This window comes from Tsuneonella flava, assembly GCF_002870965.1.
GTDB lineage: Bacteria > Pseudomonadota > Alphaproteobacteria > Sphingomonadales > Sphingomonadaceae > Tsuneonella > Tsuneonella flava.
In genome coordinates, this window is the sequence record NZ_PHSO01000005.1 from 510,616 (window position 1) to 567,082 (window position 56,467).

Annotated in this window: 55 protein-coding genes and 1 pseudogene (2 of these 56 running past the window's edge); 30 read left to right on the forward strand and 26 right to left on the reverse strand. The window is 61.8% G+C overall.

Features of this window, described 5'->3' with window-relative positions; all coding sequences use genetic code 11:
• Nucleotides 1-1,598, forward strand: the 3' portion of a protein-coding gene (locus CV013_RS09420; protein WP_102154985.1) for a GMC family oxidoreductase. Its footprint begins 4 nt before the window's first position; the window shows 1,598 of its 1,602 coding nt (coding positions 5-1,602); its start codon lies off the left edge, out of view; it ends in the stop codon at nt 1,596-1,598.
• 116 nt (nt 1,599-1,714) lie between these two features.
• Nucleotides 1,715-4,207 carry a TonB-dependent receptor gene (locus CV013_RS09425; RefSeq protein WP_223805191.1) on the forward strand — a complete coding sequence of 831 codons (2,493 nt, stop codon included), beginning with the start codon at nt 1,715-1,717 and terminating at the stop codon, nt 4,205-4,207.
• A gap of 47 nt (nt 4,208-4,254) precedes the next feature.
• Here CV013_RS09425 and CV013_RS09430 read toward each other — a convergent pair whose 3' ends face one another.
• On the reverse strand, nt 4,255-4,926 hold the full coding sequence (locus tag CV013_RS09430; protein WP_157935754.1) for a TetR/AcrR family transcriptional regulator: 672 nt from the start codon (nt 4,924-4,926) through the stop codon (nt 4,255-4,257).
• A 105-nt stretch (nt 4,927-5,031) separates the two neighbouring features.
• On the opposite strand from CV013_RS09430, the gene CV013_RS09435 reads away from it, so the two are divergent.
• From CV013_RS09435 to CV013_RS09450, 4 genes are all read left to right on the forward strand, one after another.
• On the forward strand, nt 5,032-5,916 hold the full coding sequence (locus CV013_RS09435; protein WP_102154988.1) for an alpha/beta fold hydrolase: 885 nt from the start codon (nt 5,032-5,034) through the stop codon (nt 5,914-5,916).
• A gap of 11 nt (nt 5,917-5,927) precedes the next feature.
• On the forward strand, nt 5,928-6,683 hold the full coding sequence (locus CV013_RS09440) for an SDR family NAD(P)-dependent oxidoreductase (protein WP_102154989.1): 756 nt from the start codon (nt 5,928-5,930) through the stop codon (nt 6,681-6,683).
• Nucleotides 6,684-6,757: 74 nt separating this feature from the next.
• Nucleotides 6,758-7,924 (forward strand): aromatic ring-hydroxylating oxygenase subunit alpha, encoded by a 1,167-nt coding sequence (locus tag CV013_RS09445; RefSeq protein ID WP_223805192.1) that lies wholly within the window; start codon nt 6,758-6,760, stop codon nt 7,922-7,924.
• Nucleotides 7,925-7,929: 5 nt separating this feature from the next.
• On the forward strand, nt 7,930-8,952 hold the full coding sequence (locus CV013_RS09450) for an acyl-CoA dehydrogenase family protein (protein ID WP_102154991.1): 1,023 nt from the start codon (nt 7,930-7,932) through the stop codon (nt 8,950-8,952).
• Nucleotides 8,953-9,047: 95 nt separating this feature from the next.
• On the opposite strand, the gene CV013_RS09455 is transcribed toward CV013_RS09450, so the two are convergent.
• The 3 genes from CV013_RS09455 to CV013_RS09465 all read right to left on the reverse strand — a co-directional run bounded on the left by CV013_RS09455 (nt 9,048) and on the right by CV013_RS09465 (nt 12,420).
• The gene (locus tag CV013_RS09455; RefSeq protein WP_102154992.1) at nt 9,048-9,668 is read right to left on the reverse strand and encodes a DUF3885 domain-containing protein; all 621 of its coding nucleotides are present in this window, start codon (nt 9,666-9,668) and stop codon (nt 9,048-9,050) included.
• Nucleotides 9,669-9,787: 119 nt separating this feature from the next.
• Nucleotides 9,788-10,999 carry an acyl-CoA dehydrogenase family protein gene (locus CV013_RS09460; RefSeq protein WP_102154993.1) on the reverse strand — a complete coding sequence of 404 codons (1,212 nt, stop codon included), beginning with the start codon at nt 10,997-10,999 and terminating at the stop codon, nt 9,788-9,790.
• On the reverse strand, nt 10,996-12,420 hold the full coding sequence (locus CV013_RS09465; RefSeq protein ID WP_102154994.1) for an aldehyde dehydrogenase family protein: 1,425 nt from the start codon (nt 12,418-12,420) through the stop codon (nt 10,996-10,998). The genes CV013_RS09460 and CV013_RS09465 overlap by 4 nt, the downstream gene beginning before the upstream one ends.
• Nucleotides 12,421-12,537: 117 nt before the next feature.
• On the opposite strand from CV013_RS09465, the gene CV013_RS09470 reads away from it, so the two are divergent.
• The 9 genes from CV013_RS09470 to CV013_RS09510 are packed head-to-tail and all read left to right on the forward strand — an operon-like array spanning nt 12,538 to nt 22,389.
• Complete coding sequence (locus CV013_RS09470; RefSeq protein ID WP_102154995.1) at nt 12,538-12,963, forward strand: GFA family protein; 426 nt, start codon at nt 12,538-12,540, stop codon at nt 12,961-12,963.
• Entirely contained in the window at nt 12,960-15,209 is a 2,250-nt protein-coding gene (locus CV013_RS09475; protein ID WP_102154996.1) for a CaiB/BaiF CoA-transferase family protein, read from the forward strand. Before CV013_RS09470 ends, CV013_RS09475 begins: the two co-directional genes overlap by 4 nt.
• A 43-nt stretch (nt 15,210-15,252) precedes the next feature.
• Complete coding sequence (locus CV013_RS09480; protein WP_102154997.1) at nt 15,253-16,530, forward strand: acetyl-CoA C-acetyltransferase; 1,278 nt, start codon at nt 15,253-15,255, stop codon at nt 16,528-16,530.
• A gap of 11 nt (nt 16,531-16,541) precedes the next feature.
• A complete protein-coding gene (locus CV013_RS09485) occupies nt 16,542-17,327 on the forward strand; it encodes an SDR family NAD(P)-dependent oxidoreductase (protein WP_102154998.1) in 786 nt (261 codons plus the stop codon).
• A 7-nt stretch (nt 17,328-17,334) separates the two neighbouring features.
• A complete protein-coding gene (locus tag CV013_RS09490; RefSeq protein WP_190276467.1) occupies nt 17,335-18,498 on the forward strand; it encodes an acyl-CoA dehydrogenase family protein in 1,164 nt (387 codons plus the stop codon).
• A gap of 12 nt (nt 18,499-18,510) precedes the next feature.
• Nucleotides 18,511-19,278, forward strand: coding sequence for an SDR family NAD(P)-dependent oxidoreductase (locus CV013_RS09495; protein WP_102155000.1), 768 nt, complete (start codon nt 18,511-18,513; stop codon nt 19,276-19,278).
• Between the two features lie 15 nt (nt 19,279-19,293).
• Complete coding sequence (locus tag CV013_RS09500; protein WP_102155001.1) at nt 19,294-20,178, forward strand: crotonase/enoyl-CoA hydratase family protein; 885 nt, start codon at nt 19,294-19,296, stop codon at nt 20,176-20,178.
• Nucleotides 20,171-21,343 (forward strand): acyl-CoA dehydrogenase family protein, encoded by a 1,173-nt coding sequence (locus CV013_RS09505; protein WP_102155002.1) that lies wholly within the window; start codon nt 20,171-20,173, stop codon nt 21,341-21,343. The genes CV013_RS09500 and CV013_RS09505 overlap by 8 nt, the downstream gene beginning before the upstream one ends.
• Entirely contained in the window at nt 21,295-22,389 is a 1,095-nt protein-coding gene (locus CV013_RS09510) for a phosphotransferase (RefSeq protein ID WP_190276468.1), read from the forward strand. Before CV013_RS09505 ends, CV013_RS09510 begins: the two co-directional genes overlap by 49 nt.
• 39 nt (nt 22,390-22,428) lie before the next feature.
• Here the strand turns inward: CV013_RS09510 and CV013_RS09515 are convergent, their stop codons facing one another.
• The 4 genes and pseudogenes from CV013_RS09515 to CV013_RS16025 all read right to left on the reverse strand — a co-directional run.
• Nucleotides 22,429-23,406, reverse strand: coding sequence for an NAD(P)H-dependent flavin oxidoreductase (locus tag CV013_RS09515; RefSeq protein WP_102155003.1), 978 nt, complete (start codon nt 23,404-23,406; stop codon nt 22,429-22,431).
• A gap of 12 nt (nt 23,407-23,418) precedes the next feature.
• On the reverse strand, nt 23,419-25,731 hold the full coding sequence (locus CV013_RS09520; protein ID WP_102155004.1) for an enoyl-CoA hydratase-related protein: 2,313 nt from the start codon (nt 25,729-25,731) through the stop codon (nt 23,419-23,421).
• Nucleotides 25,732-25,780: 49 nt separating this feature from the next.
• Nucleotides 25,781-26,131, reverse strand: a complete 351-nt coding sequence (locus CV013_RS16020) for a transposase (RefSeq protein ID WP_157935755.1) — start codon at nt 26,129-26,131, stop codon at nt 25,781-25,783.
• A gap of 49 nt (nt 26,132-26,180) precedes the next feature.
• Nucleotides 26,181-26,330: pseudogene (locus tag CV013_RS16025) on the reverse strand (IS5/IS1182 family transposase); the annotation flags it as partial.
• A gap of 401 nt (nt 26,331-26,731) precedes the next feature.
• On the opposite strand from CV013_RS16025, the gene CV013_RS09530 reads away from it, so the two are divergent.
• Together CV013_RS09530 and wecC are read left to right on the forward strand one after the other, a co-directional pair.
• Nucleotides 26,732-27,289 (forward strand): response regulator transcription factor, encoded by a 558-nt coding sequence (locus CV013_RS09530; RefSeq protein ID WP_223805193.1) that lies wholly within the window; start codon nt 26,732-26,734, stop codon nt 27,287-27,289.
• Nucleotides 27,290-27,682: 393 nt separating this feature from the next.
• A complete protein-coding gene (wecC, locus tag CV013_RS09535) occupies nt 27,683-28,987 on the forward strand; it encodes a UDP-N-acetyl-D-mannosamine dehydrogenase (RefSeq protein ID WP_102155007.1) in 1,305 nt (434 codons plus the stop codon).
• A 15-nt stretch (nt 28,988-29,002) separates the two neighbouring features.
• On the opposite strand, the gene CV013_RS09540 is transcribed toward wecC, so the two are convergent.
• The 3 genes from CV013_RS09540 to CV013_RS09550 all read right to left on the reverse strand — a co-directional run bounded on the left by CV013_RS09540 (nt 29,003) and on the right by CV013_RS09550 (nt 32,070).
• Nucleotides 29,003-29,563: a VOC family protein gene (locus CV013_RS09540; protein ID WP_102155008.1), complete on the reverse strand. Its 561-nt coding sequence runs from the start codon at nt 29,561-29,563 to the stop codon at nt 29,003-29,005.
• On the reverse strand, nt 29,560-30,660 hold the full coding sequence (gene hppD / locus CV013_RS09545; RefSeq protein ID WP_102155009.1) for a 4-hydroxyphenylpyruvate dioxygenase: 1,101 nt from the start codon (nt 30,658-30,660) through the stop codon (nt 29,560-29,562). Before hppD ends, CV013_RS09540 begins: the two co-directional genes overlap by 4 nt.
• Before the next feature lie 141 nt (nt 30,661-30,801).
• Nucleotides 30,802-32,070, reverse strand: coding sequence for an acetyl-CoA C-acetyltransferase (locus tag CV013_RS09550; RefSeq protein WP_102155010.1), 1,269 nt, complete (start codon nt 32,068-32,070; stop codon nt 30,802-30,804).
• 103 nt (nt 32,071-32,173) lie between these two features.
• On the opposite strand from CV013_RS09550, the gene CV013_RS09555 reads away from it, so the two are divergent.
• From CV013_RS09555 to CV013_RS09570, 4 genes are read left to right on the forward strand one after another with little or no spacing between them, the layout of a single operon-like run.
• The gene (locus tag CV013_RS09555) at nt 32,174-32,935 is read left to right on the forward strand and encodes a crotonase/enoyl-CoA hydratase family protein (protein WP_102155011.1); all 762 of its coding nucleotides are present in this window, start codon (nt 32,174-32,176) and stop codon (nt 32,933-32,935) included.
• Nucleotides 32,935-34,095 carry a CaiB/BaiF CoA transferase family protein gene (locus tag CV013_RS09560; RefSeq protein WP_102155012.1) on the forward strand — a complete coding sequence of 387 codons (1,161 nt, stop codon included), beginning with the start codon at nt 32,935-32,937 and terminating at the stop codon, nt 34,093-34,095. Before CV013_RS09555 ends, CV013_RS09560 begins: the two co-directional genes overlap by 1 nt.
• A 13-nt stretch (nt 34,096-34,108) precedes the next feature.
• Nucleotides 34,109-35,251 carry an acyl-CoA dehydrogenase family protein gene (locus CV013_RS09565; RefSeq protein WP_102155013.1) on the forward strand — a complete coding sequence of 381 codons (1,143 nt, stop codon included), beginning with the start codon at nt 34,109-34,111 and terminating at the stop codon, nt 35,249-35,251.
• A complete protein-coding gene (locus tag CV013_RS09570; RefSeq protein ID WP_102155014.1) occupies nt 35,251-36,048 on the forward strand; it encodes an acyl-CoA thioesterase domain-containing protein in 798 nt (265 codons plus the stop codon). The genes CV013_RS09565 and CV013_RS09570 overlap by 1 nt, the downstream gene beginning before the upstream one ends.
• A 62-nt stretch (nt 36,049-36,110) precedes the next feature.
• Here the strand turns inward: CV013_RS09570 and CV013_RS09575 are convergent, their stop codons facing one another.
• Complete coding sequence (locus tag CV013_RS09575; protein ID WP_102155015.1) at nt 36,111-36,983, reverse strand: alpha/beta fold hydrolase; 873 nt, start codon at nt 36,981-36,983, stop codon at nt 36,111-36,113.
• Between the two features lie 112 nt (nt 36,984-37,095).
• Between CV013_RS09575 and CV013_RS09580 the strand changes: the two genes are divergently transcribed.
• From CV013_RS09580 to CV013_RS09590, 3 genes are read left to right on the forward strand one after another with little or no spacing between them, the layout of a single operon-like run.
• Entirely contained in the window at nt 37,096-38,259 is a 1,164-nt protein-coding gene (locus CV013_RS09580) for an acyl-CoA dehydrogenase family protein (protein WP_102155016.1), read from the forward strand.
• A 14-nt stretch (nt 38,260-38,273) separates the two neighbouring features.
• Nucleotides 38,274-39,071, forward strand: a complete 798-nt coding sequence (locus CV013_RS09585; protein WP_102155221.1) for an SDR family oxidoreductase — start codon at nt 38,274-38,276, stop codon at nt 39,069-39,071.
• Between the two features lie 20 nt (nt 39,072-39,091).
• Nucleotides 39,092-39,532 carry a DUF2721 domain-containing protein gene (locus CV013_RS09590; RefSeq protein WP_102155017.1) on the forward strand — a complete coding sequence of 147 codons (441 nt, stop codon included), beginning with the start codon at nt 39,092-39,094 and terminating at the stop codon, nt 39,530-39,532.
• A 20-nt stretch (nt 39,533-39,552) separates the two neighbouring features.
• Here CV013_RS09590 and CV013_RS09595 read toward each other — a convergent pair whose 3' ends face one another.
• Nucleotides 39,553-40,083 (reverse strand): hypothetical protein, encoded by a 531-nt coding sequence (locus CV013_RS09595; protein ID WP_102155018.1) that lies wholly within the window; start codon nt 40,081-40,083, stop codon nt 39,553-39,555.
• A 377-nt stretch (nt 40,084-40,460) separates the two neighbouring features.
• Between CV013_RS09595 and CV013_RS09600 the strand changes: the two genes are divergently transcribed.
• A complete protein-coding gene (locus CV013_RS09600) occupies nt 40,461-41,453 on the forward strand; it encodes an alpha/beta hydrolase (RefSeq protein ID WP_223805194.1) in 993 nt (330 codons plus the stop codon).
• Nucleotides 41,454-41,507: 54 nt separating this feature from the next.
• Entirely contained in the window at nt 41,508-43,109 is a 1,602-nt protein-coding gene (gene treF, locus CV013_RS09605; RefSeq protein ID WP_102155020.1) for an alpha,alpha-trehalase TreF, read from the forward strand.
• A 104-nt stretch (nt 43,110-43,213) separates the two neighbouring features.
• Here the strand turns inward: treF and CV013_RS09610 are convergent, their stop codons facing one another.
• The 11 genes from CV013_RS09610 to CV013_RS09660 all read right to left on the reverse strand — a co-directional run bounded on the left by CV013_RS09610 (nt 43,214) and on the right by CV013_RS09660 (nt 52,349).
• A complete protein-coding gene (locus CV013_RS09610) occupies nt 43,214-45,613 on the reverse strand; it encodes a TonB-dependent receptor (RefSeq protein WP_102155021.1) in 2,400 nt (799 codons plus the stop codon).
• Between the two features lie 400 nt (nt 45,614-46,013).
• Complete coding sequence (locus tag CV013_RS09615; RefSeq protein ID WP_102155022.1) at nt 46,014-46,790, reverse strand: NUDIX domain-containing protein; 777 nt, start codon at nt 46,788-46,790, stop codon at nt 46,014-46,016.
• A 334-nt stretch (nt 46,791-47,124) separates the two neighbouring features.
• Entirely contained in the window at nt 47,125-47,454 is a 330-nt protein-coding gene (grxD, locus tag CV013_RS09620; RefSeq protein WP_102155023.1) for a Grx4 family monothiol glutaredoxin, read from the reverse strand.
• A 35-nt stretch (nt 47,455-47,489) separates the two neighbouring features.
• Nucleotides 47,490-47,723: a BolA family protein gene (locus CV013_RS09625; RefSeq protein ID WP_102155024.1), complete on the reverse strand. Its 234-nt coding sequence runs from the start codon at nt 47,721-47,723 to the stop codon at nt 47,490-47,492.
• 7 nt (nt 47,724-47,730) lie between these two features.
• Nucleotides 47,731-48,054: a DUF1476 domain-containing protein gene (locus CV013_RS09630; protein ID WP_102155025.1), complete on the reverse strand. Its 324-nt coding sequence runs from the start codon at nt 48,052-48,054 to the stop codon at nt 47,731-47,733.
• Nucleotides 48,055-48,144: 90 nt separating this feature from the next.
• Entirely contained in the window at nt 48,145-49,143 is a 999-nt protein-coding gene (locus CV013_RS09635; RefSeq protein ID WP_102155026.1) for an NADPH:quinone oxidoreductase family protein, read from the reverse strand.
• Complete coding sequence (gene leuD / locus CV013_RS09640; protein WP_102155027.1) at nt 49,140-49,742, reverse strand: 3-isopropylmalate dehydratase small subunit; 603 nt, start codon at nt 49,740-49,742, stop codon at nt 49,140-49,142. Before leuD ends, CV013_RS09635 begins: the two co-directional genes overlap by 4 nt.
• The gene (locus CV013_RS09645; RefSeq protein WP_102155028.1) at nt 49,742-49,909 is read right to left on the reverse strand and encodes an isopropylmalate isomerase; all 168 of its coding nucleotides are present in this window, start codon (nt 49,907-49,909) and stop codon (nt 49,742-49,744) included. Before CV013_RS09645 ends, leuD begins: the two co-directional genes overlap by 1 nt.
• Before the next feature lie 4 nt (nt 49,910-49,913).
• Nucleotides 49,914-50,444 (reverse strand): DNA-deoxyinosine glycosylase, encoded by a 531-nt coding sequence (locus CV013_RS09650; RefSeq protein ID WP_102155223.1) that lies wholly within the window; start codon nt 50,442-50,444, stop codon nt 49,914-49,916.
• Nucleotides 50,441-51,874, reverse strand: coding sequence for a 3-isopropylmalate dehydratase large subunit (gene leuC / locus CV013_RS09655; protein WP_102155029.1), 1,434 nt, complete (start codon nt 51,872-51,874; stop codon nt 50,441-50,443). Before leuC ends, CV013_RS09650 begins: the two co-directional genes overlap by 4 nt.
• Before the next feature lie 97 nt (nt 51,875-51,971).
• Nucleotides 51,972-52,349 (reverse strand): hypothetical protein, encoded by a 378-nt coding sequence (locus tag CV013_RS09660; protein ID WP_102155030.1) that lies wholly within the window; start codon nt 52,347-52,349, stop codon nt 51,972-51,974.
• 219 nt (nt 52,350-52,568) lie between these two features.
• Here CV013_RS09660 and CV013_RS09665 point away from each other — a divergent pair, with 219 nt between their 5' ends.
• Together CV013_RS09665 and CV013_RS09670 are read left to right on the forward strand one after the other, a co-directional pair.
• On the forward strand, nt 52,569-52,967 hold the full coding sequence (locus CV013_RS09665) for an acyl-CoA thioesterase (RefSeq protein ID WP_102155031.1): 399 nt from the start codon (nt 52,569-52,571) through the stop codon (nt 52,965-52,967).
• Nucleotides 52,968-52,985: 18 nt separating this feature from the next.
• The gene (locus tag CV013_RS09670) at nt 52,986-53,522 is read left to right on the forward strand and encodes a sterol desaturase family protein (protein WP_190276469.1); all 537 of its coding nucleotides are present in this window, start codon (nt 52,986-52,988) and stop codon (nt 53,520-53,522) included.
• A gap of 199 nt (nt 53,523-53,721) precedes the next feature.
• Here CV013_RS09670 and CV013_RS09675 read toward each other — a convergent pair whose 3' ends face one another.
• Complete coding sequence (locus tag CV013_RS09675; protein WP_102155032.1) at nt 53,722-54,021, reverse strand: GIY-YIG nuclease family protein; 300 nt, start codon at nt 54,019-54,021, stop codon at nt 53,722-53,724.
• A 444-nt stretch (nt 54,022-54,465) separates the two neighbouring features.
• On the opposite strand from CV013_RS09675, the gene CV013_RS09680 reads away from it, so the two are divergent.
• Both CV013_RS09680 and CV013_RS09685 read left to right on the forward strand, forming a co-directional pair.
• Nucleotides 54,466-55,467 (forward strand): SPFH domain-containing protein, encoded by a 1,002-nt coding sequence (locus tag CV013_RS09680; protein ID WP_102155033.1) that lies wholly within the window; start codon nt 54,466-54,468, stop codon nt 55,465-55,467.
• Nucleotides 55,467-55,961, forward strand: a complete 495-nt coding sequence (locus CV013_RS09685) for an NfeD family protein (protein ID WP_102155034.1) — start codon at nt 55,467-55,469, stop codon at nt 55,959-55,961. Before CV013_RS09680 ends, CV013_RS09685 begins: the two co-directional genes overlap by 1 nt.
• 52 nt (nt 55,962-56,013) lie before the next feature.
• On the opposite strand, the gene CV013_RS09690 is transcribed toward CV013_RS09685, so the two are convergent.
• On the reverse strand, nt 56,014-56,467 hold the 3' portion of the coding sequence (locus CV013_RS09690; RefSeq protein WP_102155035.1) for an NAD(P)H-binding protein. Its footprint extends 491 nt past the window's final position; 454 of the gene's 945 nt are visible here — the last part of the coding sequence; its start codon lies beyond the right edge, outside the window — the gene reads right to left on this strand; the stop codon is at nt 56,014-56,016.

The window sequence follows — 56,467 nt, forward strand, 5'->3', positions numbered from 1 at the left end:
AGAGTTACGACTATATCATCGCTGGTGCTGGTGCGGCCGGCTGCGTCATGGCCTATCGCCTGTCGGCCGATCCATCGGTGTCCGTTTGCCTGATCGAAGCCGGTCCGCGCGATACCCATCCGCTAATCTCCATGCCTAAGGGGCTGGCCAAGGTGATGGCCGATCCCAGGCATTTGTGGGCCTACGCCAGCGAGCCCGAGGATAGCACTGGGAATCAGTCTGAAACGTGGGCGCGCGGCCGGGTGCTGGGCGGCTCAAGCTCGGTCAACGGCATGATGTATGTGCGCGGACAGCCCGCCGATTATGACAGCATTGCCGAACTCACCAGCGACGACTGGAACTGGGAGCATATCGGCAAGGCGTATGCCGAGTTGGAGCAGCATGAGCTTGGTGCGGCCGAAACACGCGGAGCGACCGGGCCGCTGCGTGTCAGCATGTCCGATCATAAGGATCGCCTGTCCGAAGAGCAGCTTGAAGCGGGCAGGGCGATGGGCTGGCCGGAAAAGGAGGACGTCAACGCGCCCGACAACGACGATGCCTTGGGTTTCACGCCGCGAACGATCTGGGGCGGCAAGCGACAGAGCGCGGCAGTCGCATTCCTCCGCCCAGCCGAGGGGCGCAGTAATCTCACGATTCTGACCGAAGCGACCGTCGATCGGGTCAGGTTCTCCGGAAAGCGTGCCATCGGGGTGGAGATTGTGCGCGGCGGCGAACGCGAGCTGGTACGGACGCATGGCGAGGTGATCGTGTGCGGCGGGGCGATGGCCAGCCCTGCGATCCTCGAACGCTCAGGCATCGGCGATCCCGATCGCCTCTCCGCGCTGGGCATCGATGTGGTCCATCCCAATCCGCAGGTGGGCGAGGGGCTGATCGAGCATCGTGGCCTTATCATTCAGTGGAAACTGCGCGAGGACATCTCCCAGAACAAGCAGTTCCATGGCTGGCGCCTGCTGAAATCCGCCGCGCAATATTTCCTCTTCAAGTCCGGGCCGATGTCTTCGGCGGCGTATGAAATGGGCGCATGGTTCCGCACCCGCCCGGGGCTCAACCGACCCGATGCCCAAATGCTGATCGCCCCGTTTTCGCTCGACTTCGCGAAGGATCGGCAGGATGTGGAGCGCTTCCCCGGCATGCACGTGGTCGCCTATTCGCTGCGCCCGACTTCGCGCGGCAGTATCCATATTTCCTCAACGGATCCCGACGCGGCCGCGACCTTCAAGCCCAACTATCGCGCCAATGAAGAGGACCGGCGCTCGATGATCGGTACCGTGCGCACGGTGCGGCAATGGGCGGCGAAAGAGCCGCTGGCCAGCACCATCGCGGAGGAGACTATGCCGGGTCCCACTTATCAGACCGATGCAGAGATTCTGGAGGCCTACGACAAGTATGGGACCTGCGGATACCACGCCGTGGGCAGTTGCCGGATGGGCAAGGACGAAGCATCGGTGGTTGACCCCCAGCTGCGCGTGCGCGGGGTTGAGGGGCTGCGCGTGATCGACACCGCGATCATGCCCGTCATTCCCGCTGGCAACACCCAGGGACCGACTATGGCGATGGCGTGGCGCGGTGCAGACATCATCCTCAGTAATCGGGCCTGACGCTCTTTTATCTATTGACATTAGTTTTATGGCTGCGATGCATAAGCGCGAGCCGAAAGCGGTTCCATGTTCGACGATAGAGGTCGCGAACAGGGTAAAAGATTGGGAGAGAGATCATGACGCGCACAAGCGCCCTAGGAGCTTTGTTATTCACGTCTGCGCTGGTCGCGCCAGGTGTTGCCTCGGCTCAGTCGGTCGATGAAGCCGATGCAACCGGAAAAGCTGCGTCCGGAAGCGTTGATGCGAAATCGGACGGCAAATCCGACCGTGAAAATGCCAGCAATTCAGCCAATTCAAATGAGATTATCGTCACCGCACGGCGGCGTGATGAGCGCCTGATCGATGCCCCTGTCGCCATCACGGCTGTGGGGGGCGACACCCTGAATCAGTACCAGGCGACGCGCGTTACCGATATCGCCTCTCTCGTGCCCAGCCTCGTGGCCGGGAAGGCGGCTTCCGGTTCATCCGCCAGCATCTTCCTGCGCGGGGTGGGTTCGACCGCGCTGAGTGCAGGTTTTGATCAGTCGGTCTCGTTCGTGATCGACGGCCTGCCGATGAGCCGCGGTCGCGAGATCAGTCTCCCCCAGTTCGACGTCCAGCGCGTCGAGGTGCTCAAGGGGCCGCAGGCTTTGTTCTTCGGCAAGAACACGACCGGAGGCCTCATTTCGATCACAACCAATGGGCCGACGGATCATTTTGAAGCCGGGCTGAAGGGCGGCTACGGGTTCGAGGCGAAAGAGCGTTATGTCGAGGGATTCGTTTCCGGTCCGATCAGCGATTCCATCCGCGCACGCCTCGCGGGACGCTATTCGAAGTCGGATGGCGCTTTCGTCAACACGGCGGCACCCACCTATACCAACTACATTCCGGGCCAGTTCCGCTTCTCCAACGACGATCGTCGGGGCGGTTCGGAATCCTACGGCCTGCGCGGAACCGTAGAAATCGATTTTTCGCCGGACTTCAAATACGAAGTGAAAGGCGGTTTCACCAAGGTCAAAGACGGCGGGCCGACCGATCTGGTCGAACGGTTGTGTGGTGGCGGACGCACTTCGCCGCTGCCAGCAGACCCCGGGTTCGGGACACCTTTCCCTGCCAGTCCCAATGCGGATTGCTCTATCAATGGCCGTTCCGACAGTTCCAACATCCCTCCCATAGTAGCAGAAACCAATTATCGCTACGCGCGCGATGGGGTGCTCTACGCTGACTTTGCATCGCAGTACGTGATTGGCACGGGAACGATCTCAAGCGACGTTTTCGACGTAAGTTCGATCACAGGCTACTACCACTTCAAGCAAACCGATCTGAACAACGTCACGGGTGAAGCCTATCCTGCCGGCTTCTCTCAGTTAGCCGACTTCAAACAGTTCTCGCAGGAGCTACGGTTCCAGTCGACCTTCGGTGGGCCTCTCGGCGTGATGTTCGGCGGGTTCTATTCGGACAGCGAATTCGTGTTCAACACGGATGCCTATATCTTCCCTGTCCCACTGGACCCGATCAACAACACCTTTACGACGTTCAAGCGCGATAATGGGTTCAAGACGAACTCGCTGTCGTTCTTCGCCGAAGCCACGCTGGCTATCACTCCCTCGCTGGAGCTGTCGGCGGGCGGTCGTTACAGCTTTGAATCGCGCGATAGCTACCAGCGTTCGCTTGCCGCCCACTCCGCTTTCGCGGGTACATTCCCGGCGGGAATCGAGTTGCGGGACAAGTATAATGACGAGAATTTCTCGCCTCAGGTGACGCTGCGTTACAAGCCGTCGACCAACACCACGCTGTACGCATCCTACAAACAGGGTTTCAAAGCTGGTGGCTTCAATATCTCGCAATCGCTGACGCCTGCCGCGTCTGTTCAGGCGGGTCGGTTTGGGGCGGAGTCGGCAGAGGGCGGCGAAATCGGCTTTCGCACGCTGCTGTTCGATAACGCTCTTGCCTTTAGTATCACCGCCTATCGCTATCTCTATACCGATCTGCAGGTGCAGTTCTTCGATCCGCAGACCGTTTCGCTCACCGCTGGGAATGCCGGCGAACTACGGACGCAGGGTATCGAGGCGGATTTCAACTATCGGGTCCCTGGTCTCGATGGTCTGAGCCTTCGCGGTGCTGCGGCGTATAATGATGCAAAGTTCCGCGATTACATCGGCCAGTGCTACGTCGGCCAAACGATCGCGGAGGGCTGCAACCTGCAACTGGTTGGTGGTGCTTATACTGCTCAGGACTACAGCGACCGCACGCCGCCCAAGGCTCCGGAATTTGCCGGGCGGTTGGGCGTAACTTACGAGATGCCAGTCGGATCGTCGTTCAAGCTCAGGCTTTCGGGTGATGGGAGTTACACCTCGAAGTACAACTTCACCGATGCACTGCGCCCCGATGCCGTGCAGGATGGCTACGCGAAACTTGATGCCGCGATTGCATTTGGGGACATCGACGATGCCTGGACGATTTCGCTGATCGGCAGGAACCTGACGAACAAGCTGGTTGTGGCGGCTGCCAATGATATGCCCTTCACCGGCGGTACGGGTACCGGCACAACTAACGGCGTGGTGGCCGACATGTCGGCATTCGTGGACAATCCCCGCGAGATCATCGTCGAGGCATCGTTCAAGTTCTGACCGTGAACACAAGAAAGAGGAGGGGGCGTCGTTTGACGTCCCCTTTTTCAATCTGTCCCGAACCGTGCCTTGAGTCCCGCAAGGACCACATTGAACGCTTCCAGATACACATCCTCCTCAGTTGCAGGCCCGGCTTCGAGAGCATGGGCCAGATTCGGGAAATGCTGCGTATCGACAGGCGGCATGGCGGGTGTGTGATAGGCTTCTGCGGCCGCCGCAAAGAGAGAAGACCCGTAAGTGAACTTCTCGATCGCTTCCAGCAATATGGCATGCGCTTCAGGCGGGTAGGGACTGGTCGCCAGCGTATGTTCGTAAGCGGGCAGCATCAGTTGCCGCGGGAAAAATCGCAGCAGCAAGGTCGTCGCGTTAGGATGCCGCATGGCAACGCGGCGCGTGGCGAGACCCAACTCGATCGTTCGCGTCTCCCAGTCGTCGGACCAGGTATCCTGTTCCCGATCGACCTCGTCGAGCAGCGCGCGCGCGACTTGCGCCAGCAGTTCGTCCTTGTCCCGAAAGTGATGGTACAGGGACGGGGCGCGGACATTCATTTCCTTGGCGAGGGCGCCCAGGCTCAGCCCTTCCAACCCTTCACGGTCGATAAGTTTCAGCGCCTTTTGTACTGCCGCATTACGCGTGATCAGCGGCTTGGTAGGCCTGCCCGCTTTTCCGGAGGAACCTTTGCGTTGCGCGGGTTTCTCCGCCCCGTTTACACTCTTCATTTTCGCCATCGCACCTTTTCGAAGAAGAAGCCTTTTCCTTTGCATGGTTTGCCTAATGGCGAAAGGCTAGCCAAATCTAGTGTCATTAGATAAAGGGGTGGGAGGATGCCCGGACGAGCTATAGAGAATACGCATATCGAGGTGCAGACCCTGCGGGTCGCTCGGTATTCGTCAGGCGAGAGTATTTCGATTGCCTGCGACGTTTCCGGTGCGGAAGGGGCGCCGCGCGTTATCCTGCTGCACGGGGGCGGGCAGACACGACATAGCTGGTCAACGACGGCGCGTTCGCTCGCGGCCAACGGTTACCGCGTCTATAATTTCGATGCGCGCGGTCATGGCGAAAGCGATTGGTCCGCAGCAGGTGCGTACTCTTTACGCGATCGCGTCGGCGATCTCGAAAAGATCGTAGGACTGGAGCGAGGTGCCTTCGTCCTTGTTGGGGCGTCGCTAGGCGGTGCGACAGCGCTTTGCGCGCTGGCGCAAGGTGTCAGGCCTGCAGGCGCTGTTCTTGTCGATATCGTCCCCGAGCCTGAGCAGGAAGGTATCGCGAAAATCACGGACTTCATGGGGGCGCACTCCAACGGGTTCGCGAACCTCTCGGAGGCTGCCGACGCGGTTGCCGCTTATAATCCCTCCCGGCCCCGACCGGCCGACCCTTCGGGTTTGATGCGTAATCTGAGGCGGCGCGAGGGTGGCCGACTCTACTGGCACTGGGACCCTAAGATCCTCTCGGACGGCGCGAAAGGGCATCATGCGGAGGTCCAGACAGCTGCAGAGATTTTTGCCGAGGAAACCCCATGCCCGATCGCATTGGTACGCGGATTGAAGAGCGATGTGGTCAGCGACGAGGGAGTCGCGCGGTTTCGCGCTCTGATTCCCGATCTGGAGGTCTTCGATGTCGGCGGTGCAGGCCACATGGTGGCGGGCGACAACAATGATGCTTTTGAAGCGGCGGTGCTTTCCTTTCTTGCCCGCCATTTGCAGGTTTAGGGAGAATAGGAATGCCGAAGCTAGACCAACGCGTTGCCATCATCACCGGGGCGAGCGCAGGCCTGGGACGCAGTTTTGCACAGGTTCTTGCCCGCGAAGGTGCCAAAGCGGTGCTTGTGGCGCGCCGCGCCGAAGCGCTTGAAGCGCTGGTTGCCGAGATCGAGGGCGAGGGCGGGCAGGCGATTGCCGTGCAGGCAGATTTGACCGAAGCCGATGCCGCAGAACACGTCCTCGATGCGGCCACAGAGGCCTTCGGAACGCCGGATATCCTCATCAACAATGCCGGTATGGCCGATGCGGGTTTCGCCACCAAGCTTTCGCTTGATACGATCAACAAGGTGATCGACCTCGATTTTCGCGCCCCGTTCCTGCTGTCGCGCGGACTTGCCGACCGGCTGATCGCGCGTGAAATGCCCGGCTGGATCGTGAACCTCTCCTCGATCGGGTCGCGCTATTATGCACCGAAAAGCGCATCTGCGCTGTATTGCTCATGCAAGGCCGGCCTTATCCGTATGACTGAGACGCTGGCGATCGAATGGGCCGAATACGGCATCAATGTGAACGCGATTGCGCCGGGCTTGTTCGAAAGCGAGATGACCGAAGGGTTCATCGCTCGCAAAGGCGACCGGGTGCGGGAAGGCTTCCCGCGCAAACGGTTCGGCCAGCCCTCAGATCTGGCCAGCACCTTGCTCTACCTTGTCGATCCCGCATCGCGCTGCGTCACTGGCACCTGCATCATCGTGGATGACGCCCAGACGCCTCGCTAATCTATTGCCATTAGATTTGGTTTCGATTAGAACCGGAAAAAAATGGAGAGATTGCCATGAACGTTGCATCGAAAGTGCCGGGCGCGACAGAGCGCAAGATCACCCGCCTGTCCGACCTGACCGAAAGCCAGCAGGGGGCTATCCGCCGCATTCCTGCGGAGAAGGACGCGTATACCGATCCGATTGCCGCTTCGCGGCAGAACGAGATTTTTACTGGGCAGGCGCGGTTCGATGCCGAGCAGGAAAAGATCTTCAACCGCTTCCCCGTGCCGATCACGATGTCGGCGCTGCTTCCGGAAAACGGCTCGGTCGTTGCAGTTGAGGCCTATGGCAAGCCGCTGCTCGTGTCGCGGACCCGCGATGGCGAGATCAAGGTGCTGATCAATGCCTGCCAGCACAAGGGTTCCAAGCTGGTCGAGGATTGCGAAGTTCACAAGCAGGGGCGGCTGACCTGCCCCTATCATGCCTGGACATACGGCATTGATGGCAAGCTGATCGGCGTTGCCCGCTCGGACATGTTCGACAATCTCGACAAGTCGCAGCGCAGCCTGGTCGAACTGCCCAGCAAGGTGTGGGGCGGCGTGGTCTATGCGCAGCTCGACGGGAGCGAGCCGGACTGGTCCAACCTGTCGGATCAGGTGGCAGAGGATCTCGACGCGCTCGGGCTCGAATCGGGGCACGTCTACGGGCGTCAGACTTTCGACCTCAAGGCGAACTGGAAGGTCGTCCTGGAGCCATTTCTGGAAGGCTATCACGTCCAGCGGCTGCATGCGGCCTCGATCGGCGATCTGTTCGCAGACGCGCCCACCATCGTGGACACGTTCGGTCCGAACATTCGCCAGGTTTCGGGCCGGATCGGCTACGAGCCTGAGATGCTCGACGCGGATGAGAATGCCAACATCCACAAGCTCGTTACCCATGCCTACACCGCGTTTCCGAACGTCGTCGTGGTCACGAGCCAGTACTACACCAGCGTGATGCTGCTCATGCCCTACGCAACGGACAGGACGATCGTGCACTATTACATGATTACCCCGGGACCGGCGACTACGCCTAAGGCGAAGGACGTCTTCTCGCGCTCTTACGAGATGATTATCGGGGTGTTCGGCGGTGAGGATTTCCGCGCGGCAGAAATTTCGCAGGCAGGCCTTGGGGCGGGTGTTCCGAAGGAAACCGTCTATTGCGGGCTGGAGGAGAACATCGTTCGTTACTACGACGAAATCGAAAAGCTGCTCGACTGACACTCATGGACACTGAACAGTCGGAGGATGCTCTGGCCCTGCGCCAGGCACTCGAAGCACGTCTTGCGCGTTGCCCAATCGACGAGACTTGGGGCGCGCTGGCTGAGGCGGAGGTTTTGGGCATATGCGTGCCGGAGGCACACGGCGGCCTGGGGCTAAGCTGTGCGGAAGCTGCGCCGGTCTTCGAAGTGCTGGGCGCGCTGTGTCGCCCGACCCGCTTCCTCGAAAGCTCTGTCATCGCGGCCAGTTTGCTGAGCGATCTGGAGAGCGCGCGGGCAGCGGCCCTGCTCAGCCGGTTGAGCGATCCGCAATTCGTGATCGCCATCGCCGGGACCGAGCCGGACACCGCGCGCGACCTGCGCCTGGACGATACCCACCTGAGCGGAGACGCCACGCTCGTCCTCGATGGCGGCGAGGCAGACGTGATCCTTGCCCTCGTGCGCCTGCCGGAGCATGTGGTTCTGGTCGAGGCGCGCGGTGAGGTGGTGGCTCGCTATCCGACCATCGACGGGCGGATGGCGGCGGACCTGCGGTTCGACGAGAGCCGCTGCGACATCCTGTCCGAAGACTGCTCTGCATCGCTGGCGAAAGCGCTCGACACAGCTATCGCGTGTACTGCGATCGAGGCTGCGGCAAGTATGCGGCAACTGGTGGAGGACACCGCCGAGCATGTCCGCCAGCGTGAGCAGTTCGGCCAGGCCATCGGCCAATTCCAGGCAGTGCAGCACCGGCTGGTCGACATGCATATCGCGGCACGCCGCGCGGGTGCGATCGCACACCGTGCGCTGGCGGCCTGCACAAACGGATCGGATCGCCGCGCAGCGCTGGTGAGCGTGGCCAAGGTGACGGTGGCGGAAACCGGGCGCTTCGTCGGCCAGAATGCGGTGCAACTGCACGGCGCGATGGGCATGACCGACGAACTGCCCGTGGGCCGCTATTTCAAGCGGCTGACCGTGATCGAGCAGCAGCTGGGCGACCGCGACACGCATCTGGCGCGTTTCGCCAGCGAAGAGCGGGCCGCAAGCTAGGCAGCGCGGACAAATTCTGCCCGCATCGATTGTCCGCTGTCGGGCGGCTTACGACCGACGCTCGATGACTGAAATGGGGTGCTTAGCTGCCTCGCCTATCTCTCGAATACAGCCGCCATTCTCTCCCGATCGTAATCGAGCAGCCATCCGCTGCATTGAACATAAAGTTCTTCCAGCGGCGCTTTATTGAGGCAGGTGACATCCATCCCCCGGTCGTCATAGGCATTGACGCATAGACCCCGCGCCAAATCGACAAATTTGGCGAACACTGGTGCCCTAGGCGCTACTCCCAAGTCGTGCGCGATTTGATTCCACAAGAGGATGTCGGCTTGCTCCCAAGTCAGGCTAACAGCGCGTTGAGTCCAAGCCTCTGCCTCAGGATCCTCTTCATCATCAGGCCGCCAAGAGCCTGCCCACTCGGCAAGGGGGGCTTCTGTTGAGACGCCCAACTCTGCCAGATGTTCAAATGCGGTCCCTGTCGTCCAGCCCAACCACTCGGCAGCCATTTCTTTGCTCGGCTCAGAGCAGGCCGCGATGATGCCGACGATACTATCTGACGGCAGTGCTAAGCGCGCGAGTTTACGAGCACGGTCGTAACTCCTTGTGAACATGGTCACATACCGTCCTGAATGCTCGCCATCATCAAGCTCAAACCGCAGTCGGTAAGGCGAGGCCCACAAATCGCGCTGCCAATTAGGACCGAAAGACAGAGACATCAGGGAAACTTATCTTCCGAAAAGAATGTCCGCAATCGGGTCATTTTCCGAGGGCGGTTTCAGCGAGGTAATCGGCGATGGCGGACAGGGAAACGGCGAGCAGGATTTGCCCACACTGCCTAGAGGCCGAATTCCGCCTTCGCGATGATGTTGCGCTGGATCTCGTTGGTCCCGGCGTAGATCGTGCCGGCGCGTTCGTTCAGATAGCGTAGCGGCGCGACCGCTTCCCACGGGGCGTCGCTGCAATAATCCGCGATCGGCATGGGATAGGTCAGAACCTTGCCGCCCGGCGCGCTCACACCCGGTTGCCAAGCGCGCGATAGCGGCCCGGCGGCCTCCAGCTGCAATTCGGTAAAGCGCTGTTCGAGTTCGGTGCCGAGGATTTTCATCATCGAGGCATCGGTGCCCGTTGGCGCTCCGCTTGCCAGCTTGCCGAGGATTTCCATTTCGAGCGCGTCGAGCACCTCGATCTGCACTGCGAATTCATCCAACCTGCGATGGAGCGCGTCCGAGGGCTGACCAGCCGCCTGTGCAAGGTTGCCTCGCAGCGTATCGAGCGCTGCCTTCAGCGCGGGTGCATAGGCCGAACTGCCGCGTTCGAAGTCGAGCAGATATTTCGCCACCGTCCAGCCCCGATCGACTTCGCCCAGAACATTGGCCACCGGCACGCGGACATTGTCGAAGAAGACCTGGCTCTGAATCCACTCCCCGCTCGACATGGTGATCGGCTGAACCTCGATCCCCGGCGTCTCCATGTCGATCAGCAGGAAGGTGATGCCCTGCTGCTTGCGCTCTGCCCTGGTGGTCCGCACGAGGCAGAACATCCAGTTCGCTTCGTTGGCGTGGGTGGTCCAGATCTTGGAGCCATTGCACACGAAGTCGTCGCCCTCCCGGCGCGCGCTCATCTGCAAGGCGGCGAGGTCCGATCCGGCCTGCGGTTCGGAATAGCCCTGACACCAGAAATGCTCACCGCTCAGCATGCGGGGCAGGAAGAAGCTCTTCTGCTCATCGGTGCCGAAGCCAATGATCGCGGGTCCGGCCATCTTGATACCCATCGGCGAAACGGGCGGAGCACCGGCCTTCACCCGCTCGCTTTCATAGATATGGCGCTGCCGCGCACTCCAGCCTGCGCCGCCATACTCCACCGGCCAGGCGGGGGCAGCCCATCCTTTTGCATGAAGGATGCGCTGCCACTCCATACTCGCCAAGTGGTCGGCATAAACGCTCGTCATCCGGGCGCCTGCCTTCTTGAGATCGGGCGTCAGCTCGGCACGCAGGAACGCGCGCACCTCTTTTCGGAAGGCCTCGTCCTGCGTGCTCTCGCCGTTCATGCCACTGTGTCCGCTTTGGGAATGAAGAGCGCCTTCGGGCGTGTGAATTCGAGCAGACCGGCCACGCCGTTCTCCTGACCGAAGCCCGATTGCTTGGCCCCGGCGAGCGGGGTGAACGGCGTCGACTGGAGGCATTGGTTGATCCAGACGGTGCCCGTATCGAGCCGGTGTGCGGTCGCGGTGGCCTGCTCGATATTCGACGACCACACCGCCCCGGCAAGGCCGTATTCGGTGTCGTTCGCGCGCTGGACGACGTCGTCGACATCGGTCCACTTCAGCAGTGGCAGGACCGGGCCGAAGGCTTCCTCAGTCACGACCTTCGCATCCTCGGGCGGGTTGTCGACCAGCGTCAGCGGGATGAAATAGCCCTTCTCGGGCACATCCGCACCTTCGATCAGGGTGAGGCCATTCGCCTTCGCATCCTCGATCAGCGCGAGCACGCGCCTGTACTGGGCTTCGTTCTGGATCGGACCGAACCGCGTGCCCTGCTGCGATCCATCGCCGACCTTCGCGTCCTTTGCCAGCTGGGCGAGCCGGTCGCGCAGGGCGTCGTAGATATCCTCGTGAATATACATCCGCTTGGTCGCGACACAGACCTGTGCGGTGTTGTGGAATGCACCTTCGAACAGCTGTTCGGCGACCTTGTCGACATCGACATCGGGGAAGATGATCGAGGCATCATTGCCGCCGAGTTCCAGCGTGATCCGCTTCAGATCGCGCGACGCGCTTTCCATCACCTTGCGCCCGGTCTGGGTGGACCCGGTGAAGGAGATTTTCGCAAAGCCGGGATGCGAGGTCATCATCGGGCCCAGCTCGTCGCCGCCAGAGATGATGTTGATCACCCCCGCAGGCGCCACATCCTTGATCAGCTCGCCGAGCTTCAGCGTGGTCAGCGGGGTAAAGGGGGAGGGTTTGAGGACCAGCGTATTGCCCGCAAGCAGCGCGGGGCCGATCTTCCATGCGGCGAGCAGGATCGGGAAATTCCACGGCACCAGCGCGCAGACCACGCCCAGCGGAACGTGATGAACTTCGATTCGACGGTCGTCGGTGTCTTCGGTGACCTCGACCGGGATGTCGAGCATGGTGGTCGCCTTCAGCCACATCGCAGCGCCCAGCAGTTCGGCCTTTGCGGCGGGCACGGGGCGGCCATGTTCGCGGGTGAACAGTGATGCCAGTTCGTCCACGTGTTCCTCGATCGCGCCCGCGATGGCGTGGAGGGCTTTCTTGCGTTCGTCGATGGGCGAGGCGCTCCACGCAGGGAAGGCGTCCGTCGCGGCGGTCACTGCTGCATTGAGAAGCGCTTCACCAGCTTTGGGGGCTTGGGCGAAAACTTCTCCTGTGGCCGGATTGCGTACATCCATCGTGGCATTGCCAGCTTCGCACTGGCCGCCGATCAGGTGACAAAAACTCTCTGTGTTCATGGCGACGATCTTTCCTCTCCGAATTTTGGGAATCTCGTATTCATCCCTTGAAGGAGGTTTACAACCTAACGACGTTAGATAAAAGGCGCTCTATAAAAAATTTCGAGAGGAAGCGGGATGAGCGAAAGCGAAATCATCGAAGGCGGCTGTAATTGCAGGCATGTGCAGTACAAATTGCACGGAGCCCCCCTGGCAGTTGCCGCCTGCCATTGCCGCAACTGCCAGCGCCAGTCGGGCTCGGCTTACTCGGTCAATCTTGTCGTCGCTGCGGATTCGGTCGCGATCAAAGGCGAGTTGGCCTGCTATGAAGACCCGGACAGCGAGAGCGGCAAGCCGGTATTGCGCGAGTTTTGCCCCAATTGCGGTTCGCCCATCCGGTCGATTCCCACGGCGAGCCCGGCCATGGTCGCGATCAAGGCGGGCACGCTCGACAATCCCGGCGCGTTCCCTCCCGCAATTCATATCTGGACCTGCCAGATGCTGGACTGGGTCGATGTTCCCGAAGGCGTGCCCCAGTTTCCCAAGGGACCGCAACGGGCATGAGCGAGCTGGTCGATCCCCCGCTTTCGGGTATCAAGATCGTCGATGCCGTTTCCGGCGCGCTTGCCCCGATTTCCAGCTATCTCGCCCATCTTGGCGCTGAGGTTGATCGTGTGCATCCCGTCGATGCGAGCGATCCTGTCGATCTTGCGGCCAATGCGGGCAAGGTTTGGCGCAGCTTCGCGCTCGATTCGGATGAAGGGCACGCCCTTGCTGGCGAGGCGCATATCGTCGTCGCGGGCAAGGGCCATGACCTGCTGCTGAAGGGTCTGCGCGGGCTCCGCCCGGATCTGGTCACGATGACGGTCAGCGATTTTGGTCTGACCGGCAGCCTCAGCGACTGGCGCGGCAGCAACGCCGTGTTGCATGCGCTGTCGGGCGAGTTGTCGCGCTCGGGCATTCGTGGGCGCGAGCCGCTGCTGCCGCCCGGCGACCTCGCCTATCAGTGCGCGAGCGTGCAGGCCGCATTCGCGCTATGTGGTGGGCTCTATCGCGCGCTGCGGTCAGGGCGCGGGGCGCATTTCGATTTTGCCGCATTAGAAGGGGCGGTGCAGGCGCTCGACCCTGGATTCGGAATCAGCGGCAGCGCGACGCTGGGCAAGCCCGCCGGGCTGCTCTCCCGCGATCGCCCCCGCGAAGGGTTTCAGTATCCTATTTTCTCCTGCGCGGATGGCTTTGTACGCATCTGCCTGCTGTCCAAGCGGCAGTGGCGTTCGATGTTCGAATGGCTGGGGCGGCCCGAGCAATTCGCTTCGCCCGACTTCGACCGCACATCGGTCCGCTACAATTCGCCCGATCTGTTGCCGCATATCGCCGACTTCTTCCGCGAGCGGAACAGGGCCGATCTCGAGCGTGAAGGACAGGCGCATGGCGTGCCGATAGCTGCCATGCTCAGCCTGCCGGAATTCCTCGAAACCGAGCATGTGCGCGCAAGGGATGCCCTGAAGCGCGTTAGCGTAGGGACGACCGAAGTCACCCTGCCGCGCGGCGTGCAGACCATCGACGGCGTGCGGGCAGACTTCGATGCTGCCGCGCAACCGGCTGACCCATTCCCAGAAGCGGTCGACACCTGCGATCTGCCCTTCGAAGGGCTGAAGGTCATCGACCTTGGCGTGATCGTGGTCGGTGCCGAACAGGCGCGGATGCTGGGGGATTTGGGCGCGGACGTCATCAAGATGGAAAGCCGATCCTTCCCCGACGGCAACCGTCAGTCCTATCTCGATTTCGGCATGTCGGTCAGCTTCGCAGCGGGCCATCGCAACAAGCGCAGCATCGGGCTCGACCTGCGTAGCGAGCGGGGACGGGAGATTTTCCTCGATCTGGTCGCCGAAGCTGACGTCGTGTGCTCGAACTTCAAGCCGGGCACGATGGACAAGCTTGGCCTCGGTCAGGCCACCCTGCGTAAGACGAACCCGCGTATTATCCTGTCGGAAAGTTCCGCCTTCGGCAGCACCGGGCCGTGGAGCAACCGGATGGGCTACGGTCCGCTGGTACGCGCCTCCACCGGGCTTGCGCTGGCGTGGCGCTATCCTGACGACCCAACCGGGTTCAGCGACACGATCACCATCTATCCCGATCATGTTGCCGGACGCATCTGCGCCATCGGCGTGGTCGCGTTGCTCATCCGACGGCTACGCACAGGACGCGGTGGGACGACGGCGGTTGCACAGGCGGAAGTAGTGCTGAAGCACTTTGCAGCGCAGATTGCGCGCGGCGGCGACGCTGGCGAGAGCACGACGGGCAAAGTGGTGTTTGCTGCGGAGGACGATGACGAATGGTGTGTGGTCGATCCGCAGACCGAGCAGGAGCGTCGGTCTCTGGCAGAACTGCTGGGCGTGACCGATCCTGACCAAATACCTACCGCATTGGAGGAATGGGTCGTAGCGCATCCGCCGGAAGAGGCCGCGCGGGTGCTGCAACAGGCGGGCATTCCCGCCGCGCCGATGCTTCGCATTGCGGACCTGCCCAAGCACCCCTTCTATACCGAACGCGAGTTCTACCGCGTCGAAGACCACCCCTGGTTGAAGGAAACCGTCCGCGCAGAACGCTATGTTGCGAAGACCGACGACATTTCCGCTCCGCCGAACCGTCCCGCTCCTCTCTCCGGGGAGCATAGCGAAGAGGTGCTTGCGGAATGGCTGGGCGTGGACTCCGCCGCCATCGCTTCTCTGATCGAAGACGCTGTTCTCGAACCCTTGCACGAAGACACTCGCAAGGCCGCGAAACGTCACATGGCGTCCTCCGACTGACGCCGACACCATCATCTGAATTTTCAAGAAGGACCAGAGGCTTATGACACAGGCATATATCATAGACGCGGTGCGCACGCCGCGCGGCATCGGCAAGGTTGGCAAGGGCGCGCTGGCGCACCTGCACCCGCAGCATCTGGCGGCGACCGTGCTCAAGAGCATTGCCGAGCGCAATGATCTCAACACCGCCACCGTCGACGACATCATCTGGTCCACCTCGTCGCAGCGCGGCAAGCAGGGCGGCGATCTGGGGCGGATGGCTGCGCTCGACGCCGGGTATGACGTCAAAGCCTCGGGCATGACGCTGGACCGGTTCTGCGGTGGCGGGATCAGCACGGTCGCGCTGGCGGCCGCACAGGTCATGAGCGGGATGGAAGACTGCGTCATCGCCGGCGGGACCGAGATGATGAGCTTCACCAGCGAGCGCGAAAAGGCTGCTGTTGCCGGCGGGCTCGAACCCTCGATGATGGGTTCGCACAACCCCCACCTCGATCAGGTCCACCCGCAATCGCATCAGGGTATCTGCGCCGATGCCATTGCCTCGATGGAGGGCATTTCGCGTGAAGACCTCGATGCGCTGGGTGCCGAAAGCCAGCGCCGCGCCGCCATCGCAATCGAAGAGGGGCGGTTCGACAAATCGCTCGTGCCCGTGCGCGATCACGAGGGCAATGTCGTGCTCGACAAGGAGGAATTCCCCCGGCCCGGCACCACGGCAGAGGCGCTCGGCCAGCTTAAGCCGTCCTTCACGGGCCTCGCCGACTACGAGTATAACGAGAAGGGCGACACCTTCCGCAAACAGATCAACCGCCGCTATCCCGATGTGAAGATCGAGCATATCCACCATGCGGGCAACAGCTCGGGCGTGGTCGATGGCGCGGCAGCGGTGCTGGTCGTCTCGGAAGATTACGCCAAGGCCAACAATCTGAAACCGCGCGGGCGCATCGTCGCCACCGCCAATATCGGCGACGATCCCACGCTGATGCTCAACGCCCCCGTTCCGGCTGCGAAGAAGGTGCTCGAAAAGGCGGGGCTGACGGTCGACGATATCGACCTGTGGGAAATCAACGAGGCGTTCGCGGTGGTAGCGGAGAAGTTCATGCGCGACCTCGATCTCGATCGCGACAAGGTCAACGTGAACGGCGGTTCGATCGCGCTCGGCCACCCCATCGGCGCGACCGGGGCGATTCTGGTCGGCACCGTGCTTGACGAGCTGGAACGCAGCGGTGGCCGCTACGGCCTCGTCACCATGTGCGCCGCAGGCGGCATGGCCCCCGCCATCATCATCGAAAAGGTCGACGGCTTTGTCGACGCGGACAAGTGAGTACAGACACCATGACTTCAGTGAACGAAAATACCGTTGCAGTAATCACCGGTGGGGCCTCCGGGCTGGGCGAGGCGACGGCCGCCGCTCTTGCTGCCAAGGGCGCGAAGGTCGCCATTTTCGATCGCAATGCCGATCTGGGTGAGCAGACGGCCAAGCGCCTTGGCGGAATCTTCTGCCAGACCGATGTGACCGACGAAGCTTCGGTCGACGCGGCCTTTGCCAAGAGCCGCAGCGAGCTGGGGCAGGAAAGCGTCCTCGTGTGCTGCGCGGGTATCGGCAGCGCGCAGAAGACGGCGAGCCGGTCCAAGACCGACGGGTCGATCAAGCACTATCCGCTCGATGAATTCAACACCATCATCCAGGTCAATCTGGTCGGCACCTTCCGCTGCGTCGCGAAATCGGCCGCCGGGATGCTGACGCTGGAGCCCGGTGAAGACGGCGCGCGCGGCGCCATGGTGCTGACCGCCTCCGTGGCGGCGGAAGACGGTCAGATGGGGCAAGCGGCCTATTCGGCTTCCAAGGGCGGCATCGTCGGTATGACGCTGCCCATCGCCCGCGACCTGATGAGCGAGGGCATTCGCGTGAACACGATCCTGCCCGGCATCTTCAACACGCCGCTGATGCAATCCGCACCGCAGAACGTGAAGGATGCGCTGGCGGCCAGCGTTCCCTTCCCCAAGCGGCTCGGTAACCCGGAAGAATATGCGCGCCTCGCCATGACGATGATCGAATGCGGCTATTTCAACGGCGAGGATGTGCGTCTCGACGGTGCGATCCGTATGGCTCCGCGCTGAGGCGAGCATGCTCGAAGGTATCGAGGAGTCACGCTGGGCGGACGAGGAAATCGTCATGTTCGACGAAGTGGTGCGACGCTTCGCTCAGGATGAACTGACGTCCGAAAAGCTGGCGCAATGGCGGGAGGCCGGAATGGTCTCCCGCGACGCGTGGGCTAAATGTGCCGAGGCGGGGCTTCTTGGCCTGTCGATTGCAGCCGAATATGGCGGCAGCGGCGGCGATTTCCGGCACGAGGCGGTACTGATCCGTCAGTTCGGCCTTGCCGGGGCCGAAGGCTTCGGCGTGCCGCTGCACAACGCGATCTGCGCCGCCTATATCGAGAAATACGGCACGCAGGCGCAGCGCGAGCGGTGGCTACCGGGCATGTGTTCGGGCACGTTCACCGGCGCGATCGCCATGACCGAGCCGGGCGCCGGATCGGACCTTCAGGGGATCCGTACCAGGGCTGTCGCCGATGGGGAGGGATACCGCCTGACCGGGCAGAAGACCTTCATCACCAATGGCCAGCAGGCCAACCTCATCATCGTGGTCGCCAAGACCGATCCCGATGCGGGGAGCAAGGGCATCTCGCTGTTCGTGGTCGAGACCGATGGTGCGGAAGGATTCTCGCGCGGCAAGAACCTCGACAAGATCGGCACCGAGATGGGCGACACGTCGGAGCTGTTCTTCGACAATGTGTACCTGCCCGCCGACAATCTGATCGGCGGGGAAGAAGGGCAGGGCCTCTACCAGTTGATGAAGGAGCTGCCCAAGGAACGGCTGATCATCGCCTGCGAAAGCCTGGCCATCATCGAAGCCGCGCTGGCTGAAACGATTGCCTATGTCGCGGAGCGCAAGGCTTTCGGCAAATCGATCCTCCAGTTCCAGAACACCCAATTCAAGCTGGCCGAATGCAAGACCGAAGCGACGATTGCGCGGACTTTCGTCGACGAATGCATCGTTCGGCTGATCGATGGGCGGCTGTCCGCCGAATATGCCAGCATGGCGAAATACTGGGTGTCCGAAGCGGCGCAACGGATCGTCGATGCCTGCCAGCAGATGTTCGGCGGCTATGGCTACATGAGCGAATATCCCATCGCCCAGATGTACAAGGATGTGCGGGTCAAGCGGATCTACGGCGGCACGACCGAGATCATGAAGCTGCTGATCGCGCGATCGCTTTTGAAATGAGGGTTTCTTGACATGACCGAAGCAAATGACACGCTTGCTGGCCGAACCGTCCTGATAACCGGCGCGTCGGGCGGGCTGGGCGAACGCTTCGCCCGGATCGCCGCCGCCGCAGGCGCGAGGGTCGCGCTGTGCGCGCGGCGGGTGGATCGGCTGGAGCAGATCGCTGCGGATATTGGTGCCGGTGGCAGGCAGGCGCTCGCGGTCGCGCTCGATGTGTCGGAGGAAGCTTCGGTCAAGGAGGCGTTCGACCGCGCCGAGGCCGCATTCGGCACGGTCGACACGGTCATCGCCAATGCCGGGATCGAGCATTCGGGCTCTGTGTTCGACATTTCGGTCGAGCAGTTCGATCAGGTCTTCGCGGTCAATGTGCGCGGCGTCTTCCTCACCGCGCGTGAGGCTGCGCGCCGGATGCAGGAGGCCGGGCAGGCGGAGCGCGGGCGGATCGTGCTCGTCTCCTCGATCACCGGGCAGAGCGTTGCGCCGGGCATCCTGCCCTACAGCGCATCGAAGGCGGCGGTGTCGCACATGGGGCGACTGTTCGCGCGCGAATGGGCGCGTACTGGCCCGAACGTGAACTGCATATCCCCCGGCTATATCGCGACCGACATTAACCACGACTGGTTCGCGACCGAGAGCGGCCAGAAGCACATCCGCACCTTCCCGCGCCGCCGGCTGCTGGATGAGGACGGGCTGGATGGCGTGGTGCTCTATCTGCTGTCGGACGCCGCCAAGAACACGACCGGCGCGAATTTCACCGTCGACGACGGTCAGACCCTGTAAACCCGGAGAGCATTCATGGCTTACAAAACCATCCGCTACGAGGTCGAAGACGGCATCGCCACGCTCACGCTCTCGCGGCCCGAGAAGATGAACTCCTTCACCACGGGCATGCTGAGCGAGATGCTCGATGCGCTGGACCGGGTGGATGCCGATGACGATGTGCGCGCGCTGATCGTGACCGGCGATGGCAGGGCGTTTTGTGCCGGTGCCGATATTTCGAACGGAGCCGGGGAGTTCCTGACCGATGGCGAAGAGAGCGTCCGCAATGCCGACGGCAGCTTCAACTATTCCAGCCCGGCCGCGCGCGATGGCGGCGGCCGTCTGACGCTGCGCCTCTACGAGCTGAAGAAGCCGGTGATCGCGGCGGTCAATGGTGCTGCGGTCGGGGTCGGTTCGACGATGCTGCTGCCGATGGATGTGCGGATCGCGAGCGAAAGCGCACGCTTCGGCTTCGTCTTCGCCAAGCGCGGTATCGTGCCGGAAGCGGCATCCTCGTGGTTCCTGCCGCGTGTGGTCGGCATCTCGCAAGCGGCGCGCTGGTGCTATTCGGGGAGGGTGTTCGATGCAGCCGAAGCGCTTTCGGGCGGGCTGGTGCAATCGGTCGTCCCGCAGGACGAGCTGATCCCGACCGCGCGCGCCATCGCGCAGGAATTCGCGGACCAGACCGCGCCTGTCTCCATCGCCCTCACACGGCAGATGTTGTGGAAGGGGCTGGGCATGAGCCATCCGATGGAGGCCCACCGCGTCGATAGTCGCGCGATCCTTTCGCGTAGCCTCTCCGAAGATGCGAACGAGGGTGTGAACGCCTTCCTCGAAAAGCGGCCTGCAGACTTTCCCATGAAGGTCTCGACCGACATGCCCGATTTCTACCCATGGTCGCAGGAACCCGAATATGACTGACACCGACGATCTGAAACGCGGCCAGGAAATCGCCGCCAGCGTCGCGCAATTCGTGCGCGAAGAGATCATCCCCTTCGAAAAGGACGCGCGCTGTGGCGGCCACGGGCCGGATGAGAGTCTGGTGCAGGAAATGCGCGCGCTGGCCCGCAAAGCAGACGTGTTGACCCCGCATATTTTCGAAGATGGATCGCATCTCAGCCACCGATCGACGGCAATCGTCTTCCGCGCTGCGGGTTATTCGCCGCTCGGCCCGGTGGCGGTGAACATCGCCGCGCCGGACGAGGGCAATATGTTCCTGCTGGGACGTGCGGCGACGGCGAAACAGAAGGACCGCTTCCTCGCGCCTCTGATCGGCGGCGATGCGCGCAGTGCCTTCTTCATGACTGAACCGGCGGAGGGGGGCGGCGCAGGCTCCGACCCCTCGATGCTGATGACCACCGCGTGTCAGGACGGCAACGAGTGGGTCATTAACGGCACCAAGAAGTTCATCACCGGCTGCGACGGCGCGAAGGTCGGCATTGTCATGGCCAAGGCCGAAGAAGGCGCGACGATCTTCCTCGTCGACTTGCCCGACGATGCGATACGCACGGTGCGGGTGCTCGACACGATCGACAGTTCGATGCCCGGTGGTCATGCTGTGGTAGAGATCGAGAATCTCCGTGTGCCGGGCGACCAGATCCTCGGCGCGCCGGGAGAGGGGTTCAAGCTGGCACAGATCCGGCTGGCCCCGGCGCGCCTCACCCACTGCATGCGCTGGCTGGGCGCATGCGACCGGGCGAATGACGAAGCGGTACGCTACGCGGTGAAGCGGCAGGCCTTTGGCAAGGCACTGATCGATCACGAAGGCGTCGGCTTCATGCTGGCCGAGAACAAAATCGACCTCAAACAGAGCGAGTTGATGATCGACTGGTGTGCAGGCGAACTGGATCAAGGCTCCACCGCAACCACCGAAAGCTCGATGGCGAAGGTCGCGGTGTCTGAAGCCCTGATGCGGATCGCCGACCGCTGCGTGCAGGTGATGGGCGGTGCGGGCGTTTCGGGCGATCACGTGGTCGAACAGGTGTTCCGCGAAGTGCGCGCCTTCCGCATCTATGACGGGCCGACCGAAGTCCACAAATGGTCGCTCGCCAAGAAGATCAAGCGCGAGGCGGAGGGACGCGCGTGACCGGCGAAACGGTTGCCGTGCGCGCGAATGCCGGTTTCGACGAGGCGAAGCTGATTGCTTGGCTGAACGACAACGTGCCGGGCTTCGAAGGGCCGCTCAGCGTCAGTCAGTTCGCCGGAGGACAGTCCAACCCGACCTTCCTGCTGACGACGCCAGCGCGGCGTTATGTGATGCGCCGCAAGCCCGCCGGGCCGGTGCTCAAAGGTGCCCACGCAGTTGATCGCGAGGCGCGGGTTATCACCGCGCTCGAAGGGCTTGGCTATCCGGTTCCGCACATCCACGCCCTGTGCGCCGATGACGCAGTGATCGGGTCGTGGTTCTACGTCATGGACCATGTCGAAGGCCGCATTTTCTGGGACGGCACCTTCGGATCTGTGCCGAAGGAAGGGCGCGCCGATTACATGGCCGCGATGAACGCGGTGCAGGCACGGCTCCACACGCTAGACCCTTTGGCGGCGGGGCTGGAAGACTACGGATCGACGCGCAACTACTTCTCGCGGCAGGCGGCGTTGTGGTCGCGGCAATATCGTTCCGACGAAGAGGCCGGGCGCAATGCCGACATGGATTTCCTCGCTGAGTGGCTCGACACCGTCACCCCTCCCGAAGCGGAACGACGGGTGGTGCATGGCGATTTTCGCTGCGACAACCTGATCTTCCACGAAAGCGAACCGCGCGTGATCGCGGTGCTCGACTGGGAGCTGTCGACCATCGGCGATCCGCTGGTCGATTTCGCCTATCACCTGATGATGTATCACGCGCCGGCGAGCATGAAATGGAGCCTGGCGGGCAAAGACCTCGCCGCGCTCGGCCTGCCGTCGGAGGATGAATACATCGCCGCCTATTGCCGTAATACCGGGCGCGAGGCGGTGCCCGACCTGCGGCCCTATCTCGCGCTCAACCTGTTCCGCTTCGCCGCGATCCTGCACGGGATCAAGGGGCGCATGATCCGTGGCAATGCGGCATCGGGCGAGGCGGCGGACATGGTTCGCAACCTCGACGATTTCGCCCGCTCCGCGCGGGGAATCGTGGAGGGCATGCGCGCCTGAACCGGCGCTGCCCTCCGCATATCGTCAGGCTGGTTGTCCTCAGGCCGATTGCACCTGCCGCGCTAGCCGGGCCTCGATGATCTCTTCCGCATCCGAGATAATCGTGTCGACCAGATCGCGCACGCTCGGAATGTCGTGGATCAGGCCCTGCACCATCCCGGCGGTCCAGATGCCATGTTCGGGATCGCCGCTGATCAGCCCTTCCTTGCCGCGCTGTCCCTTCACCAGATGCGCGATGGATTCGAAGGGTTCGCCTTCGCGTTCGATACTCACGGCCTCCATCGCGATGCTGTTCTTTGCCACGCGGGCGGTGTTGCGATAGCTGCGGAAGAGCAGTTCGGTTGCGCGCTCGTCATTGGCAACGATCGCCTGCTTGATCCCGTCATGGATCGGCGCTTCCTTGGTGGCGCAGAAGCGGGTGCCCATGTTGATCCCCTCCGCGCCCAGCGCCAGTGCCGCGACCAGTCCGCGCCCATCGCCAAAGCCGCCGCTGGCGAGCATCGGGATTTTCACCTTGTCCGCCGCTGCCGGGATCAGGATCAGGCCGGGAATATCGTCTTCCCCCGGATGGCCCGCGCATTCGAACCCGTCGATGCTGATCGCGTCCACACCCATCCGCTCCGCCGACAATGCGTGCCGCACAGCGGTGCATTTGTGGATCACCTTCACGCCGTTCTGCTTGAAATGATCGACATGCTCCTGCGGCTTGTAGCCTGCGGTCTCGACGATCTTCACCCCGCTTTCGATGATCGCGTCGCGATATTCGGCATAGGGCGGCGGGTTGATCGAGGGCAGAATGGTGAGATTGACGCCGAACGGCTTGTCCGTGAGATCGCGGCAGCGCGCGATCTCTTTGGTCAGCTCCTCCGGGCTGGGCTGGGTGAGCGCGGTCAGGAAGCCCAGCGCACCGGCATTGGCGACCGCCGATACCAACTGGGCCGTCCCCACCCATTGCATGCCGCCTTGCGCGATCGGGTGCTCGATACCGAACATCTCGGTGAAACGGGTCTTGATCATCTGCGTGTGTCCTTATTTTCCGGTCCAGCGGGGCTTGCGCTTCTCTGCGAAGGCGGCTGGCCCTTCGCGCACGTCGGTTGAGCGGAAGAGCGCCCTTGTTTCGGGGTATCTGTCCTGTGCCTTGTAAGCGGCTTTGAGGTCCGGCTCCGACTGGGATCGCTGGACGATCGCTTTGGATGCGCGCAGAGACATCGGGCTGACCGCGAGCATCTTGTCCGCCCATTCGCGTGCGACGGCCATCAATTCGCCCTCCGGCGCGACCTCGTTGACGAAGCCGAGCACGAGGCCTTCCTCCGCCTTCACGGTTCTGCCCGTCAGGATGATGCCCATCGCCTGCTTGGTGCCGATCTGCTGCGGCAATCGCAACAATCCGCCCGCCAGTGCGGCGAGGCCGACCTTGGGTTCGGGCAGGGCGAAAGTCGCGCTTTCTGCAGCCACGATGATATCGCAGGCGAGCGCGACTTCGAACCCGCCGCCCATCGCGATGCCATTGACCGCCGCGATCACCGGCTTGCTGAGATCGAAGCGTGCGGTGAGCCCGGCAAAGCCCGTCAGCGGCGTTTCAATCGGCGCGCCGCGCTTCATCAGGCGGGCGGTTTCCTTCAGATCGTTGCCCGCGCTGAACGCCCGCTCGCCCGCGCCTGTGATGATCGCGACCCACTGATCGGGATCGCGGTCGAATTCGTCGAATATCTCCGCCAGCTCGGCATTGGTTGCCGCATCGAGCGCGTTCATCGCGTCAGGCCGGTTGATGGTGACGATGGTCAGGTGCCCGTCGCGTTCGACCTGTGTGAACCGGCGCTGCGGCTCGGCAGCATTTTCGTCAGCGGTGAAGACGAGCTTGCCGAACGGGTCCATTCGCACCTGACCAGTGGTCCCGATGGCGTTGTGCTCCATCGACGTCAGAAGATCGAGCGTCTGCGTATCCGTATCGGGCACGCGCGCCATCACACGTTTGCCCTCGGGCGTGCGGGCGATGACGATGCCCTGCAAAGGTTCGCCGTCCCGCGCAAAAGGCGCGGTATAGGTTTCGATAGTGGCCGGGCCGCGATAGTCTTCGAGCAGTTCGGGCACGGGCTGGCGCGCGGCCTCCGCCTCTTCCTGTACGCTGTAATCCTCACTCAGCGGAGTATGGGGGCGCGCAGTGCCCAGTACCAGCGCATGATGCTTCGTCAGATAGCCGCCTTGGCCATAGAGCAGGCCAAGCCCGGCCTCGTCCTCGCGCAGATGGCGCACCATCGCGGCGGTCGCGTGAGTCATGTAATTGTTCAGCGGCCCGCCGAAGAAGGTGAGGCCGCCGGTGACCGTCGGGCTGACGCTGGCGGGATCGAGCCCGAGCGTGCGTAGCGCCATCTTCGGCACCACGGGAAAGCAGCTGTAGAGTTCGAGGTGATCGAAATGCTCGACCCCGCCCGCGATCTGCGTCGCCCGGTCGAGTACGGCGGCCTGCGCGGTGGCGTGGCTGAAGCTGTCGCGCGCGAGATAGTCCTCGCTCTCCTCCGCGCTCGCGCCGCCATGCAGGTAGATCATGCGATCGGCCGGAACGCCCAGTTCCGTCGCCTTGCGCTCGCTCATCACGATCACAGCCGCTGCCTGATTGACGATCGGATTGGCGGTCATCAGCTTGGGGTAGGGCCAGCAGATCATCCGGTTGCTTGGAGAAACTTCCCCGATCTGTTCGCTACCGGCTGCACTGTCGATCCAGGCGTTGGGATTGCGCGAAGCGACCTCAGCATAGGTGGCCCACAGATCGGCCGAGCGCTTTTGTCCTTCCTGCGGCGTCTCGCCCCATTCGGCCTGTGTCGCGACTTCGTAGAACGGATAAATACGCGCTGGGTCCAGCATCCCCAAAGCGCGCGCGGGCCGGGCGGTCTGATAGCTGCTGTTCGGGAAGCGAACGGTTTCCTCTCGCGAGGGCGGCGGTGTCCAGTCGAGTCTGGCGCCTTCCTTCTTGGCCATCCTCCGGCTGCTCATCGCCTCGCCGCCGACGATCAGCGCGGCACCGATGCGACCGGCTTCGATAGCGATCGCAGCGTCGTGGATCAGCCGAACCGGCGTTTCCCCACCCATGCTGGCATTGGTCGCGCGCTGGGGGGAAATGCCAAGCCGCTGGCACAGATCCGTCACCGGGTCGCGGTATCGCCAACTGACAAGACCGATCAGATCGACCGTATCCACGATCTTGAGAATACCGTGCGCCCCGCCATCGTCCGATGCGCTGAGTACAGCACGCGCCATCAGTTCTACGGGTTCCAGCGCCTCTGTAGTCGTCTGCGGGCGGTCGCAAAATTCGCCGACGCCCACAATCACTGCGTGATCAGTCATTCGCTCGCTCTCCATTTCTCCATCGGTGTTCGGAAAATTGGCGAGCGGGTCAAGCCAAATCTAACGTCAGTAGATATTCTGGCAAATATATTTTGGCTTGCGAGATTATGGCTGCCTGTGGCGTGGGTAACATAAGGTTTGCGAACTCGAAATGGAGAATTTCGCAATCCTTCGTCGTAGATCTAGGCTGTAGACTCAAAGCGTTGATCCACAACGGTGCTGAGAAGATTTTGATGGCGGCGAGGAAGCTGTCGGCGCATTTGTCGTAGCGGGTCGCCAATCCTCTGGTGTGTTTGAGTTTTTCGAAGAGGCGCTCGATCAGGTTGCGATAGCGGTAGTGGAAGGCGCTGAAGGCGAAGCTCTGCCGGCAGATGCAGGCCGACCGGTATGCCCCGGCCATCGACCAGCGCATGGATCTTGGTAGTCAGGCCGCTCAAGCACGGCCCTGAAACATTCGGCGTCGTAACCTCGATCCGCGAGCATCCATTTTGCTTTGAACAGGAAGGCGAGCAGGGACGCTGCGCTCGAATAATCGCTGATCTGACCTCCATGATGAAGAAACTCAGGGGGCGGTCATTGGCATCGGTTACGGCGTGCATAATCCCGACCTGCCATTCAATAGGTTCTGACCCTGGGGATCTGGACTGCCAAGCCCCATCACAAACTAAGGCTGCGGTGGGAAGTAAGGTGGTCTCCTGCTTATTCATGCACCCGTTGCTTGAGGGGCCGATATTGCTCCACGCCAAAACCGGTTTGACCGCGAAACCTTTTCGTCGATCCACTTCTCCTTGATTATAAAGATAAAATAAAATCCGCTATTGCGGAAGTTTGTCGGGAACCGGATCCCCATGTCGGTATTTTTACTGGAATGGATTTTTAATGAGGTTCGTATAACTTTCTATCTGGTGCCGGAATTTTGGGAGGATCGGCTATGGGATCGCAGCGTCGCGTGTTCGTATTGGATGGCTCAAGCCGTCGCAGGGCAGAATTGACTTGGGAATTGACCAAGTCAGGTCTTGCTGCACAACCGATGGAAACACTTGAAGAGCTATTGGCTGTGGGGCCCCCTATCGGGGCAATTTTCGTTCATATGTCGCACCCCGCTGCAGTGAAGGGCCTGGTGTCGTTTCGTGATCGGTTCGACCAGTGGTTCCCGGTAATCGTTTACTGTCAACAGCGCGATTTGCCTGAAATCGTCGATGTTATCCGTGACGGGGCATCTGATTATCTCGAATACCCTTTCACCGGAGAGAAGGCTTGCGAACGGCTTGACCGAGTGATCGCCCAGTCCGATTGCGAGCGGGCACAGCATGATTTGCGTGTCGGTGCGCTCAAGCGTCTTGAACCGCTCAGCAAGCGGGAGCGGGAGGTGCTGATGCATGTATCGCGCGGGGATTCGAGCAAAGTGATCGCGCGCAATTTGTCGATCAGCCCGCGCACTGTCGAATTGCATCGCGCCAACCTGTTGAACAAGCTGGATGCACATTCGACGGCCGAAGCCGTGCGTATCGCCATGGAAGGTGGCGATATGACTCTGGGCATTACTGGCGAGGCCTGATCGGCTGGCGCGATGCGGGCTGATATTCGGTTCGGCCTCTTCACTACCAACAGTTGGCCCCACATCCGCCAGGCGGTATGTGGGGCCTTGTGTTCGGGCGACCGCCCTGTTGGGGGTGGGCAACGCCCTGGGTTCCGAAGTTCGTGCCTCAGGAAGCGCACAGAACAAACGGCCGCTCGCGGGGGATCGAAGCGGCTTTATCGAATTAGCGCGATAGTACTAAGATCGCTGCAAACAGTGACTAGATAAAAACCCGTAATACCAAAGAGCCTGTTGGCGTTGTGCACCAGTCGTAGGATCGATGATATGGAAATCAGAAACAGCGTAGTATCGTTACCGTAATCTCAACCCTTTGCTGCCACAGCGGGCAGGCAATATCAGCAAGGGAATACCATGCGCGGCGAAAATTTGCCTGAAGTTTCGGTTATCGGTCTTGGCTATATCGGCCTGCCAACGGCGGCGGTCATCGCCCGTTCGGGGATGACGGTTCATGGTGTCGATGTGAGCCAGACTGTCGTCGACACGATCAATCGCGGCGAAATCCATATCGAGGAAGTCGATCTCGATGGGCTGGTGCAGGGCGTTGTACAGCGTGGCTTGCTGCGCGCGGGAACTGAGGTCCGCGCGGCCGACGTATTTGTGATCGCCGTGCCCACGCCATTCCACAAGGATGACGCGCACACTCCCGATACCTCCTATGTGCTCGAGGCAGCGCGGAATGTGGCCGCCGTGCTGAAGGCAGGCGATACGATCATTCTCGAATCGACGTCGCCGGTCGGCACGACCGAGGCAATGCGCGATATGATCGCGCAGGCTCGCCCCGATCTGAAACTGCCGGGAATGACCGATGGCATTCCCGACGTTTCCATCGCATATTGCCCCGAACGGGTGTTGCCGGGCCGCATTCTGGAAGAGTTGACCAACAACGACCGCTCAATTGGCGGGATTACACCACGCTGCGCGCGCAAGGCGCTAAGCTTCTACAAACGCTTCGTGCGGGGCACGTGCGTTACCACCGATGCGCGCAGTGCGGAGATGACCAAACTGGTCGAAAACGCCTATCGCGACGTGAACATCGCATTTGCGAACGAACTGTCGATCGTCAGCGATGCGATGGGGCTGGACGTGTGGGAAGTGATCCGGCTGGCCAACCGCCACCCGCGTGTGAACATCCTGACCCCCGGTCCCGGCGTGGGTGGCCACTGCATCGCGGTCGATCCGTGGTTTATCGTTCATGGTGCTCCCGATCAGACCCCGCTGATCCGCACTGCGCGAGGGGTCAACGATAGCAAGATCCACCACGTGATCGCTAGTGCCGCGGAACTGGTGGAAGCCAATCCGAAGGCGCGGATTGCCTGCCTCGGTCTGGCGTTCAAGGCCAATATCGACGATTTCCGTGAAAGCCCGGCGCGGCTGGTCGCGGCCACGCTGGCCCGCCGCTATGGTGAGCGGGTCAACATCGTCGAGCCGTATGCGATGGAATTACCTCGTGAATTCGAAGGGACCGGCGCACAGCAAATCGATATCGATACGGCGTTGGAAGAATGCGACGTGATGATCGTGCTGGTCGACCACGAGGTTTTCAAGTCCGTCCCGCTGGCCGAGCGGGCCGATAAAGTGGTGTACGACACCCGCGGTATCTGGCCCGATCAGCCCGCTGTAGCGGAACCAGCGGTGGAGCTCCGCAAAGCGGGCTAAGCGCGCCTCCTGAGCTTAGTGCCCATGCTCCTTGCGGGCGATTTCGTGTAGCCAGTCGGCATGGCGCGGGGCCTTCTTGGTCTTGCTCCATTCATCCAGCATCGGCATCGCCACGCGCTTAAGCTCGGCGTATTGCTCGTCGGTGCCGATATCGCAGGCCAGTTCGACGCGGTGGCCATTGGGATCGAAGAAGTAGATCGATTTGAAAATGCCGTGGTGCGTCGGGCCGAGCACGTCGATCCCCTGCGCCTCGACATGCTCTTTCGCGGCGAGTAATTCCTCTTCGCTGCCGACTTTGAAGGCCAGATGCTGCACCCATGCAGGTGTATTCCCGTCGCGGCCCATCTCTGGCTGGTTGGGCAGTTCAAAAAACGCCAGCACATTGCCGTTACCCGCATCGAGGAACACGTGCATATATGGATCGAACTCACCGGTGGAGGGGACGTGATCCTCTGCGAATGCGGTCGTGTATTCCATACCGAGCACGCGGGCGTACCATTCGACGGTCTCTTTCGCGTCTTTGCAGCGATAGGCGGCGTGATGGATACCGCCCAGCGATATTGGATGCCCGGTCATTGCGCCGGTTCTTCCACTGCAAGGGTGCCGCGCTGGATCTGATCGCGTTCCATGCTTTCGAACAGCGCCTTGAAATTGCCTTCACCGAACCCGTCATCGCCTTTGCGCTGAATGAATTCGAAGAACACCGGGCCGATCTGCGCCTGAGCGAATATCTGCAGCAACAGACGTGGCTGGCCGCCTTCGGTCGTGCCGTCGAGCAGGATGCCGCGGGTGGCCAGCGCACTGGCATCCTCGCCGTGGCCCGGCAAACGTTCGTCGAGCATGTCGTAATAAGTCTGCGGCGGGGCGGTCATGAACGGGACACCGTATTGCTTGAGGCGGTCCCACGCGGCGACCAGATCGTCGCAGATAAGCGCGATGTGTTGAATGCCTTCGCCATTGAATTCGCGCAGGAATTCTTCGATCTGGCCTTTGCCGCCCTCTCCCTCTTCATTCAGCGGGATGCGGATCTTGCCGTCGGGCGCGGTGAGCGCCTTGCTGGTCAGGCCGGTATATTCGCCCTTGATATCGAAATAGCGGATTTCGCGAAAGTTGAAGAGCGTTTCGTAGTAATCCGCCCAGTACTTCATCCGTCCGCCATAGACGTTGTGCGTCAGGTGATCGATCAGTGCGAAGCCAGCGCCAACCGGGTGCTTTTCGACGCCCGGCAGATATTCAAAATCGATATCGTAGATCGACAGGCCGTTGCCATCATCATCTTCGTAACGGTCTACCAGATAGAGGATCGCACCGCCGATGCCACGAATGGCGGGGATGTGGAGTTCCATCGGCCCGGTATCGACCTGAACCGGTTCCGCCCCTTTATCCAGCAGATCGGCATAGGCCTTGCGGGCATCTTGCACCCGGAACGCCATGCCGCATGCGCTGGGGCCGTGTTCGCGGGCGAAGAACCATGCCGCGCTTCTCGGTTCGTAATTGGCGATCAGGTTGATGCCGCCTTGCCGCCACAGATGCACGTCTTTCGACCGGTGCGTGGCAACATGGGTGAAGCCCATCGCTTCGAATACCGGCTCCAGCGCGCCCTTTTCAGGGGCGCAGAACTCAACGAACTCGAAGCCATCGAGTCCGGCGGGATTTTCGAAAAGGTCGGCCATGCAGAGGGTCCTCGGTACGGGTAGTTAGTTTCTTGTGAAACCAAATATCATACCGAGCATATGGAGTCAAAGGGACGGGCGGCCCCTTGTGTCGACTCTTCAGGGTGTTGGGCGGGAGGGCAGGGGCCCTCCCGCACCCGATCAGTCGACGAAGTCTTCGACCCGTTCGACGATGATTGCCGGGGCCATGCCACCTGCCGCGCACATCGTGACAAGGCCATAGCGCCCGCCGGTCCGTTCCAGTTCGTCCACGACAGTACCGATCAGGATCGATCCGGTTGCGCCGATCGGGTGGCCCAGCGCCATCGCGCCGCCATTCACGTTGACCTTATCGTCGGGCAGTTCGAGATCGCGGATGAATTTGGCGGCGACGACCGAGAACGCCTCGTTGATTTCCCACAGATCGATGTCCTCTTTCCTGAGGCCGGCCTTAGCGAGAACCTTCTTCGCTGCCGGGACCGGGGCATTGAGCATCAGCGTGGGATCGTCGCCCTGATTGGCGGTGGCGACGATGCGTGCACGCGGCTTCATGCCGTGCGCCTTCGCATAATCCTTGCTGGCCAGCAGCACTGCAGCGGAGCCATCGACCACGCCCGAACTGTTGCCTGCGTGGTGCACGTGTTTGATTTCGAGATCGGGGTACTTCTGCTTGATAAGCCCGGCGAAAGTCGTGCCCTTGTCGTCGAGCGGCACTTGCGCGATTTTCTCGAAGCTCGGCTTCAGCGCGGCGAGGCCTTCGGCGGTGGTTTCGGGGCGGGGGAACTCTTCCTTGTCGAGCACCATATTGCCATCGGCATCGACCACCGGGATCAGCGATTTGTCGAACCGCCCTTCGGCGATGGCGACAGCGGCCTTCTCCTGGCTCCGCAGTGCGAGCGCGTCGAGTTCTTCGCGGGTGAACCCTTCGATCGTGGCGATGGCATCGCCGCACACGCCCTGATGGCTTTGCGGATGCACCGACTGCAGGCGCGCGTTGCCCGATCCCATGCCCAGGGGCATGATCCCGGCCTGCATTTCTTCCTGTGTGCTCGCGGCGGTGTAGCTCATCATTTCGGTGCCGCCGGCAACCACCAGATCCGCCATTCCGCTCATGATCTGCGCTGCGGCCAGGTTCACGCTGGTGATGCCGCCACCGCAAAACCGGTCGAGCGTCATGCCCGAGCTGGTCTGATCGTAGCCTGCATCGAGCGCCGCCATGCGACCCAGATCGCCGCCTTGCTTGCCTTTCTGCGTGGATGTCGACCAGATCACGTCGTCGACGTCTTTCGTGTCGAGTTCGTTGCGTTCGGCAATCGCCTTCAGCACAGTGGCCGCCACGTGCTGCGGGTGCATATGGGCCAGCGCGCCCTTGCCGACTTTGCCCACGCCGCGCGGGGTCCGCACAGCATCAATAATATATGCTTCTGCCATAAGTTATCCTCTCGTGTTCCGTTGGGAATCGGGTTGACGTTTCCGTAAAGCTTGGCCAGCACCCGCACAAGCAAGTTTCAGTTTGCAATTGGAGAGCGATGGAATGTCCGAAGAAGTGCTGACCCACGAAGAAGACGGTGTGTTGATCGTCACGATCAACCGCCCCGAAGCCAAAAACGCGATGACCAAGGCCGCGGCCGAAGGAATCGCGGCGGCGATGGACCGGCTCGATGCGGACGATGGATTGCGGGTCGGAATTCTGACCGGTGCGGGTGGCACGTTCTGTTCGGGTATGGATCTCAAGGGCTTCCTGCGTGGCGAATCGCCGGTAGTCGAAGGGCGCGGTTTCGGCGGCGTGGTGCAGGCTCCTCCCAAAAAGCCCCTGATTGCCGCAGTTGAGGGATATGCTCTTGCTGGCGGGCTGGAACTGATGATTGCCTGCGATCTTGTCGTGGCGAATGCCGCCGCGAAGTTCGGCATTCCCGAAGTAAAGCGCGGACTGGTCGCTGCGGCGGGCGGCGTGATGATGCTGCCCGATCAGATCCCCGAACGCATCGCGCTGGAACTGGCGATGACAGGCGATTTCATCGATGCGCCCCGCGCCTATGATCTTGGCCTTATCAATCGCGTGGTCGATGGGCCTGCGCTCGAAGGGGCGATGGCTCTGGCCAGCTCGATTGCCGCGAATGGCCCGCTTGCTGTCAGGGTGTCGAAGCAGATCGTGAAGGAATCGCGTGGCTGGCCGATGGACGAACGCTACGATCGTCAGGCCCAGCTGATCGCGCCGGTGTTCGTATCCGAAGACGCGCGCGAAGGCGCGGCTGCCTTTGCTGAAAAGCGCAAGCCCAACTGGAAGGGCAAGTAATGGCGTCGGCCAAGGGCGGGCCGCTGAGCGGCATTCGCATTGTCGAATTCGCCGGGATTGGGCCGGGGCCGTTCTGCGGTATGATGCTGGCCGATCACGGAGCGGAAGTAATCCGCATCGACCGTGCCAGCGGAGAGCGTGGCGGATCGATGCCGATTACCAATGCGGACGTGCTTGCCCGCGGGCGCAAGTCGATTGCCGTCAATCTGAAGACTGCGGAAGGCGTTGCGCTCGCCCGTAAACTCTGCGCCAGCGCGGACGGGATCATCGAAGGGTTCCGCCCCGGCGTGATGGAGCGGCTCGGTCTGGGGCCTGACGAACTGCTGAGCGACAATCCCAAACTGGTGTATGGCCGGATGACGGGGTGGGGCCAGACCGGCCCTTATGCCCCCTATGCCGGGCATGACATCAACTATATCGCTCTCGCTGGGGCGCTGGCGCACTATGGGCGCAGCGGTGGCAAGCCGACTCCGCCGATCAATATGGTGGGCGATTTCGGTGGCGGCGGGATGATGCTGGCGTTTGGCATGGTCAGCGCTCTGCTCAACGTCGCCCGTGGCGGCGAAGGTCAGGTAATCGATTGCGCGATGACCGACGGCACCGCCGTGCTGATGGGGATGGTCCACGGAATGAAGAACATGGGCGTCTGGTCGGAAGATCTCGGCGCGAACATGCTCGATACCGGGGCGCATTTCTACGATACCTATGAAACCGCCGATGGCAAATTCGTATCCATCGGCAGTATCGAACCGCAGTTCTATGCCGAACTGCGCCGCGTTGCCGGGCTGACTGAAGATCGCGATTTCGATGCCCAGCACGACAGTGGCCAATGGGGTGCGTTGAAGGAAAAGCTGACCGCGTTGTTCAAGGGCAAGACCCGCGCCGAGTGGGACGCACTGATGGAGCATACCGATATATGCTACGCCCCGGTGCTGACTATGAGCGAAGCGATCGCGCATCCGCATAATGTGGCGCGCGGTACGTTCTTCGATGGCGCGGGCGGCAAGCAGCCAGCACCGGCACCGCGTTATTCGCAGACCATCACCGACACGCCCGCGCCTGCGCCGATGCCGGGCGACCATTCAGACGAAATCCTCGAAACTCTTGGTGTCGATGCCGACGAACGCGCCGCGCTGCGCGACGCTGGCACGATCGCCTGACAGGAGTAACCGAATGCTCGATACCTCCCGCCGTACCGCCTACACGTCTGAGCATGAGATGTTTCGCGACACCGTGCGAAAGGTGCTGGCCGATGTCATGGTGCCGCATCTCGAAGAGCACGAACGCAACGGCATCGTCCCGCGCGAAGCGTGGAAAGCCGTAGGCGCGGCGGGAATGCTGTGCCCCACGGTTGCGGAAGAGAACGGCGGGCTGGGCCTCGATTTCGGCTATTGTGCGGTCGTGAACGAGGAAACCTGCTACATCGGGTCGTCTGCCGGGTTCACACTTCAGAACGATATTACTGCCGGATATATCGAACGGCTTGGTACGCCCGAACAGAAGCAACGGTGGTTGCCGGGCATGGTTTCGGGCGATGTGATCACTGCCATCGCGATGACCGAGCCGGGCGCCGGGAGCGATCTGCAGGGCATTCGGACCACTGCGAAGAAGGACGGCAACGACTTCATCATCAACGGGTCCAAGACTTACATCACCAACGGCCAGAACTGCGATATGGTGATCGTTGTCGCCAAGACCGATCCCAGTCTGGGCGCGAAGGGCACCAGCCTCATCCTCGTTGAAGATGGCACCCCCGGTTTCACCAAAGGGCGCAATCTCGACAAGATCGGACAGCATGCCGCCGATACCAGCGAGCTGTTTTTCGAAGACGTGCGGGTGCCGCAGGAAAACCTGCTCGGCGGGGAAGGGCGCGGGTTTATACACCTGATGGAAGAATTGCCGCAGGAACGCCTGTCTATCGCCATCAGCGCGCAGGCCTGTGCCCAGCGGGCATTCGACGAAGCGGTCTCTTTTACGAAAGACCGCAAGGCTTTCGGGCAAAGCGTGTTCGAATTCCAGAACACCAAGTTCACGCTGGCCGATCTCGCCTCTCAGCTTCAGGTCGGATGGGCGCACCTCGACTGGGCATTGGCCCGCCACTTGCGCGGTGAGCTGAGCACGGCCGAAGCGAGTGCAGCGAAGCAGTGGCACACCGATATGCAGGGCCGGGTTTGCGATGTGGCGCTGCAATTGCATGGTGGTGCTGGTTACATGAACGAATACCTCGTGGCCCGTCTGTGGCGCGACGCGCGCGTGACGCGCATTTTCGGCGGCACCAATGAAATCATGAAGGAAGTGGTGAGCCGGTCGCTCTGATGACAGACGAGACAGCATTTTTCACATGCGACGGTGATCTGTTCGTGCCGACCGCGCTTGCGCGTAGCCCGTGGAGTGGAACGGCGATCACCGGGCTGGCCGTGTCCGGCCTGTTGATGCGTGCATTCGAAACGGAGCGACCCGATGCGATGCATCTGGCGCGGTTTACCGTCGATTTTCTGGGTGAAGTGCCCAATGCGCCGCTGCGGCTGAGGCATACATGGGACAAGCGTGGTGGCCGTCTGTCGTTTTCCAGCGCGACGTTGAGTAGTGAAGACGGCCGCGTGGGCGCCAGAGCCAGCGCGATGTGGTTGCGCGATGCGGAAACGCCCGCTGCCGATTTCGCGCAGGATTATCCCCGCTGGCAAGACATCGAGGCGGTGCCTTTCTGGCGCGGGCCTGCTCTTCACGGGTTTGGGGAAACCCGCCCGGTGGAAGGCAGGATCGGTCTGCCCGGACGCGGCATCGTGTGGGTCAAGCCCCGCTTTTCCGTGATTGCAGGGCAAGTGGCATCGCCATTGTGCCAGGCCGCGATCCTGTCGGATATGGGCAACGGGATCGGGACCCCGGTGGACGGGCGGGAGTATTCTTTCGCCAATACCGATATCGGGCTTCATCTTTATCGCGAACCGGTGGGCGAATGGCTGATGATCGATTCACAAGGTGCCAGCGGCGGGCGCGGCGATGCTGTGACTCATACCACGTTCGCAGATGAGCGCGGAGTCTATGCGCGCGGCTGGCAAACGCTGTTCGTCGCTCCGTATCCGGCAGGGCAGCCAAGTCATTTCGAAGAATGAGCGTGGCAGGATCCGGTGCGGCAAAGGCGGCGGAATGCGCCTCTGCCGCCAATTTTGCCCGGTTATAGAAAGTCCCGCAGTTCTTTCACAAAATCGGTGAACCTGTCGTGGTGGACCCAGTGTCCGGCACGCTCGTATTCTGTGACGGATACGTTGTCGCCGAAATACGCCAGCCGCCCATCCTGTTCGGGGTTGGAGGCCCATGAATCCGTGCCATAGATAAAGCGCGTGGGGCACGTGATCCGCCCCCACATTTCCTGCAATCCGCGCGACGATACATCGTCCAGCGGCCACGCATGGAGATGCGGATCGAATTTCCAGCTGAAGGTGCCGTCTTCGTTTCGCATCACTGCGTGCAGCGTGAGATGGCGCGCCTGTTCCGCAGTGAGATAGCTGTTGGCTTCGTGCATACGGCTCAGCGCATCTTCGACTGTAGCGTAGCGTTTGGGCTGGCGGCTGCTGGCTTCGCGCTTCTTGTCGATCCATTCGATCCAGTGCTGGTGATAGGGCTTCTCGCGACGTTCCGCCTGCACCTTGGGGCTGGGGCCGAGCCCTTCGATCGCGACCAGTTTGCGGACGTTTTCCGGGTACAGCCCGGTATAGCGGATCGCGATATTCCCACCCAGCGAATGCGCGACGATCGTCACCGGTGCGAGCTGAAGCTGGTGGATCAACTGAGCCAGATCGTAAACATAGCCCATCACCGGGTAATGCCCGTTGTTGTTCCACTCGCTGTCGCCGTGTCCGCGCAGGTCGGGGCAGATCACATGCCAGTCCTCACGCAATGCTTCCGCGGTCCAGTCCCAGTTGCGGCAATGGTCGCGCCCGCCATGCAGCAGGATCAGCGGTGGCGCCCCGGCATTGCCCCAATCGACGTAATGCAGGCGTGTGCGCTGCGATATGTAACTCTGCGAAGTCGGGCCGATCAGGTCCATTCGTCCTCCATTGAGCACCTTTTACGCTTACGTGAGCGTAAAATGCGTTGCGGATTGCTACCGATAGGATAGGCTTCTGCCAAAGACAAATCACGAGAGAGGACAACACGCAATGCCCGTTATCGACGTTCCCCCGCCCCAGTTCATGGAAGACGAAGAGATTGCGATCTTTTCCGATGCGGTTGGCAAGTTTTTCGAACAACATGCCCCGCCCAGGCGGGTGGAGACATGGCGTGAGAACGGCCAGGTCGATCGCGAATTCTGGACCGAAGCGGGTGCAGCAGGCCTGCTGGGGATGACAGTGCCCGTGGAATATGGCGGGCATGGCGGAGACTTCCGTCACGATCTGGTCGTCCTGTCGCAGCAAGCGGAAAAGGGTGTCGATGGCTTTGCGGCCAGCCTGCACAATGTCATCATCCTGCCGTACATCGTCCGTCATGGGACTGAAGAGCAGAAGAAGAAATGGCTGCCCCGGCTGGTCAGCGGTGAGCTGATCAGCGCCATCGCCATGACCGAGCCGGGCGCGGGATCGGATTTGCAGAACATTTCCACGACGGCAATCAAGGACGGCAACGGATACCGGCTGAACGGTGCCAAGACCTTCATCTCCAGCGGGCAGCTCGCCAATTTCATCGTCGTCGTCGCCAAGACCGACCCCAGGGAAGGGGCCAAGGGCATCAGCCTGATGTGCCTCGAGACCGATGGCGCGGAGGGATTCCGACGCGGCAAGAAGCTCGACAAAGTCGGAATGGATGCAGCCGATACCAGCGAGCTGTTTTTCGACGACGTGTTCGTGCCGGGTGAAAACGTGCTCGGCGGTGTCGAAGGGCGCGGGTTCTATCAGTTGATGGGCGAACTGCCGCAGGAACGGCTGGTGATTGCCGTGGGCGCGATGAGCACGATCGAGCGTGCGCTGGAAACCACCGTCGAATACACAAAACAGCGCAAGGCGTTCGGCAAGACGATCTGGGATTTCCAGAATACGCAGTTCGTGCTGGCCGATCTGAAGGCCAAGGCGACTGCAGGCAAAGTGTTCCTCAACGATTGCATCGCCAAGCTACTGCGTGGCGAACTGGACGTAACGACCGCCTCCATCGCGAAATACTGGCTGACCGAATTGCAGGGCGAAGTCGTTGACAAGTGCCTGCAATTCCACGGCGGCTGGGGCTATATCAACGAATATGCCATCGCCAAGATGTTCCGCGACAGCCGCATCAGCCGTATCTTCGGCGGGTCTAACGAAATCATGAAAATGTTGATTGCGAGGTCGATGTGAGCGGCGGCGCTGGTATGGCTGAGGAGACTTTCCGCGAAGGTCTGCTGGAAGGGAAAGTCGCTTTCATCGCGGGAGGCACCAGTGGGATCAATCTGGGCATTGCCAAACGCTTTGCCGCATTGGGTGCGAAAGTTGCGGTCTGCGGGCGCGATCCCGACAAGGCATCGCGCGCGGCTGCGGAGATTGGCCACGACGCGCGCGGGCTGAGTGCCGATGTCCGCGATTTCGCTGCGATCCGCACTGCCCTGGAAGCGACTGTCGACGCATTCGGAAAGCTGGATATCGTCGTGGCGGGGGCGGCGGGGAATTTTCTGTCGCCTGCGCTTGGCATGTCGGCCAATGCGTTCAAGACCGTGGTCGATATCGATCTGCTGGGCACATTCAACACGTTCCGTGCCTGTCACGATCTGCTCAATCTGCCGGGCGCCAGCCTTATAGCGATCACGGCCGGTCAGGCGAAACAGGCAATGGCGATGCAGATTCACGTTTGCGCTGCCAAGGCCGGTGTCAATCAGGTGGTCCGCACGCTGGCTATCGAATGGGGCCCGGACATTCGAGTAAATGCCATTTCACCAGGCCCGATCGATGGGACAGAGGGCATGGCCCGGCTTGCCCCCGACCCGGCGACGCGCGCTGCCCATGAAAGGCGGATTCCGGCCAAACGGTGGGGGTATGCGAGTGAAATCGCCGATGCGGCGGTGTTCCTCAGTTCACCGGCGGCAAGCTATATCACCGGCACGATTCTTGACGTTGACGGCGGCAGTTTAGTGGGCGATGCGGGGAGGATGGATACTTCCAAAGGGCTTGCCTGACCGATGAGTGGATCGGTTCGATGATCGCGCAGACGATCCAGCTTGCGCTGGCACCGGTGTTCGCGCTGGTCGCTATCGGCAATATCCTCAATCTTCTCTCGACCCGGCTGGGGCGGGTGGTCGATCGCAGCCGCGCATTGCAGGATCGCTACGCCAACACCGTGGGTATCGAACACGATATCGTCGTGCGCGAAATCCGCCTGATAGACCGGCGGATCAAGCTGATCGGTCGGGCGGTGCTGTTTCTGGTGCTGGCGGGTTTGTCGATCGGGCTGACGGTTGCCTTGCTGTTCATCCAGGGGGTAACGCATGTGGCGTTGCAGCATTTCGCTGCCGCCAGCTTCACGTTGGCGATCACTCTGCTGATGGGTGGACTGGTGCTGTTCCTGATTGAAACGCGCGCGGCATCGGCGGCATTGCAGATTCCGGAAGAATATCTCGAACGCGACCGTTCCATTTGAAACGAGCGGAGCGGGCCGGGCTATTCCGATGTGACCGGTGCATCGACGATTACAGTCATATCCTGCAGCATCACGGCCTCTATCGTGCCGTCAGGGGAAGAACCGGAATACGCGAACTGGCCCGATAGCGGCACAGACTGATTGTCCAGCAGCAGCCAGTTGGCCTGCGCCATTTGCGGAGCGGATTTGCGATTGGCGGGGGCGGGCATCAGTTCGCCTTCCGCCGGGGTGTGGGCAGGCACTGCGACCAGCCGGCCCACGGTGAGGGGACGGGCCACTTCCATCAGGAAACGGCGGGCGACGACAGTGCCTTCCTGTGAGGGAGGGAGACGGTCGACTATTCGAAGTGTCACTGCAGTACCCGCCGGCACAGTCACCGGTACTTTGCGAGCCGGGCGTGGGGCTGGCGATACACTGGCAGGAAGGATGCGGAGCGATACCTGAACCGGGCTCGATACCGATCCGCCCCCGGCCTGCGCCAGCCCGGCGGACAGGCAAATCGAGATGACGCCTGCGCCGGCGAGCAAACTGACAATCGTCTTCGGCGGCATCTGGCGGTTCCTCCCTGTGCATCGGGATCGGCATGTGCCTGCTCGGAAAACCGCAAGACACCGCCGCTCAGGCTGATTGAACGACAGCTTGGGTCAAGATTTAAACCGCTTGGGATTAGGGGAAAATACTAGGCTCTGGACCTATTGCCGCTGTAACCACGCGGCCTGTTCGCCTCGGCCCGGCGGCTAAATGCGCCCGCTTTCTTGTTTGAGCGATGCGGAGATGGCGGGGTAAAATACTTGACTGTCAAACTACGTCTGCTGGTAAGAGAACGTCCGTGGGTTGCGGCATGGGGAGATATACAATTCGCACGATCTTGGCTGCAGGACTGTTATCGCTTGGTGTCGCAGGATGCTCTCATGGCGCTGGCGAACCTGTGCAGCGCATCTCTGCGGACGCTGTGCCACCATCCAGCCAGTTGAGTTCTGCTGCCCGCAATATTCTCGCGCAGATGAAAGTGGAAACGGCGCCCGCCGCCATCGCCGGGAATCTGGCTCAACAGCGTGCGTTTTACGGTGCGTGGAACGATCGCCGTCTGGCTGAAATGAACCGTGCTTTCGCCACAATCGATACCCGCAGCGAGATTGGCGGAGTGCCGGTGGACGTGGTGACTCCGCAAGGCGGGATCGCCCCGGCGAACCGCAATCGGGTGCTGATCAATGTACACGGCGGCGCATTTATGTGGGGGGCGGGCAGTGGTGCGCTGGTCGAAGCGACCCCCATCGCTGCCACTGGGCGGATCAAAGTGGTGACGGTCGATTACCGGCTGGCCCCTGAACACACATATCCCGCTGCGTCGGAGGATGTGGCCGCGGTCTATCGCGCGTTACTCGATGAATATCCGGCGGCCAATATCGGGATATACGGCTGTTCGGCAGGGGGCATTATCACCGCGCAAGCGACAGCATGGTTCGCCGCGCACGGTCTGCCCCGGCCCGGCGCCATCGGTACCTTCTGCGGTACGGGCGCGCCCTATTCAGGCGATAGCCCGTATCTCTCGGCCTTTCTCGGCAGGGAGAAGATGCCACCACCCGCCGGATTACCAAAGCAAACCGCCAATCCATACCTTATCGATGTGCCGCGCGGCGATTGCACGGCTTATCCGTTGACGTGCGATGCGACGACGGCTGCTATGCCGCCGACCTTGTTGTTGGCTGGCGGGCGCGATTTCGCGGCCAGCGCGCTGACACTGGCGCACCGTCGCCTTGCTGCGGCTGGGGTGAAAAGCGAGTTGTATCTGTTCGACGGATTGCCCCACGCTTTCTTCATGTGGCCCGACATGCCTGAATCGCACGAAGCATTCGCGCGGATCGTGGACTTTTTCGACCGCCATCTGGGCCGCGCGCCGCGCGCTGCCGACCGCCAATAGGCGACTGTCGCCCGAGCCCTGTTGCCATACGTATTTTTGCCTGAAGAGGACACGATGACCAAGCCGACCCCTCGCCTGAAATCCCGCTTTGCCCGCCTGGCACTGGGCGCTGCCGCTGCGTTTGCGCTGGCGGCCAATGCTGCGCCGCCGACCCCGGCGGATATCTATGGCGATCTGTTCGTCAGAGTGCAGGAAGGGCGGGTGTTCGGAGACAACAAGACATTCGTCGATGCCGTGCCCACCCGCGCACCGCAGGCGATCATGGCCGATTACAACGCAGCTCCGCCGCGCGATGCGGTCGCGCTCAAGGCGTTCGTGCTGGCGAACTTCACTGTGCCGGGGGTCAACGATACCCCGCTCTTGCCGATACGCGATCATATCAAGGCGCTGTGGCCGCAACTTGTGCGTCAGCCCGAACCGGCGGTAGCGGGCAGTTCGAAGATTCCGCTGCCCGCGCCCTATATCGTGCCGGGCGGTCGTTTCCGCGAAATCTATTACTGGGACAGCTACTTCACTATGCTCGGCCTGCGGGCTGACGGGGATCAGAAGCTGGTCGAATCGATGCTGGACGATTTCGTCAGTCTGATCGAACGCTATGGGCACATTCCCAATGGCACCCGCACATATTATGTCAGCCGGTCGCAGCCGCCGTTCTATGGTCTGATGCTCGACCTGCAACAGACCGACGATGCCACGGTTAAGGCGCGGCGGCTGGCGGCGCTGAAAACAGAGCACGATTTCTGGATGGCGGGCGCACGATGCGCGACCCAGGGCAAGCCATGCGAACGGGTAGTGGCGATGCCCGATGGCACTATGCTCAATCGATATTGGGACGGGCGCGACACCCCGCGCGATGAATCCTATGCCGAAGACCGCGCGACCGCGGCGGAAATTCCCAGTCGGCCTGCGCCGCAAGTCTATCGCGATTTGCGCGCCGCTGCGGAAAGCGGGTGGGATTTCAGTTCGCGCTGGTTTGCCGACGGGCGCACGCTGGCGACGGTTCACACCACCGATATCGTGCCAGTCGATCTCAACGCGCTGCTCTACGCGATGGAAATTCGCATCGCGGACCAATGCCGGGAAGCGGGCGATACGGCCTGTTCGCGCAAATACCGCAAACAGGCGATCCGCCGACGGGTGGCAGTTGATACCTACCTGTGGGTGCCGGATGAAAAGCGCTATGCCGACTGGAATGCGGCCTCCGGCAAAGTGACCGCGACGCTTTCCGCCGCGACGCTCTATCCGCTGTTCGTTGGTATGGCGGGACAGGAACAGGCCGACGATGTGGCGGCGACGACAGAGGCGGAATTGCTGGCGCAAGGCGGGTTGCGGACCACGCGTATCCGTTCGGGCCAGCAATGGGATACGCCCAATGGCTGGGCACCGCTGCAATGGATCGCAGTGGATGGGCTGGACCGATATGGCCACGGCGCACTGGCCCGCACGATTGCCGACCGCTGGCTGCATACCGTTGCCCGGACATATGCCGAAACCGGCAAGATGCTGGAAAAATACGACGTTGAAGAACGTAAGCCCGGCGGTGGCGGCGAATATCCGCTGCAGGATGGCTTCGGCTGGACCAACGGCATCGCCAGCGCGCTGATGGACCGTTACCCCGATATCGATCCGACGCAGGACAGTGCCAGCGCGGAATAGCCATCTGCCCCGACAAAGCAGGGGTAAATCGCAAAGGCCAAAGCAAAACGGGCCGGCGGATTATCTCCGCCGGCCCGCTGTTTTTGCGCCTCTTCAGACTGCGATCAGAACTTGTACGCAGCGGAGAAGGTGAACGACCGGCCCAGGATCGGTCGGGCGAGGATCGTGCCCGAACCCTGCGAACCGATGATCCGCGGGTTGCCTTCGGTCAGACCGATTTCGTTGGTCAGGTTGGTGCCGGTCACCCGCAGGTTCAGGCGTTCCATCACATCGACCGAGATGCCCGCATCGAGCTGATAGAACGACGGCAGCAACTGCTGGTTTTCCGGGTCGGAGAAGCGATCGCCATAGTATTGAACCGTGGCGTACACCGTCGGCCTGAACCCACCCACTTCGAGTTCGTAGCTCGGGGTTACGCGCCACTGCCACTTCGGCTGGCGCTGCACCCGGTTGCCGGTGTTGTCGATCGTGCCGTTACCAGTGAAGAAATCCTGATACGTCGCATCGAGGTAGGTTCCGGCGAAGCCCAGGCTGAAGCCATAGAACGGGCCGACCGAACCATCGACTTCCACGCCGGTCGCTTCTGCCCCGCCAGAGGCCACTGTCGGGGTCGTGCCGACCAGCTGGACTGATGACAGGCCGGTGAAGTCATTGTGGAACCCGGTGGCATAGAAGCGGAACATCGGGTTCGAGACTTTCAGACCGCCTTCGACGGTCTTCACAGTGGCGATATCGGTCACGCCTTCGCGCAGGTTATCGAACTGCGGGAAGCTCTTGCCCTGACTATAGCGAGCGAAGATGCCGATGCCGGGCATGACCTCGAAATTGGCACCGCCCGTGAACGACCAGGCATCGTCGCGATAGCTGATCGGGGTCTGGGTCGGGCCGAAGGTCGACTCATTGTTGTCGTATAGGGTGTTGGCATTGCCGTCGAGATCGATCGAAACCGGCTGACGGACATAGCCATCGACTGTGTGCCGCTGCCAGCGCACACCGCCGTCGATCCGCAACTGATCGGTAATCTGCAGTTCGTCGGTGGCGTAGAGCGCGATATCCTGCCCGTCATACGCGGCGTTCAGGAAATAGGTCGAGCCCTGCATGAACCCGTCGCGGGTGCCGACTGTGCCATCGGCATAGTTGATGTCGATCCGGCGGGCGTTGTTTTGCGCGCTCAGCACCATACCGTTGCCGAGGTTCCAGTTATCCCGCGCGTAATAATCGGCATAATAGACACCGGCGGTCAGCTTGTTCGGCCCCATTTCGAACTCGGCGGCGAAGTCGTTGACGAAGCTGTCGATCCGCTTGTCCACGGTCCAGATGCCGGCCTGCATCACCTGCTGCGTGCCAGCGACTGTGCTGCCATCATCCACATACGTGAAGGTCGCGCCCGGTGCGGTGGTCGCGCCGGAAACGCCCGCAAGGTAGAGGTTGTCGGCATAGGCCTGCAACGTGGTCGGCGGGCCGGAGGGGACCAGGCCGACAGTGAAGGTCGTGCCGCCCATATAGCTCATCCGGTCGCGCAGGCGCAGGTTATCGGTAACGCCGACATCGAAATTCGCGCCGACGTTGAACACCTTGGCCCCGCGGCCACGGGCCAGATCGACATCGTCCCCGTTGTTGAGTGTGGTGTAGCGTACATCGTTGCTGGCGAGCGTGCCGGTGTGTGCGTCGAAGCCCGCGAATTCGGAAATCTCGTCCCCGTTCTGGGTAACCGGGATCGGCAGCAGCCACTGTCCACGGTCGTTCAGATAGCGGGCATAGAGCAACATCGAGGTGTCGTTGCTGAAATCGTGGCGCAGGTTCACAGTGAACTGGCCACCTTTTTCCGCATCGAACTGCGGATCGCGTACCCCGGTGCCCTGACGATAGAAGCCACCGGCCATAAAGGTGGTGTTTTCGTCGATCGGGCCGGAGACATAGCCATCGGCGCGATACTGGCCATAATCGGTGATGCTACCTTCCAGCATGCCTTCGAAATACTGGCCGCCTTCACGCTGCACGAGGTTGACGGTCAGGCCCGGCTGGCCATTCGAAAACAGCGATCCGGTGCCGCCGCGCACCGCTTCAACGCGGGCAACGGTGTTGTCGATGCGGATAAGCTGCGAGTTTTCGAGGAACGACAGCGTCGGCGGCGGGAAAATCGGCACGCCGGAGGACTGGAAGGTGACGAACGCAGCGTCGCCGCCCGAGGGATAGCCACGCACGAAGATGTTCGCGCCGTTCTGCCCGCCAGAGCTTTCGACAGCGACGCCGGGCACCAGCTTCAGCACATCGGCGGTGCTGGCGGGCGCGGCTTCGGCGATGGCGTCGGCGTTGAGAGAAGTCACCGCGAAGGCAGCATCCTGGCGGCGCATACCTGCACCGGCGGTGCCGACCACTACGATTTCATCGCCTGAGCTGGCGATGGTGTCTGCGTCTGTCGACGCAGTATCCTGCGCCATCGCCGGGGCGGCGGACAGCGCCAGCGCAAATGCGCTCGACGTCAGATAGATTGAAGGTTTCATTGGCTTGTTCTCCTGCCTTGAGAATGCATCGCTTGCCGTCGATCCCACCGGATTCGAGATGCGGTTTGAAATGGTTTGTAATGGCGGTGAGCGTTCCCCGTCCCCGCGCATCCGACGCGAGACGATTTCAGGGAGCGCAGAGTCCGGGGGCGCTGATACAGCCTAAGTGAGAGGCTGGTATGGCGTGCCAGACACCGCAGACGTTATAGTTGATTTGCCCATCAAGATTTCTCCACTGGGCGCGAAGTGGGATTCCGTACCTTCGCTGTCAAGAAAACGGCTGCAACTGCATACGAAACCATCAGTGGCGCGACATAAATGCAACGCCTGTTCGGTCGGTCGGAGTAAATGCTGTTGGATCGATATAATTTTGTAAAATCAGCAAGATGTGTTGAGGATTCTATCCCCGCGACGCATGGTCCAGCGGCTCGCCGTCGATCGGGTATCCGGCATCTGACGGGATTGCCAGCCATGGCCGCCCGTCGCGTTGTTCCATCCACGGTGTGATCGTTCGCACCGGATGGGCCAGAGCATCTGCGCGGCCATCGGCGAAGCTGGAATATTGCGCCAGTCGTTCGAGATTGCGACGGGTAGGGAAGATAACGCTCAGATCGCCTGCCTCTGCCGCGGCCAGAGCGTCGGCGGCGCTGGTCCAGAACAGATGCGTGTTTTCGGTTGCGTCGATCTCCACTTCAACTGCACCTGTGCCCAGATCGGCAAGATAGAAGCGGGTATCGAAAACACGCGGCAGGCGTTCGTTTTTGGGATTCCACCGGGCAAAGGGGACCAGCGCCTCCAGATCGAGTGTCCAGCCCATAGCGGTCAGCACCGGGGCCAGTTCGCCCTGTTCCAGCAGCAGTGCCCGTGCGCGCCGTGCATCGGCGGCATCGACCGTCTCGTGCAATCCGATGGCCAGTCCGGTTTCCTCCAGCGTTTCACGCACCGCAGCGATGCGGTGTGCGGTTTCATCCCGATCGTGATCGCAGCTGAGCGTGTCGGCCAATGCAAAGTCGGCGGGATCGACCCGCCCACCGGGAAAGACCGCTGCGCCGCCCGCGAACGACATCTGGCGCGCACGGGTAACCATCAGCAATTCCGGCGCGGTGCCCCGGCGGGGATTGCGGAAGACGACGACAGTGGCGGCGGGAATAATGTTCGATGGTGTGGAATCGTTCATGGCGAATACCTTGGTCCCGCACCGAATGCTTGCCAAGCCCCATCGGCCCGGTGTCGGGCGGATCGCATGCCGCAAAGTGTCGGAAAATTTGACAGATGGCTGCTCGGTGAAATTGCCTTAACCATCATGGGGGCCGGAAAACTGCGCTTCGTTGAAACTGGCACGGGACATGCTAATATAGATGTACCCCAAATGTTGACTAAGAGGTGGGGCCACAAGTCTCCCGGCCCTGCCTCCCCAAACCCCAGCAAAAAGCCCCGAAGCGGATAGCGCTTCGGGGCTTTTTTCATTCGGTTGCCCAAAATAGGGCGCCGATAATGGGGTGGTGAGAGGATCAGCTGGCCTTGGCGACCTGCTTTTCATCCAGCATCTGCTGAAGCTCGCCTGCTTCGTACATTTCCATCATGATGTCGCTGCCGCCGACGAATTCGCCCTTCACATAGAGCTGAGGGATCGTGGGCCAGTCGGAAAACGACTTGATACCTTGACGGACTTCCATGTCCTGCAACACGTCGACACTGTCATATGCGACACCGCAGTGATCGAGGATCGCCACGGCGCGGCTGGAGAAGCCGCACTGGGGAAACAGCGGGGTTCCTTTCATGAACAGGACGACATCGTTGCCGGAAACGATATCGGAAATACGTGCGTTGACATCGGACATAATAACGACCTGCGGTTGAATTGCTTTATGCGATGTCAGTTGGGGACGGCGGTGGTGAGTTGCAAGGCGTGGAGCTCGCCGCCCATCCGCCCGCCCAGCGCATCGTACACCAGTTTATGCTGCGCCACGCGCGTTTTGCCCACGAATGCAGGGCACACGACATGGGCGGCATAGTGATCGCCATCGCCCGCCAGATCGCGAATAGTCACCTCTGCATCGGGCAACGCCGCCACGATCAGCCGTTCGATATCTTCCGCCGCCATTGCCATGATACGATCAGCTTCCGCTCATCAACTGGCGACGCGCTTCGACAGCCTTTTCTTCCAGCGCGACGCGCACGGCGGCTTCGTCCACATCGATGCCCGCACCGGTCAGGTCGCCCAGAACCTTGCGAACGACGTCTTCGTCACCCGCTTCTTCGAAATCGGCCTGCACCACTGACTTGGCGTAGGAGTCGGCCTCTTCCGGGGTCAGCTTCATCTTTTCCGCCGCCCAGTGGCCGAGCAGCTTGTTGCGCCGCGCGGCAATGCGGAAAGCGGTTTCTTCGTCGAAGGCGAACTTGCGCTCTTCGCCGCGCTCACGATCGTTGAAATCGGTCATGACTGTCCTCGTGTGTAATTACCTGTCCGCGCATAGGGGGCAGGCGCGTGGGCGGCAAGCACTCTCAACCGCCCAGGTGCCAATACGGCATTATTCCATCGTCACGACCAGCTTGCCAACGGCCTGCCGGTTTTCCAGCTTGGCAATCGCTTCGCCGCCGCGTTCGAGAGGAAAAGTCTCGGATACCAGCGGATCGATCCGCCCGTCTTTCAGCATAGCGAACAGTTCATCCACCTGGGCGCGGAATTTTTCCGGTTCGCGTGCAGTGAACGCGCCCCAGAACACGCCGCAGATGTCACAGCTTTTCAACAGAGTAAGGTTGAGCGGCATCTTCGCGATGCCCGCCGGGAAGCCGACAACCAGAAAGCGACCTTCCCATGCGATCGCGCGTAGAGCGGGTTCGGAATATTGCCCGCCTACGATATCGTACACGATATTGGCACCATCGGGGCCGCAGGCCGCTTTAAAGGCATTGGCCAGATCCTTGCTGGCGGCCTTGTCCATGTCGCCCTTGGGATAGATCACGACATCGTCGGCCCCGGCCTTCTTCGCGATTTCGCCCTTTTCCGCGCTGGACACCGCGGCGATCACGCGCGCGCCGAATGCTTTGCCCAGTTCCACCGCCGACAGCCCGACGCCGCCCGCTGCGCCCAGCACCAGCATCGTGTCGCCCGCCTTGATATGGCCGCGATCCTTCAGCCCGTGGATCGTGGTGCCATAGGTCATCATCAGCGAGGCAGCCTTTTCGTAAGGCACGCCGTCGGGCACGGAGAACATGCGCGCGGCGGGCACGCAGACCTTTTCCGCCAGACCGCCGGTGCCGATCCCGGCCAGCACTTTATCGCCTACGTTCCAGCCTTCGACCCCTTCGCCGATGGCTTCGATTACACCGGCGATTTCGCCGCCGGGGGCAAAGGGTCGCTCCGGCTTGAACTGATAGAGGTCGCGGATCATCAGCGTGTCGGGATAATTGATCGCACAGGCTTTCACATCGATCAGAACCTCGCCCTTGCCGGGGGTGGGTGTATCGATTTCGTCCAGCGTCAGGGTTTCCGGCCCGCCAACGGCGTGGGTTCTCAGTGCTTTCATGCGGCTCTCTCCGTTCCGTGGGCGAGCCATGGCATATTGCTGGCCTGCCTCTTTTCGTATATGTCGATTGCAGCGTCGCGGGCCAGCGTCAGCCCGACTTCGTCCAGTCCTTCCATCAGGCAATGCTTGCGGAACGCATCGATTTCGAATGCAAACCGGTCCTGAAACGGAGTGGTGACGACCTGATTTTCAAGGTCGATGGTCACCGGGTCGGACGCGGCGACTTCCAGCAGGCGATCGATCTGTTCCTGCGGCAAAGCGACGGTCAGGATGCCGTTCTTGAACGCATTGCCCGAAAAAATATCGGAGAAGCTGGGCGCGATCACTGCTTTGATGCCGAGATCGAGCAGGGCCCATGCGGCGTGTTCGCGGCTCGATCCGCAGCCGAAATTGTCGCCCGCGATCAGGATCGGCGCATTGGCGAATTCGGGATCGTCGAACATATTGCCCGGTTCGGCGCGCACGGTTTCGAACGCACCGGCTCCCAATCCCTCGCGCGTGATGGTCTTCAGCCAGTGCGCCGGAATGATGACGTCGGTATCGACATTCTTGCGGCCGAACGGAATCGCCCGGCCTTCGACGCGGTCGACTGGTTCCATCAATCGGTCTCCGGCGCTTCGCCCGATGGGATTGCGCCGGGCTTGTCAGGCGAATTCGCCTTCTTTTCCTTGCGCTTGTTTGCATAGAGCAGCGCCGCGGCGACTGCTGCCGATCCGATGGCACCTGCGGCCATGGCCGCTGCCTTGCCAGTGAGTTTCTTGGTCATGCCCCTATCCATGCGGTGCCCGTGGTGCGGACGCAAGAGGGTGTGTCAGGAATTCGCCTAGCTTGCCCCAAAGCCGCTCTTTCTCCGCCAGCGGCATCGCGGCATATGCGGGGGAAGACGAAGGCAGATCGATCAGGGCCAGCTGTGTCCCGGCAAGCTGAGGCCGGCCGATAGTGCTGGCCTTGCGACCGTTGAACGCCACCGCACGCAATTGCGGTAGGCGAGCGACCAGATCGGCCAGCGGGGCGTGCTCGGCATGGCGGATCGCGGAATCGAGGCTGCCGTTGCGGCGGGCCGATGCGACTGTGTCCCACAGGGCAATGCCCGCTGCCTGCACCGCGGCAAGCCGTGCCTCGTAATCGAGCGCGACCAGATCGATCCCGGTTACGCCGCCGATCAGATGCCAGAACCGGTTTTGCGGGTGAGCATAATACTGCCGCGCCGCCAGCGAAGCCTCCCCTGGTAAGCTGCCGAGGATCAGCACCCGCGCCTGCGGATCGGCAACCGGGGCGAAGGCGGATTTGCGTGCGGTCAGTCGACCAGTTCCCGCACGTCGGTCAGTTTGCCGGTAACAGCCGCAGCCGCTGCCATTGCCGGGCTGACGAGATGCGTGCGCGCGCCCGGACCTTGCCGACCCACGAAATTGCGGTTGGAGGTGGAGGCGCAGCGTTCGCCCGCGGGTACTTTGTCCGGGTTCATCGCGAGGCAGGCCGAACAGCCCGGTTCGCGCCATTCCAGCCCGGCATCGGTGAACACCTTGTCCAGCCCCTCCGCCTCGGCCTGTGCCTTCACCAGCCCCGATCCGGGCACGACGATGGCCCATTTCACATTAGCGGCCTTGTGCCGTCCGCGCAGAACATCGGCGGCGGCGCGCAAGTCTTCGATCCGGCTGTTGGTGCAACTGCCGATGAACACGTTTTCGATTGCCACGTCGCTGAGCCGCTGGCCCGGTTCCAGCCCCATGTAGGCGAGGCTTTTGCGGACAGCTTCCTGCTTCGACGGATCGGTATAGCTTTCCGGCGCTGGCACGACTGCACCGATGGGGGCGACATCTTCCGGGCTGGTGCCCCAGGTGACCGTGGGTTCGATATCGGCGGCGTCGATGGTTACCGACTTATCGAACACTGCGCCGGGGTCGGTTGCCAGCGAGCGCCACCATTCGACCGCGCGGTCCCAGTCGCTGCCGGTGGGCGCATGCGGGCGACCTTTGAGATAATCGAACACTTTATCGTCGGGCGCGATCAGCCCGGCGCGGGCACCGCCTTCGATGCTCATGTTGCACACCGTCAGGCGGCCTTCCACGCTCATCGCTTCGAACACCGGGCCGCGATATTCGATCACGTAGCCTGTGCCGCCGGCGGTGCCGATCACGCCGATCACGTGGAGGATCAGATCCTTGGGCGTGATGCCGGGGCGCAGTTCGCCGGTCACCCGCACTTCCATCGTTTTCGACCGCGTGAGCAGCAGGGTCTGCGTAGCGAGCACGTGCTCCACTTCGCTGGTGCCGATGCCGAACGCCAGTGCCCCCACTCCACCATGCGCGGCGGTGTGGCTGTCGCCGCAGACGATCGTCGCCCCGGGCAGCGAGAAACCCTGTTCGGGGCCGACAACGTGGACGATGCCCTGCGCCGCATCGGTCGGGCCGATATATTCGATGCCGAATTCAGGTGCGTTGCGCTCCAGCGCGGCAAGCTGCGCCGCGCTTTGCGGATCGGCGATAGGCAGGCGGTTGCCCGCTGCATCGAGCCGTGCGGTGGTCGGCAGATTGTGATCGGGCACCGCCAGCGTCAGATCGGGGCGGCGAACCGGGCGACCGGCGGCGCGTAATGCCTCGAACGCCTGCGGGCTGGTCACTTCGTGAACCAGATGGCGATCGATATAGATCAGGCTGGTGCCATCGTCGCGCGTTTCGACGACGTGAGCGTTCCAGATTTTTTCGTAGAGTGTGAGGGGGCGTGTGGCCATGTCTGGTTGGCTAAGCTGCGCCCGATGCGGGGACAAGATGGGAAATCTTGCCCCCGCTCAAGGTCCGGCGGCAGGGCCGGGTTCGCTGGCATCGCGCTTATCGACGATAAACGGCGGGGCGATGGGTATGCCGTTTTTGCGGCCGGTTGTTGTGATCGTTCGCGGCTCGCTGCAACATGCGTTCGACCGAACCGATGCGATTGTTCAGCGCGTTGACTTCCGACCGGGTGAACCCGCCACGGGAAAATACGCGCCAGGCTGCCTCCAGCCGGTCGACCTGCCGGTCAAGCTGGGCGGCTTCGCGATACGAGATGATCCGGCGGGATTCGGCGCGATCGATCTTGCGGTCGAGCTGAGCGATCTGATTGTGCAGAGCGCCTCCGTGATAGCGGGCTGCGGCCGAAGCCGGGGCGACAGTGCCGATGGCAAGCGCCGCGACAAGAGAGGTAGCGATAAGCGGGCGGGCAATCTTCATGGTCGTTCTCCTTGCGAAATCACACCGCGGATCGGGTCCGCACGTTCATAAATGAAGCCCGCAAGATGAACGATTGAAATACGATCTGTCGCAAATTGTCGCTGCCGCGTAATATTGTGTCTGCGAGCAATATTTGCCTGATAGCGGGGTTGCCGACAGGTGCTGTTTCAGGACTTAATAGTCATGGAATGGCAACCCTATCTGTGCTAGCTTACAAATATGTCAGCAAGCCCGTTTCATTTCCCGATCCGCATCACCCCCGACGATATCGATTTTATGGGGCACGTGAACAATTCGCGCTATCTCGGCTGGGTGCAGGATGCGGTGCTGGCGCACTGGAACAAACTGGCCCCTGCCGATGCCGTGGCCGCGCGGCTGTGGGTCGCGCTCAAGCACGAAATCACCTATCGCAAACCGGCATTTCTGGAAGACGATGTGATCGCCCGGACTGTGCTGGAAAAAATTCACGGCGCGCGCGCATTCTATCACACCGTAATCGAGCGCGGCGGCGAAGTTCTGGCCGAAGTCCGGTCGAGCTGGTGCTGCGTCGATGCCGATACGCATCGCCCGGCGCGGATCGGCGATGAAATCGCGCGGTTCTTTTTCCCGAACGACTGACGTATATTGGCGAGTACAATGACTGTGCTTGCCGATATCATGTTCCCCGCTGCAATCGTTGTCGCCAGTGTGCTGGCGATGGAAGGTGTCGCGTGGGGCAGCCACAAATACATCATGCACGGCTTTGGCTGGGGCTGGCACCGCGATCACCACGAACCGCACAGCGGTTTCTTCGAGAAAAACGATCTCTACGCGGTGTTCGGCGCTGCGCTCAGCATCGCGATGTTCGCGCTTGGCAGCCCGATGATAATGGGGGCAGGGGCGTGGTGGCCCGGCACATGGATCGGGCTGGGTGTGCTGATCTACGGCGTGATCTACACGCTGGTGCACGACGGGCTGGTGCATCAACGCTGGTTCCGCTGGGTGCCCCGGCGCGGTTATGCCAAGCGGCTGGTGCAGGCGCATAAACTGCACCATGCGACGGTGGGCAAGCACGGCGGAGTCAGCTTCGGCTTCGTCTTCGCCCGCGATCCGGCCCGGCTCAAGGCCGAACTCGCCGCTCAGCGCGCTGCTGGCATTGCCGAAGTGCGCGAGAGCGTGGGGCGTGGGTTTTAGCGGGCGTTTCTTTGTTTGGCGGAAGGGGGAAGCTGGACCCCGGATCAAGTCCGGGGTGACGTTGTAGCGAGTGGTGGCGGAGGTGCGTGAACCGTGGGGTGGTTACGCAGATACCAAGCCGGTTGGCTATCCTGACTGCCCCTCCTTTTCTCGTCACCCCGGACTTGATCCGGGGTCCAGCTAACCTTCGCAACCGGCACTAAACCAACCAGCCCGACAGATCCTCCCAGCCGGGATTGCCTTTCTCCACCAACGCGAACTTCCATTCGCGTCGCCAGTGTTTGATGCGCTTTTCATGCGCGATGCACGTGGCGATATCTTCACCACGTTCCGCCCAGACCAGTCTGGTCAGGCCATATCGCGGGCAGAAGTTGGAGCCATTGCCCGCGATATGTTGGTGAATGCGGCGCGGCAGATCGCTGGTGACGCCAATATAGATCGTGCCGCGATAACGGTTGGCCATCATGTACACCCAGACGCCGCGTTTCTCCCGATCCATTTGCGTGGCGGAAGTGGAATCTGGCCCCCGGATCAAGCCGGGGATGGCGTGGTGACTAAGAATTGAGGATTTTGCCGATGGTCAATGTGGCGATGTGACCGGTGCGCGCCGCCTCGTACAAATGATCCCCTCGCGAACCCCCACCACGTCACCCCGGACCTGATCCGGGGTCCAGCTAAATTCCGGCCGCGCCACGCCCTTTCCTACACCCCACACGCGTCTCTAAAACGCGCTGTATGACAAATATCCAACACCTGCACATTCCGTCAAAAAGCGAAGTCCACACTCGCCCTCCCGCGCAGACCCCGTTTTACCGAGGGCGCAGCGGGCAAAAGTCACATTTTTCAAAACTCAAAGGAGCGGTCCATGTCTCCGCCGGATTTGACCGGTTTTTCTTGCCCCCCGACCGCTGCCCGCTAGGATGAACGCAATAAGGAGACGACGATGGGATATGTACTGATACTGCTGCTCGCCGCGCTGGGCGTGTTTCTGATGAGCAGCGTCCGCGTCGTGCGGCAGGGGTATGTCTATACGATCGAGCGATTCGGGCGCTTTACCAAGTCGGCCGATCCGGGGCTGCACATCATCACCCCGTTCATCGATCGCGTGGGGCACAAGATCAACATGATGGAACAGGTGCTCGATATTCCGGGGCAGGAAATCATCACCAAAGACAACGCGATGGTCGGGGTCGATGCCGTGGTGTTCTTCCAGGTGCTGGAAGCGGGCAAGGCGGCTTACGAAGTGTCGGGCCTGCATCCGGCGATCATGGCGCTGACCACCACCAACCTGCGGACGGTGATGGGCAGCATGGATCTCGACGAAACACTGTCGAAGCGAGACGAGATCAACGCGCGTCTGCTGTCGGTGGTCGATCACGCGACTTCGCCGTGGGGGGTGAAGATTACCCGTGTCGAGATCAAGGACATCCGCCCGCCGATGGACATCTCCGAAGCGATGGCGCGCCAGATGAAGGCTGAACGCCTGAAGCGCGCCGAGATTCTGGAGGCGGAAGGCGACCGCGCCAGCCGCATCCTGCGCGCCGAAGGGGAAAAGCAGTCTGCTATCCTCTCTGCAGAGGGCAAGCGCGAAGCGGCGTTCCGCGATGCCGAGGCCCGCGAACGCGCGGCAGAGGCCGAAGCCCGCGCCACGCAGATGGTGTCGGATGCGATTGCCCAGAGTGGCAACGCGGCGATCAACTACTTCATCGCGCAGGAATACACCAAGGCAGTGGGCAAGTTCGCTACCAGCCCCAATGCCAAGACGATCCTGTTCCCGGTGGAAGCAACGCAGTTGATCGGATCGCTCGGCGGCATCGGTGAACTGGTGCGGGAAGCAGTGAAGCCGGGTGACGTGACGACACCGGTGCCGTCTGCCACGGCCTCCGCGCCTGTTTCGCGTACCCGCGCGCAGGCGACTGTGCCGCACACCGGGCGCGGTTCCTGATGGACTGGCTGGGCGAACTGGACGCTTACCTGGCGTGGCTGTCAATCGGCCTGCTGCTGGCGATCATGGAAATGCTGATCCCCGGTGTTTACCTGATCTGGCTGGCGCTGGCCGCACTGGCGACCGGCGCGCTGACATATGTGCTCGATCTCGGGCTGTCGTTTCAGATCGTGAACTTCGTGTTCCTGTCGCTGATCATCGTGTACTCGGCCCGGCGCATGGTGCGGGACAACCCGATTGAAAGCACCGATCCCCTGCTCAACAATCGCATGGGGCGGCTGGTTGGACAGACCGCTACCGTGACTGTCGCCATCAGCGATGGTGACGGGCGTGTGCGGCAGGGCGACAGCGAATGGCTGGCCCGCGGGCCGGATATGGATAGCGGTGCGCGGGTGCGGATCACCGGATTCGACGGCGGCACTTTGCTGGTCGAGCCGCTCACCCGGCTCGAAGACAAGCGCGACGGTGCAACGGAAGAAGGCGCTCCGGCGTGATGGTCGGCCTGGATTGCAGGGACTGACCGGGTGAAGGCAGTGTCCGCCCGGATCAGCCCGCTACGGTTTCGTTGAACCGGCCATAGCGGCGGAAACGGGTCATCCAGCGATCGAGGAACAGGCCCAGCGGGCGCGGCGCGATGCCGAGCTGCTTCATACCCGGCAGCTTGCCACCGGGAACGTTGCCCTGCTTCAGCATGGCCCACTGATCGCTGTTCATCGGGGTGCCCGGCAGCGCCGCAAACAGTGCCGAGAGCGAATCGGGCATCTCGATGAAGGTCCGCTTGCGATGCTGGCTCGCGGCGATCCGCTGGTGCAGCGTCAGCATCGTGATGGCTTCCGGGCCGGCGATCTCGAAGGTCTTGCCACCAAACGCCGCCGGATTGGCCAGCGCCACCACCACAGCCTCTGCCGCGTCGTCCACGAACAGCGGCTGGAGCGGGGCATGGGGGGCGAACACCGGCAGGACACGGAAAGTCGATACCAACCCGGCGAACATCTGGATG

Coding starts and splice junctions, on each gene's coding strand:
- CV013_RS09425 (WP_223805191.1), top strand. CDS start 1,715: ATGACGCGCACAAGCGCCCTAGGAGCTTTGTTATTCACGTCTGCGCTG.
- CV013_RS09430 (WP_157935754.1), bottom strand. CDS start 4,926: ATGAAGAGTGTAAACGGGGCGGAGAAACCCGCGCAACGCAAAGGTTCC.
- CV013_RS09435 (WP_102154988.1), top strand. CDS start 5,032: ATGCCCGGACGAGCTATAGAGAATACGCATATCGAGGTGCAGACCCTG.
- CV013_RS09440 (WP_102154989.1), top strand. CDS start 5,928: ATGCCGAAGCTAGACCAACGCGTTGCCATCATCACCGGGGCGAGCGCA.
- CV013_RS09450 (WP_102154991.1), top strand. CDS start 7,930: ATGGACACTGAACAGTCGGAGGATGCTCTGGCCCTGCGCCAGGCACTC.
- CV013_RS09455 (WP_102154992.1), bottom strand. CDS start 9,668: ATGTCTCTGTCTTTCGGTCCTAATTGGCAGCGCGATTTGTGGGCCTCG.
- CV013_RS09460 (WP_102154993.1), bottom strand. CDS start 10,999: ATGAACGGCGAGAGCACGCAGGACGAGGCCTTCCGAAAAGAGGTGCGC.
- CV013_RS09465 (WP_102154994.1), bottom strand. CDS start 12,420: ATGAACACAGAGAGTTTTTGTCACCTGATCGGCGGCCAGTGCGAAGCT.
- CV013_RS09470 (WP_102154995.1), top strand. CDS start 12,538: ATGAGCGAAAGCGAAATCATCGAAGGCGGCTGTAATTGCAGGCATGTG.
- CV013_RS09475 (WP_102154996.1), top strand. CDS start 12,960: ATGAGCGAGCTGGTCGATCCCCCGCTTTCGGGTATCAAGATCGTCGAT.
- CV013_RS09480 (WP_102154997.1), top strand. CDS start 15,253: ATGACACAGGCATATATCATAGACGCGGTGCGCACGCCGCGCGGCATC.
- CV013_RS09485 (WP_102154998.1), top strand. CDS start 16,542: ATGACTTCAGTGAACGAAAATACCGTTGCAGTAATCACCGGTGGGGCC.
- CV013_RS09490 (WP_190276467.1), top strand. CDS start 17,335: ATGCTCGAAGGTATCGAGGAGTCACGCTGGGCGGACGAGGAAATCGTC.
- CV013_RS09495 (WP_102155000.1), top strand. CDS start 18,511: ATGACCGAAGCAAATGACACGCTTGCTGGCCGAACCGTCCTGATAACC.
- CV013_RS09500 (WP_102155001.1), top strand. CDS start 19,294: ATGGCTTACAAAACCATCCGCTACGAGGTCGAAGACGGCATCGCCACG.
- CV013_RS09505 (WP_102155002.1), top strand. CDS start 20,171: ATGACTGACACCGACGATCTGAAACGCGGCCAGGAAATCGCCGCCAGC.
- CV013_RS09510 (WP_190276468.1), top strand. CDS start 21,295: ATGGTCGCTCGCCAAGAAGATCAAGCGCGAGGCGGAGGGACGCGCGTG.
- CV013_RS09515 (WP_102155003.1), bottom strand. CDS start 23,406: ATGATCAAGACCCGTTTCACCGAGATGTTCGGTATCGAGCACCCGATC.
- CV013_RS09520 (WP_102155004.1), bottom strand. CDS start 25,731: ATGACTGATCACGCAGTGATTGTGGGCGTCGGCGAATTTTGCGACCGC.
- CV013_RS16020 (WP_157935755.1), bottom strand. CDS start 26,131: ATGGCCGGGGCATACCGGTCGGCCTGCATCTGCCGGCAGAGCTTCGCC.
- wecC (WP_102155007.1), top strand. CDS start 27,683: ATGCGCGGCGAAAATTTGCCTGAAGTTTCGGTTATCGGTCTTGGCTAT.
- CV013_RS09540 (WP_102155008.1), bottom strand. CDS start 29,563: ATGACCGGGCATCCAATATCGCTGGGCGGTATCCATCACGCCGCCTAT.
- hppD (WP_102155009.1), bottom strand. CDS start 30,660: ATGGCCGACCTTTTCGAAAATCCCGCCGGACTCGATGGCTTCGAGTTC.
- CV013_RS09550 (WP_102155010.1), bottom strand. CDS start 32,070: ATGGCAGAAGCATATATTATTGATGCTGTGCGGACCCCGCGCGGCGTG.
- CV013_RS09555 (WP_102155011.1), top strand. CDS start 32,174: ATGTCCGAAGAAGTGCTGACCCACGAAGAAGACGGTGTGTTGATCGTC.
- CV013_RS09560 (WP_102155012.1), top strand. CDS start 32,935: ATGGCGTCGGCCAAGGGCGGGCCGCTGAGCGGCATTCGCATTGTCGAA.
- CV013_RS09565 (WP_102155013.1), top strand. CDS start 34,109: ATGCTCGATACCTCCCGCCGTACCGCCTACACGTCTGAGCATGAGATG.
- CV013_RS09570 (WP_102155014.1), top strand. CDS start 35,251: ATGACAGACGAGACAGCATTTTTCACATGCGACGGTGATCTGTTCGTG.
- CV013_RS09575 (WP_102155015.1), bottom strand. CDS start 36,983: ATGGACCTGATCGGCCCGACTTCGCAGAGTTACATATCGCAGCGCACA.
- CV013_RS09580 (WP_102155016.1), top strand. CDS start 37,096: ATGCCCGTTATCGACGTTCCCCCGCCCCAGTTCATGGAAGACGAAGAG.
- CV013_RS09585 (WP_102155221.1), top strand. CDS start 38,274: ATGGCTGAGGAGACTTTCCGCGAAGGTCTGCTGGAAGGGAAAGTCGCT.
- CV013_RS09590 (WP_102155017.1), top strand. CDS start 39,092: ATGATCGCGCAGACGATCCAGCTTGCGCTGGCACCGGTGTTCGCGCTG.
- CV013_RS09595 (WP_102155018.1), bottom strand. CDS start 40,083: ATGCCGCCGAAGACGATTGTCAGTTTGCTCGCCGGCGCAGGCGTCATC.
- treF (WP_102155020.1), top strand. CDS start 41,508: ATGACCAAGCCGACCCCTCGCCTGAAATCCCGCTTTGCCCGCCTGGCA.
- CV013_RS09610 (WP_102155021.1), bottom strand. CDS start 45,613: ATGAAACCTTCAATCTATCTGACGTCGAGCGCATTTGCGCTGGCGCTG.
- CV013_RS09615 (WP_102155022.1), bottom strand. CDS start 46,790: ATGAACGATTCCACACCATCGAACATTATTCCCGCCGCCACTGTCGTC.
- grxD (WP_102155023.1), bottom strand. CDS start 47,454: ATGTCCGATGTCAACGCACGTATTTCCGATATCGTTTCCGGCAACGAT.
- CV013_RS09625 (WP_102155024.1), bottom strand. CDS start 47,723: ATGGCAATGGCGGCGGAAGATATCGAACGGCTGATCGTGGCGGCGTTG.
- CV013_RS09630 (WP_102155025.1), bottom strand. CDS start 48,054: ATGACCGATTTCAACGATCGTGAGCGCGGCGAAGAGCGCAAGTTCGCC.
- CV013_RS09635 (WP_102155026.1), bottom strand. CDS start 49,143: ATGAAAGCACTGAGAACCCACGCCGTTGGCGGGCCGGAAACCCTGACG.
- leuD (WP_102155027.1), bottom strand. CDS start 49,742: ATGGAACCAGTCGACCGCGTCGAAGGCCGGGCGATTCCGTTCGGCCGC.
- CV013_RS09645 (WP_102155028.1), bottom strand. CDS start 49,909: ATGACCAAGAAACTCACTGGCAAGGCAGCGGCCATGGCCGCAGGTGCC.
- leuC (WP_102155029.1), bottom strand. CDS start 51,874: ATGGCCACACGCCCCCTCACACTCTACGAAAAAATCTGGAACGCTCAC.
- CV013_RS09660 (WP_102155030.1), bottom strand. CDS start 52,349: ATGAAGATTGCCCGCCCGCTTATCGCTACCTCTCTTGTCGCGGCGCTT.
- CV013_RS09665 (WP_102155031.1), top strand. CDS start 52,569: ATGTCAGCAAGCCCGTTTCATTTCCCGATCCGCATCACCCCCGACGAT.
- CV013_RS09670 (WP_190276469.1), top strand. CDS start 52,986: ATGACTGTGCTTGCCGATATCATGTTCCCCGCTGCAATCGTTGTCGCC.
- CV013_RS09675 (WP_102155032.1), bottom strand. CDS start 54,021: ATGGATCGGGAGAAACGCGGCGTCTGGGTGTACATGATGGCCAACCGT.
- CV013_RS09680 (WP_102155033.1), top strand. CDS start 54,466: ATGGGATATGTACTGATACTGCTGCTCGCCGCGCTGGGCGTGTTTCTG.
- CV013_RS09685 (WP_102155034.1), top strand. CDS start 55,467: ATGGACTGGCTGGGCGAACTGGACGCTTACCTGGCGTGGCTGTCAATC.